This window comes from Pseudoflavonifractor hominis (assembly GCF_014288125.1).
In the GTDB taxonomy this organism is placed as follows: Bacteria; Bacillota; Clostridia; order Oscillospirales; family Oscillospiraceae; genus Pseudoflavonifractor_A; species Pseudoflavonifractor_A gallinarum.
Genome location: NZ_JACOPR010000004.1, coordinates 54,298 through 111,161, shown reverse-complemented (window position 1 = coordinate 111,161; position 56,864 = coordinate 54,298). Strand labels below are relative to the sequence as shown.

The following is a 56,864-nucleotide window of genomic DNA, read 5'->3' as shown; positions in this document are numbered from 1 at the left end:
TTCACATAGTCGCCCGGCACGTCGGTGAACAGGCCGTAGACCCAGACGCAGACCTGCTCGGGGTCCTGCTCCTTGAACTGGCCCTGGCGGTTGATGGTCCAGCTGAGCAGCCACTTGGAGTCCCGGCAGCTGACGATGCCGCCGGTGACCACCTTTCCGGTCCGGGGGTCCCGCTTGCAGATGTTGGTGATATAGGGCAGGATCTTGTCATCCAGGGTGGTGATGGTGGCCGACTCCCAGTTGGTCTTGGAGATGTCCGAGCAGAACTTCTCCGGACGGCCGAAGCTGGGGTCCTGCCTGGCGATGTTCTTCCACAGGTTCCAGCAGCCGCTGGTGCGCATCTCGGCGTCCCCGTTGGGGGCGTGGTCCTGGTCGCCGTAGATGGTGCCCTCGGTGCAGGAGCCGTTGGTCACAAAGACCAGGTCGTTCTCGGTGAGGACGATGCCCTGCTCCACGCCGTTGACCTTGCACTCGATGGCGGTGGCCGTCTTTTTGCCGCCCTGGATGGTGAAGAGCACGTTGGTCACTTCCGTGCCGAAGCGGAAGTCCACCCCGGCCTCCTCCAGATAGCGCTGCATGGGGAGGATGAGGGACTCGTACTGGTTGTAGCGGGTGAATTTCAGGGCGCTGAAGTCGGGTAAGCCCGCGATGTGGTGGATGAAGCGCTGGAAGTAGAGCTTCATCTCCAGGGCGGAGTGCCAGTTCTCAAAGGCGAACATGGTGCGCCAGTACAGCCAGAAGGTGGAGTCAAAGACCTCCTCGTCAAAGACGTCCTCGATGGTCTTGTCGTAGAGGTCCTCGTCCGGGGTCATGAAGAGCTTGACGATCTCCATGCAGGCCTTCTGGCTCAGGTCGAACTTGCCGTCGGTGTGGGCGTCCTGGCCCCGGTTCACGGTGGCCCGGCACAGGGAGTAGTTGGGGTCATGCTTGTTGAGCCAGTAGAACTCATCCAGCACGGAGGCCCCGGGCTTCTCCAGCGAGGGGATGGAGCGGAACAGATCCCACAGGCACTCGAAATGGTTCTCCATCTCCCGGCCGCCCCGCATGATGTAGCCCCGTCCGGGATCGTAGATGCCGTCGCAGGCGCCGCCGGCCACGTCCATGGACTCCAGAATGTGGATGTGGGAGCCGGGCATCTGTCCGTCCCGCACCAGGAAGCAGGCGGCGGCCAGGGAGGCCAGGCCGCTGCCCACCAGGTAGGCGTGCTTTTCCTCCACGCCGGCGGGCTTCTCGGGGCGGGCAAAGGCCTCGTAGTTTCCGTTGGAGTAGTAGATGCCCTTGCTGTTTTTCGCCTGCCGGCCCAGCTCGGTGTTCCGGTACTCTGCGTGGGCCTCGGCGGAGGCTCCCTCCGGGGTGGTGCGGCTCTGGGCCGCCTTTTTTGCCAGGACGACTGCCGCGCCCGCGCCCGCGAGACCGGCGGCTGCCGCAGTCCATTTTCCGATGTGTTTTGCCATAGATGATCCGCCTTTCATGGGGCTCCGCAGGGCGGAGCTCGTTTGGAATGTGTCTGTATCTTACCCGTTCCGGGCGGGAAATACCATGTACAAACGGGGCCGGATGATCGGTTTTTAATCATCCGGCCCCGTTTGTACAAAAATCACCGCTGTGCGGTAAAGTTTTCAATGGCGTTTGCGATGGTTCCGTGCATGGTGGCGCTGACCTTGCGCACGATGGTCTGGTAGTCCTCGCTCATGCCCTGGCGGATCCAGTCCAGCAGGATACCCACGAAGCTGTACTTGTAGAACTCGGCGATAAAGGCCTTGTCCTCCTCCGAGATGGGTTTGCCCTGGCTCTTCTCGTCCACCACGCCCCGGATCAGTCCGTAGGTCAGGTGGAAGAGGAAGCGCTCCATCTGGTCCCGGCTGATGCAGCGGAAGGCGTTGAGGACAAAGGGCTTGTTCTCCAGCACCGCCTCAAAGATCTGGGCAAGCCCCTCCTGCCAGGTGTCGTAGGTCTTTTTGCCCTGGAGGGCCCGGGATGCGTCCTCCACGCACACCCACTCCACCAGGTCGTAGATGTCTTTAAAGTGGTAGTAAAAGGTCATGCGGCTGATGCCGCACGCCTCGGTGATGTCGCGGATGGTGATCTTGTCCAGAGGCTTTTTCAGCATCATCTGCTTGAGGGACGCCTCCAGCGCCTGTTTGGTAATGGTTGACATAGTAGAAATGCGCCTCCCCGCTGGGTCCGGTCGAAAAGAGAGGAAACCTCAGCCCTGCCGCCCCTCCAGCATGGCCTCCACCTCGGGGGGGGAACAGCGCAGGTCGGCCTCCCCCTCCCGGCGGTAGGTGCCGTGGTAGGGGTCCCGGCCCACATAGACCGGGCGGAGGGCGTCCTCGGCCCAGGGCACCTCGATGACGATGATGTCCCCGTGGGGGGTGGACTCCACCCGGGCCCGCTCCTCCGACACCAGGTCGGCGCTGACGGTCTGGGGGTCCTGCACCCGGGTGAGGAATTCCTCCAGCATCTCCTGGGCGTCCAGCAGGCCCTGGATGCGCAGGGAGTGGTCGCTCCGCTCCTCCACCCCCAGCAGGATGACGCCCCCGTAGGAGTTGGCAAAGGCGGAGTAGGTCTCCCAGAGGCTCTCGGGCAGCCCACCGGTGGCCAGCTTGGCCTCCAGACGGGCGTTTTCCCGGTAGGTCTCGATCCGATCCAGAGAAAACATGGAAATCCCCTTCTTTCCAAACGGTGTGGTCTTACTCTGCACTCAGTATACAGGAGCGGAGGGGGGAGGACAAGGGTCAGGAAAATTTTTTAAAAACTTGAAAAAAGACCATTGACAAATGCTGCATGGGAAGCTATAATAAACAAGCGTTCTGAAGAGGACAGCACAACATGCGGATGTGCTGGAACTGGTAGACAGGCACGTTTGAGGTGCGTGTGTCCATGACGTACGGGTTCAAGTCCCGTCATCCGCACCACGTCGGAGCAAGCTTTCATCGCTTGCTCCGATTTTTTTATCATTCTGAAAACGTGACAAAGGAGGGCTTTGCCGTGCGGATCATCCTTTCCCCGGCCAAGCAGATGCGGGAAGAGGGGGACACCCTGGCCCCCGCCGGTCTGCCCCAGTATCTGGCCGAGGCCGGACAGCTGGCGGACTACCTGCGCGGCCTCTCCCTGGAGGAGCTGCGCGCGCTCATGGGCTGCAACGAGAAGATCGCGGCCCTCAACTGGGCGCGCTATCAGCAGATGGATCTGGAGCGGGCATCCACCCCGGCTCTGCTGGCCTATGACGGCATCCAATATCAGTATATGGCCCCCCGGGTCTTTGAAGGGGCCTACTATACCTATGTGCAGGAGCATCTGCGCATCCTGTCCGGGCTGTACGGCGTGCTGCGCCCTCTGGACGCGGTGACCCCCTACCGCCTGGAGATGGGGGCCCGGCTCAAGACCCCCTTCTGCCGGGATCTGTATGACTTCTGGGGGGACAAGCTGGCCCGGGCCGCCCTGGAGGGGGAGCGGGTGCTGCTGGATCTCTCCTCCTGGGAGTATGGCAAGGGAGTGGCCCGCCACCTGCCCGAGGGCGTGCGGGTGGTCAAATGCGTCTTTGGCGAGCGGGCAGGGGAGAAGATCGTGGAAAAGAGCGTCCACGTAAAGATGGCCCGGGGCGAGATGGTCCGCTTCCTGGCCGAGCGGGGGGCCGAGTCCCCGGAGGAGGCCAAGGCGTTTGACCGGCTCTCCTACCATTACTCCCCCCAGGATTCCACGGAAAACCGGCTGGTCTTCCTGCGGGAGGAGCCCGGGCAGGAAAAGAAGAAAAAATAAGAAAAAAGTAGTTGACAAGCGAAAAGCGGTGTGGTAATATATTACCTGCGCTGAGCGGTGCACAGCGCAGAGACGCACGAGTGGTGGAATTGGCAGACTCGCTAGATTCAGGTTCTAGTGTGCATTACGCACGTGCGGGTTCAAGTCCCGCCTCGTGCACCAAAACAAAAGGACATCCGAAGGGTTAAGCCCCATAGGTACACACGTGAACCTATGGGGCTTAACGCCGTGTATGGGGAAGATTAGGGCTTGTGGAACACCACAAGCTCTAATTTCTTATTGAGCAGATAACTACTGGCTCTCGCAAAAGTGGTAAGTTTTCTAACCACGGACAGCGGTGTATGGTCTGCAAAACCAATGATAAGGAATTTATTGAAATACAAATATTCCAGTGGCTTTTCACGCTAACTTGTGGTATGTTGTCTTGCTGCAAGGAGGTAGAGCATATGAACAACGCCCTGAAAAAATTCTACTACAGATTTTACACGCCACTGCCTATGGCAGAGTCTGAGCAGGAAATTGAAACTTGCCACCAACAACTCATTGAGAGATTGGAAAAGCCAGAGAGAAAGCTGGTGTTGCGGATCATGGACGCACAGAACCTCATTGCAGAGGAACGCTCTATGCACAGTTTCCTTTGCGGATTCCAATTGGCATGGGAATTGGCATACGAGTTGAATCACTTTGAGACAGACAGGCATCCCTTTCCGGCAGAAGCGGAGAGGGATGCCTGATTCGTATAAAACAACTGTGCAGAACTTTAAGATATAGACATACAGTGATTGGGCGTTTAGTCGGCCATGCCGATTTGCCCAATGGCATAGCGCAGGGCTTTCACGCTGATGGGCGACTGGGGCAGGATTTTCCCGTCCGGCACCAGCAGCTTGTTGGTAATGGAAAATGCAACGGCATCCCGAGCCCAGGGGGAGATCTGACTGGCATCCTTGTACGAATCCAGAACACCCGCATCTGTCACCTTGGGGCTTCCGAACAGTCGATAGATCATCACCATGGCCTGTTCTACGCTCATCATATCCTCCGGCCCAAAGAAACCATTACCGTAGTCGCCCAGATAACCGTTTTGCTCTGCCCAGGCAACTGCCTCAGCGTAAGGAGCATCCCAGGCCACATCCGTAAAGGTGGGGGGTCCCACGGCTTCGTCCCACCGATGGGCATGATCGAACAGCATCTTGACTGCGTCGCCCCGGGTGATGGAGACCGTGGCTGTATCGGCCCAACTGACGGAAATATCATCCAGATAGTAGGAGGTCACCCCTTCAAAGCCGGAGTCGGTGCCGATCACCAGATACGCCGTTCCCGCTTCATCTGTCCGGGCAATTACCTTGGTCTCGATCTCGTTGAACTCATATTCACCGGGGCGGTTGATTTCCTCTTTGGCAAGGTTGCCGACCACGATCATGTCCGATCCGCTGGTGCTCTGACTGCCCTTGTCGATGTTCAGGCAGAAGTGGTTCAGGGAGTCCAGGCTGTTTTCCGGCTCCTTAGAGGCAACACCGCACTTGACGAAGACCGATTCTCCGGGAGCGCCGCCGATGCCGATCATATCATTTTCCACATTGGTGGCCAGCTGAAAGCGGACGGTGAAATGATACTCCGTCTCGGGAACAAGGCCGCTCAGATCCTTGTAATACCCCATAAAGAGATCGTCGCTGTGATTATTGCCGGAGAGGAAAAGGCCCTTTCCGGCCTCTGCAATGGGAACCTCCTCATGGCCGGAGCGAAGCTCATAAAATTCCTCCACCCCCTGCTCGTTGGGGTAGTCGGAAAAAATGGGGGTAAACCCGCCGTCATTCTGGTTAAAGTCAAAGGTAAGTCCTGCTGTCGTCTCCTTTGCGGCAGCAGTCCCCGCCAGAATACTCATGCCAATGGCCGCAGCCACACCCAGTGAACAGAATCTTTTGAACCGCATTTGTAATCCTCCTTCGATGTTTTGGCGTTTGCCTGTTCATCTAGTTAGATGCGATGAGGATTTCGCTTTGTTGGGATTCTGTCGGAAAATTTGAAAAAAAGAATTCCGGCTACAATGGAGACGATCAGCAGGGTCAACCACACTGTAAACCAGGGAGACAGGGACGGCTCCGTGGAAGGAATGCTGCTGATCCCAAAATCGCCGCCGGGCTCCTGGGAAGGTGTACGGAAATACTGGATTGCCTGGTACGTAAGACCACCGGCAGAAACGATTGCCACGCTGGCCAGAGCGGTGAGGGTCCGCCGCAGGCTTTGCATAACCCTTACCTTGATGCTGCTTGTCAATCAGCAGGCGGTCAAACCAAAGTCTTGTATAGGCGGGCTCCAGGATCATTCCGTACATGGTAAAACCGATCATGGTGTCGTTGTCATAGATGCACATGGGATGCTACGCCGCCAGTTGATCCGCCTCTTTCATACATTCCGCAACGCTTTCGATAAAACCTGTCTGGTGTGGAAATACCTCCAACTCCTCAGCAGCTCTGCGATTTTTGCTGGTAACAGGTATTAAAGACAGATTACTCATGCTCACCTCTATGTTCCTGCTTTTCTGTATTCTGCGGCTCTGCCAGGCAAACCAACGCCATCACCACTTGATGGTTTCGGATCTCGGTGACCCGGATCACCAGGCCGGCGGTTTCCACTTCAATGGTGGCTCCATCCTCGGGAATGGTGGCCACGGCCCCAAAGACCAGTCCGTTAAAGGTATCGAAGTCGTCACAGGGCAGCGTGACACCAAGTGTTTGGGCAACCTCCTCCAGAGGCGCCTCTCCACGGATCTTCCAGGTGCCAGAGTCCACAGCCTCGATCAGGGGAAGGGCGTTTCGGCATACATCCTCCTCGCCCAGATCTCCCACCAGCTGCTCCACAAGATCGTTGATGGTAACAATGCCCGTCATGCCGCCGTATTCGTCCAGCACCACCGCCAAAGGATGGCAGCCGCCCTTCATGTTACGGAACAGCACATCCGCCTTGACGCTGTCCGGTACCAAATAGGGAGTCTCCACCGCCTGTTCCAGTACGGTCTCACGGCTCCGGTCCGTCAGGCGGAAGTAATCTTTTGCATTGAGGATACCCACCACATCGTCCGCGGATTCTCCGCACACAGGATACCGGGTGTGGCGGCTGTTGTGGATGGTGGCGGCCCACTCCTCCATGCTCTCCTCCAGCCACAGAATGGTCAGGTCGGTTCGGTGGGTGGCAATCTCCCCGGCGGTCAAGTCGTCAAACTCAAAGACGTTTTGGATGAATTGCTTTTCTTCGTGGTCAATGGTACCTTTCTGGCTGCCCACGTCTACCATCATGCGGATCTCCTCCTCACTGACGGTCTCCTCCTCGGCGTTGGGGTCAATACCAAGCAGACGAAGGACAGCATTGGTGGAAGCGGTCAGGAACCACACAATAGGTGCAAACAGCTTGGCGATGGCGGAGATCAGGCCGGAGATACCCAGAGCCAGGGACTCTGCCTTACGCATGGCCACCCGCTTGGGAACCAACTCACCAAAGATCAGGGTAAAGTAGGACAAAACCAGCGTGATGATAACCACGGCGATGGCGTCCAGGGTAGCAGCGGGAATTCCCACACCCAGGCCTACCAGCCAACTGACCAGGCCGTCCGAGAAGTTCTCCGCCGCAAAGGCGCTGCCCAGGAATCCAGACAGAGTGATGGCCACCTGGATTGTGGCGAGAAAGCGGGCCGGTTGGCTGGTCAGGCGGGCCAGTCGTACGGCTCGTTTATCTCCCTCCGCCGCCATTCGGGCCAGCTTGGCATCGTTGATAGAAATTACCGCAATCTCCGCACTGGCAAAGACTGCGTTGAGCAGGATCAGAAATACCTGCAGCAAAATCATGAATAAAATAGAATTTTCCAATGTAAATACCTCCACAGATTAAAACAATTATAGGCAAAAGGACGCAAAAAGACATAGCCCGTCGTACTATTCTCGCAAGCACAGGCCATGTCTCATCCGATTCTGTTCATAATTGTACGAGGGAGGCTTGGTAGAGGCGTTACTGTCACCGTCATCCATAAGTTGCAGACCTTCTCCTTTCATTGTAATGTTCCATATCTTATCAGACAATCTCCCGTTCGTCAACTTGTGAAGTGACTATTATACATACAGATTCTGTTCAGATCATGTCCCTGTCCCAAGTCATGTGGTAGTAAATATTTCTTTTTTGACCCGTCATGCATAACCGGACGAAAGGACGAAGATAGCTGGAATTATGGCTTCAGGTTATGGCAAGCCAAAAATACAACATCTTATACGGAAGACTCAGTCAGGAGGATGAGCGGCAGAGGGATGACCGGCAGAAAGAGTCCAATTCCATCCACAATCAGAAACTCTTCCTGGAGCAGTACGCGGCGGATCATGGATTTGAAAACACACTGTTCCTGGCGGACGATGGCTACTCCGGTACAAACTTTGACCGTCCGGCCTGGAAGAAAATCATAGAAATGGTAGAACGGGACGAGGTGGAGACCATCATCGTCAAGGATCTCAGCCGCCTGGGACGAGAATACCTTCAGGTGGGACAGTACACGGAGATCTACTTTCCGGAAAAGGGTGTCCGCTTTATCGCGGTCAATGATGGCGTGGATTCCCTGGTGGAGAGCAGCAACGACTTCAACCCCATCCGAAACTGGGCCAACGAACTCCACGCCAAGGACACCAGCAAGAAGGTGCGTGCTATCAAGAAAATGCAGGCGGAGCGCGGAGAACGACTGGGCGGCAAACCGCCTTATGGCTACAAGAAGAAGGACAAGGACTCCAAGGAGATCATTCCCGATGAGGAAACCGCTCCCATCGTGCGTTGGATCTTTGACCTGTGCGCTGCGGGGAAAGGACCGAACCAGATCGCCAGAATTTTGACCAGAGAGCAGGTACTGAATCCCACCAACCAGTACTACCAGGCCACCGGCACTGCCTGCACCAATCTGGATACCACCCGTCCCTACACCTGGTCCGGCAGAACCGTGGCTAAAATCCTGGAAAACAAGGTTTACATCGGGCACACGCTTAACATGAGGAAAACAACGCTCTCCTATAAAAACAAAAAGCAGATCCAGAAACCGGAGAGCGAGCAGATCCTTGTGGAGAACACCCATGAGCCACTCATCTCAATGGAAATCTGGGAGATCGTGCAGGATGTGCGGGAGCACAAGCGGCGACCGCCCAAGCACATGGAGGAACCCAATCTGTTCTCTGGATTGGTCTACTGTGCTGACTGTGGCAAATACATGGTGCTCTGCCGGACTGAGAAGATGCGGGAGGATCAGTACTATTTCCGGTGCTCTACTTACAGCAAGCGAGGGAAAAACGCCTGCTCACCTCATCAGATCCGTGAGGCGGACCTGAAAGCCATTGTGCTGGATGACCTGCGCAGGGTCACGCACTTCGCACGGATGAAGGAGCGGCAGTTTGCCCAGTACATCAACCAGAGGAACACCGCAGAACTGCGCCGGGAGATCAACCGTCTGCAGAAGGATCTGGATTCCATGCATCGGAGGTACGATGAGTTGTCCGCACTGTTCAAGCGTCTCTACGAAGACAATGTTCTGGGGCGAGTGAGCGATGAACAGTTCCGCATGCTGTCCGCAGACTACAACGCCGAGCAAAAAAATCTGTCTGTCGCCATTCCAGCCAAGGAGGAACAGTTGGAGAAACTGAAAGCCTCAGCCGCCAATGTGGACGCCTTCATTGAGAAAGCCAAACGGTACACTACCATCGACGAACTGACGCCGGAGCTGCTGCGGCTCTTCATCCAGCGGATCGAGGTGGGAGAGCGGAGCCAAAAGTATTCCCGCTCTGCGGGACAGAGCGTCAGGATCGTATACAGGGACATCGGCAGAGTGGACAGCCCTATGCAGGAGGGAGAGCACATACCGTATATCACAAAGCAGATCACAGATATTGAAGAAATCAAGCGATTGCTGGCATAAAACACAACAGGCGGACAGCTTCCGCTGTCCGCCTGTGTGCCTGACAATTCAGTGGGTTCAAAAAGTGTACCTGTGGGAACTATCCGAAAGGATGTCCTTTTGTTTTGGGTTTCGCCGCCTCCGGGGCGGCTCCACCCTCCGGAGATGGAAATGCGCGGGCCCGTCGCAGAATGGAACGATTCTGTGACGGGCCCTTTTTGCGTGTTGTTAGAGAAGAAACTCCACCTTGACCACCTTGCCCAGCACCTGGATGCGGGTGCGGTGCAGGTCGTAGATCTGGGGCTGGTGGATGGGATTGGTGGACTGGGGCATGAGGGTGACCGTGCTGTCGGTGGCGTAGAAGCGCTTGACCGTGGCGTTCTCGTCTCCCACCAGGACCACCGCCACCTCGCCGTTTTCCACGCTCTCCTGGCGGCGGACGATGATGAGGTAGCCGTCGTTGATCCCGATGGCGTTCATGCTGTCCCCGGACACCCGGAGGGCAAAGTACTCCGCGCCGCCGTTCAGGTCGGTGACGGTGTAGCCCTCGATGTTCTGCTCGGCATAGATGGGCATGCCGGCGGAGATCCGGCCCAGGATGGGGATGCGCTGGGTGGGATGATAGGGGAGGGCCCCCTCGGGGAGGGAGGGGGTGTCCAGACCCAGCAGGTAGGCGGGGGTGGTGTGCAGGGCGGCGGCGAGCTTCTCGATGGTGGCCTGCTTGAGGTTGACGACCAGACCGCTCTCATATTTGTGGATGGCGGCCTTTTTGACCCCTACCTGGAGGCCCAGCTCCTCCTGGGAGAGGCCTGCGGCTTTGCGGAGGTCACGGATGCGCTGGCCCATGGTCATGGTGGATCATCCTTTCTCTGAAAGTATCTTGATTATACATTTTCCAAACAGAGATGGCAAGAGAGAATCTTAAAAAGAATCAGGAGGGGGACTGCGTCAGGATGACCCGCACTTTGGCGTCGGTTCCCAGGGTGCCGCTGTAATAGACGGTAAAGGTATCGGTGTAGGCCTTGGCCTGGGCGAGGGTGATCCACTGCCCGTTGTCCGTGTTATACACCTGCACTTCGTCGCTGATGGGGACCGCCGCGCCGGACAGGGTCACCGTGTCGGTGCCGTCAAAGGCGGAGCGGGAGACGTCCTCCACCTCCTCCAGGACCAGAAGTCCGGCCACCCGGCCGTCGCTGGAGGGGACCAGTCCGCCCACCTGGCCGTCGGGGACCGCCGTGCCGGTCAGGCACTCCTGGGAGAGACCGGCGCTGTTCTCCACGGCCACCGTGCGGTTGGTCACCTGCATGGTTCCGTTGCCCTCGGTCTTGGTGCCGGAGGAGAAGATGCCGTAGGTATAGGCGTCTCCCGTCACGTCGTCCAGTACCAGCACGTCGATCTCCCCGGCGGAGTTGGCTGCCGTGTAGAGGATGTCGGAGGCGGGGACGGAGTCCACCGGCAGGTCTTCCAGAGTGATCTGGACGGCGTGGGTCTTGCCCACCCGGTCATAGAGCACCACGTCCTCGGCCAGCGGGGTGCTCCCCAGGGTCCGCTCCGCCACCTGAAGGGCGGCGGAGGAGGTGCCGGCCGAGACCTGGGAGAGGGAGAGGGTCCCCAGGCTGGAGGCGCTCACCCGCACCAGGTCACCCACCGCAAAGGTGGTGTCGGAGCAGCTCCCGGAGGCGGTGAGTCCGTTGGAGAGGGCCACGGAACAGGAGTTCCCGGTCTCGGTCACCAGACCGATCATGACGGCGCTGCGCTCAGAGGGAGAGCAGGCGTCCACGATCTCACCGGAGCCGTTGAAGGAGACGGTGATCCGGTCCCCCACCCGGAACTGGGCCAGGGCGCTCACCCCCTCCTCGGCCACCGGGTAGGTCTCCCCCAGCAGGGTGATCGAGGTGGGGTTGGAGGCATTGGGGAGGACGTTTTCGTAGTAGCCGGTGAGCACGGCCCCGTCATACCGCTTGGTCTCGGAGGCGGTGACCAGATTGACGCTGCCGGAGGCGCTGTAATAGAGGGTGACGGTCTCCCGGCCGTCCAGCTCATACCAGGCCTCGCCGTAGGTGGTGACGGTGTCGTCCAGGACCAGCGTCACCGCGCTGGACAGGGTGTAGTTGGCGCCGCTCTCATCCACGAGCCGGTCGGCCTTGGCCTCGGCCAGGGAGAGGGTGCGCACCGTGCTCTCATCCGGGAGGAAGCCGGAGACCGCGCCGCTCTCGTTCAGCAGAAGGGTCCCCCGGCGGTTGAGCAGGGTATCGGGGAGGGCGGTGTCCTGGGTGTACCAGGTCAGGCCGCTGTTTCCGGCATAGACCTGGGCGGTGTGGACCTCACCGGAGGGAGAGGTGTCGTCGTTCTGGAGGAGGACCGCGTCGGAGACGGTGGTATGGGCCAGCTTCTCCACATAGGACGCTCCGTCCTTGCAGTTGCTCTGGAGCATGACATAGAGCAGGAGGGCGGCCTCGCCCCGGGTCATGGCGGCATCCGCCTGGGTGCGCACGCCCTCCAGGAGCCCCAGATCGGTCCCCTTGCTCAGATAGTCCTGGGGCCAGAAGGGGCCCACGTCCTCCTCCCCGTAGCCCATCAGGCGCAGGACGATGGTGACGGCCTGCCCAATGGTGACCGGGTCATCCGGCCCGAAGCGGCCGTTGCCGTAGCCGCTGATGAGCCCCTCGCTCTGGGCCAGATTCACCTAGGGGGCGGCCCAGTGGGAGGCGGGCAGGTCGGAGAAGAGGGTGCGGTATGCGCTCTCGGCCACCTGATCGCCGTGCCCCTCGGCGAGGACGGCGAGGGTGGCGAACTGGGCGCGGGTCAGGGTCTCGGAGGGGCGGAAGGTCCCGTCGGAGTAGCCCGAGACAATGCCCAGGCTGGACAGGACGGATACCGCCTCGGAGACGTCGGCGTCCCCGATGTCGGAGAAGCCGGCGGCCTGTGCGGGGAGGGAGAGACCCACCACGCCGATGATACCCAGGCACAGGGCGGCCGCCAGAACGGCGGAGAGGATTCGCTGTTTCATTGGATACACCTCTTAGTTTGTTAGTCGGCCCGCAGCGCGTCCACGGGCTGGAGGTTGGAGGCCTTGACGGCCGGATAGATGCCGAAGAGGATGCCGATGGCCACCGAGAAGGAGAAGGCCCCCAGGGTGACCGGCAGGCTGGGGAGGAGGATGAGGTCATACATGGCCTTCCCCAGGATCAGGGACAGGCCGAAGCCCAGGGCGATGCCGATGAGCCCGCCCAGGCCGCTGAGGATGCCGGCCTCCACCAGGAACTGGGTGATGATCTCGCCCCGGGGGGCGCCGATGGACTTTTTGATGCCGATCTCCCGGGTGCGCTCGGTGACGGTGACCAGCATGATGTTCATGATGCCGATGCCGCCCACCAGGAGGGCGATGGAGGCGATGCCGCCCAGCACCACACTCATGGAGGTGGTCTCCTCCGAGCTCTCCGACATGGCGGAGTTTCCATTTTCCAGGGTGTACTCCCCCACGCTGGAGGAGATCTGCTGGGCCAGATAGACCTCCAGCCGGGCCAGCACGGTCTCCACATGCTGGGAGGTGTCCACCTTGACCGTGATGGAGGTGACGTCGGCGCTCTGGAGGAGCTCCCAGTTGAGGGTATAGGGCACGGCGAGCATGTCGTCCATGGAGTCCTCCGTGCCACCGTCCTTCTGGTAGTAGGTGCCCACCACGGTGAAGGGGATGCCGGAGAGATAGACGGTCTCCCCGATGGGGTCGGTGTAGGGGAAGAGGGCGGACGCCACATAGGAGCCCAGGACGCACACCTTGCTGCGCTGCTCCAGATCCCACTCATTCAGGTCCCGCCCGTCCTCCAGTGTGTAGTTGTTGCAGATGGAGAACTGGTCGCTGCCCAGGTAGATGGTGCTCTCCTCCAGCGTGGTGGAGCGGTATTTTACCGGCAGCTGGGTGGAGGAGGAGGGGGAGACCCCCTCCACCATGTCCCCCAGCGTGTCGTTGGCGTAGGTGTAGACCAGGCTGTACACATCGCTGGCCCGGGTGCGGTCATACCAGGTCAGGCTGAGATTGACCTTGTTGACGCCCAGCTTTTCATAGTAGGCGGTGATGTCGGCGTTATAGCCGGAGACCAGGGCCACCAGGACCAGCACGGCGGTGACGCCGATGATGATGCCCAGCATGGTGAGGAAGGAGCGGCCCTTCTTTTCCCGGATCGAGTCCAGAGCCATCAAAAGCGCGTTCATGCTCTCGCTCCTCCCGCGGGCTGGGCCAGGAGGACCCCGTCCCAGAGGCTGTCGTGGATGATGTGTCCGTCCTTGACCTGGACGGTGCGGCGGGCCTGGGCGGCGATGGCCCGCGCGATGGCTACCCGCTGCTGCTGGCCGCCCGAGAGCTGGGTGGGGCGGTTCTCGGCCTTGGCGGAGATCTCCACCTGCTCCAGGGCCTCCATGGCCCGCGCCTTCCGCTCGGCCAGGGGGACCTTCTGGTAGAGCATGGGCAGGGCCACATTCTGCCAGACGTTCAGAGAGGGGATCAGGTTGTACCCCTGAAAGATGAAGCTGATCTGACGGGAGCGGATGAGCTCCAGTTCCCGCCGCGACTTCTGGCGGATGGAGACGCCGTCCAGGTAGTATTCTCCGCTGGTGGGCACATCCAGGCAGCCGAGAATGTCCATCATGGTGGACTTGCCCGACCCGGAAGTGCCGATGATGGCCACGAATTCCCCCGTGTCGATCTCCAGAGAGACGTCATCCAGGGCGTTGACCTGATTTTCCTGGCCCTGGGCGTAGATCTTGGATACGTGCTGCAATTGGATCAGGGACATGCGTATCAGCCTCCCATCCGTCCGCCGCCGGGCATGCCGCCGCCTCCGCCGGAGAAGCCGCCGGAGAAGTCGCCGCCCGGTGCGGCGGGCATCATCTGCATCTCGCCGCCGGGGAAGGCCTGCTCCTGGGACTCCTCACCCTGGCTGGTGGTGTCGCCGTTGGCCGGGGCGCTCTGCTGGTAGCGGGTAAAGACCACGTCGCCCTCCTCCGCGCCCGAGAGGATGCGCACATACTGGCTGTTGGAGTCGCCCACCTCCACGGGTACGGCATAGAAGCCGTCGGGCACGCCCTCGGCCTCCACGGTCTGCTCGGGCGGGGTGTCGGACTGGATGTACAGGCAGGTCTCCCCGTCGGTGGAGCGCTTCAGAGCGGAGATGGGGGCCAGAAGGCCCTCCGAGGTGTCTCCCACCTGGATGGAGTAGGAGACGTTCACACCGGCCGAGAGCTCCCCGCCGCTGGGGATCTGAATGGTCACCGGGAAATAGGCCACGCCGTTGGAGTTGGTGGCCTCATAGCTCACGGCGGTGACGGTGCCGTAGGCCACCGGGGTCACCTGGGTCAGCTCGCCGGAGGCCTCAGCGGTGAGGGTCTCACTGTCCTTGTACTCCAAGGTGCCCGAGTTGGCGGCGTAGATGGGCTGCCCGGAGGAAGAGGAGATGGAGGACGCGCAGGACATGCCCTGGGTGAGGGCGCCGGGGTTATCCACGGTGATGGTGACGGCAAAGCACTTGGTGCCCTCGGTGGTGTAGCGGGAGACCTTCTGCACATCGGTGACGGTGCCGTCCAGGTTGAGCATGAGGCTGGCGATGGAGACCTGGGCCTTGGAGCCCGCCCAGATCTCGGACTCATAGGCGTAGCTGTAATACTCGGTGAGGGTCATCTGGCTGTCATCCACCAGCTGGGCCAGTTTGGTACCGGCCTGCACGGAGTCGCCGGCCTCCACCTCCACCTCGGTGATGGTGCCGGAGAAGGGGGCGGTGACGGTCAGATGGGAGAGGGTCTCCTGGAGGTCGGAGAGCTGGGTCTGGGCCGTGGTGGGCTCATCCTGGAGATCGGCGATCTGGTCCTGGTAGGTGCCGATCTGCTCATCCAGCTCCGAGTCGTCCTGTTCATAGAGAAGATCGCCCGCCTGGACGATGTCGCCCGCGGCCACATAGACCTTGGTGATCTCCGCGGTGGAGGCCACGGTGGCGGTCTGGCTGTCGGCCGGGAGGGTCACACCGGTGCCCGTAATGGTGGTGGCAAGGCTCCCGGTGGTGAGGGTCTCGGTGAGCGGCGTGGAGGACTCCGAGGGGGAGAAGAGCTGGTAGAGGGCGAATCCCCCGGCGGCCAGCACCGCCAGCGCCGGAAGAAGGAGCAGGCGCTTTGGGAGCGTTCGGCGCTTCCTGGGGGTTTCAGAAGCGGACGGGGCGTCCGCAGGGAGGGTTGTGAGCTGCATACATTCAGCCTCCTGTTCTTTAATTCTTTCCTAGTATAAAGTGGGAAACTGAAATTACTCTGAAGAAGAGGGGGTCGAGTGTGAACGACGTGTAAATTTCCTTGTCAGTGCCGGTAAAATCTGCTATGATGATGCGTACCAGAACGGGGAGAAATGGGGGATTTCGGTGTTATTGGAGGAAGACCAGCGCTATCTGGAGCGGCTGGTGGGACTGTATTACAACTATGGCGAGGACGTGGGCTCCGCCGAGATGCAGCGCATCGCGGGCGGCATGCTGGAGCGGCTGCGGGGCAATGCGCTGGGAGAAGAGGACTACGCCTGGCTCCTGGCCCGGGTGCGCAACCAGATGGAGACCGTGGCGGGCATGGGCGATCCGGAGGACCCGGACCGCAAGGCCTTTCTGGACAAGTGCGGCGCCATCGCCGCTCGTCTGACCGCCGCCCTGGAAGGGCGCTGACGCCAAGAGAAGAGGGACCCTGAAGGGCATGGCTCCACCGGACAGGGTCTTTTTTTCTGCCCGGAGCCTGGGAAACCGGGGGAAATCGCCCGAACAACCGGGTGAGAGGCGCGATTTTGCATTGAGTATCCGGTGCGGGTATGTTATAATATCCCATGTATGCATATACTGAAACAAACGCGTAAGTCTGGAACAATGTCTAGAGGTGTATCTATGAATATAGTAGTGTTGGCGGGCGGACTGAGTCCGGAACGCAACGTGTCCTTCGCGTCGGGCGCCATGGTGGCGCAGGCTCTGCAGCGGAAAGGGCACCAGGTAGCCATGGTGGACCTGTATCTGGGACTGGAGGACTATGGGCATCCGCTCGCGGATCTGTTCCGGCTTCCGCCCCCGCTGCCCGATCTGAGCATCAAGGAGGAGGAGCCCGATCTGGAGGCGGTGAAGGCCGCGCGCAAGCTCCAGAGCGGGAGCATTTTCGGCCAGGGCGTGCTGGCGGCCTGCCAGATGGCCGACGTGGTGTTCAACGCCCTCCACGGCGAGAGCGGCGAGGACGGGCGCATCCAGGCTGCGTTCGACATGCTGGGCATCGCCTATACCGGCTCGGGCTATCTGGGCAGCGCCATCGCCATGGATAAGAACTACACCAAGCAGCTGGCGGCGGCCGAGGGCATCCTCACCCCCCAGTGGCGCACTGTCAAGCTCACCGACCGGGAGATCGAAGAGGTGGAGCGCAGCGAGCCCCTGCCCTGCGTGGTGAAGATCCACAACGGCGGCTCGTCGGTGGGCGTGTTCATCTGCCGCACCGGGGAGGAGCTCCACAAGGCCCTGCGGGAGTGCCGCCGCCTGGGCCGCCAGGTGCTGGTGGAGCAGTTCGTGGAGGGCCGGGATTTCTTCTGCGGCGTGCTGGACGGCGAGAGCCTGCCCCCCATCGAGGTCATCCCCAAGACGGGCTTTTACGACTATAAGAACAAGTATGTGGCCGGGGCCTCTCTGGAGGTCTGTCCCGCCCAGGTGGACGGGAAGGCAGAGGCCCAGATGCGCTCGGCCGCCCGGCGGATCCATGAGCTGCTGGGTCTCACGGCCTATTCCCGCAGCGACTTTGTGCTGGACAAGGACAATCGGCCCTGGTTCCTGGAGGTCAACACCCTGCCCGGTATGACGGACACCAGCCTCCTGCCCCAGGAGGCCGCGGCGGTGGGTGTGGACTACGACACCCTGTGCCAGAAGATCGTGGACGCCTCGCTGGAGGCCCGGAAAGAACAGAAATAAAAACGCGGGACCCAAGGTCCCCAGGAGGAGATTCGATGGAAGCCATCACCATACGCGAGATCATGGAGGTCGTGGGCGGGCACATGCTGGGCGAGTTTCACGACCTGGACCGGGAGATCACCCGGGTCGAGACCGACAGCCGGACCATCCATGAGGGGTCCCTCTTCGTGCCCCTGTCCGGCGAGCGCTTTGACGGTCACGCCTACATCAACGCCGCGCTGGAGGGGGGAGCCGCAGGCTGCTTCACCCAGCGGGAGCGGGAGAGCTATCTGCCCGGAAAGTTCTACATCAAGGTGGCCAACACCGGCCGGGCCCTGCGGGACCTTGCCAAGCACTATAAGAGCAAGTTCCACATCCCCTTTGTGGCCCTGACCGGCTCGGTGGGCAAGACCACCACCAAGGACATGGTGGCCGCCGTGCTGGGGGAGAAGTTCAAGGTCCTCAAGACCGAGGGCAACCTGAACAACGACATCGGCGTGCCCATGACCCTGCTGCGCCTGAACCGGGAGCATGAGATCGCCGTGCTGGAGCTGGGCATGAACCACGCCGGGGAGATCGACTATCTCTCCGACATTGTGGAGCCCGACGTGGCCCTCATCACCAACGTGGGCGACTCCCACATCGAGTTCTTCGGCACCCGGGAGAAGATTCTGGAGGCCAAGAGCGAGATCTTCCACCACGCCAAGAAGGACTGCTTCGTGGTCCTCAACGGCGACGATCCCCTCCTGCGCTCCCTGGAGCCCAAGCTGCCCTTTGAGACGGTCTGGTGCGGCGGGGGCGAGGGCCTGGACTACCGGGCCAGCGACATCGTCAGCGACGGCAAGAGCCACATGACCTGCCGGGTCAAGACCCCCCGCATGGAGGGAACGGTGGAGATCCCCGCCCTGGGCGAGCACATGATCTATCCCACCCTGATGGCTATGGCGGTGGGCGAGCACTTCGGCCTCACCGAGAAGGAGATCGTGGACGGCGTGCTCCACTTCGCCCCCACCAAGATGCGCATGAACATCATCCACCGGGCCGACGACATCACCATCCTCAACGACACCTACAACGCCAATCCCCAGTCCATGCGCGCGGCGGTGGAGGTCCTCTCCAACACCAAGGCCGAGCACAAGGTGGCCGTGCTGGGCGACATGTTCGAGCTGGGCCCCCTGGCCCCGGTGCTCCACGCCGGCGTGGGCGAGTACCTGGGCAAGGTGGGGATCGACTGCCTGGTGGCGGTGGGTGAGCTGGCCAAGCACATCTACGACGCGGCCAAGCTGAGCCCCCTGGAGGAGGTCTACTACTGCCCCGATAAGGAGAGCGCCCACAGCGTGCTGGACCAGGTGATCCGGCCCCATACCACCGTCCTGGTCAAGGCCTCCCGCGGTATGGCCTTCGAGGACCTGGTGGAGTACCTCAAGAGCAAGACAAAAGAGGCTGAGTAAATTCGGAGCCGCGGACTCCCCAAGGGGGCCCGCGGCCTTTTCCGCAACATAGGAGTACAACAATGATCGATATATCCGTATCCGGCCTCGTCAAGGAGTTCGAGGTCGGCACACGCATTCTGGACGGCCTGACCTTCCAGATCGACCAGGGAGAACGGGTGGGCCTGCTGGGCAAAAACGGCGCGGGCAAGACCACCTTTCTGAAGATCCTCACCGGGGAGCTGGACTATGACGAGGGAGAAGTGGTGGTGGCCCCGGGCAAGACCATGGGCCTCATCTCCCAGATCCCCGTCTACCCGGCGGAGTATACGGTGGACGATGTGCTGCGCACCGCCTTTGAGCGGCTCCACCGCATGGAGCGGGAGATGGCCGAGCTCACCGAGCGCATGGCCCACGACTCCGACCCCGCCATCCTGAGCCGCTATGACAAGCTGACCGCCGCCTTTGAGGCGGGGGGCGGCTACGACACCGAGACCGAGCTCAACAAGGTCTGCAACGGCCTGCTCATCTCCCAGGAGATGCGCCGGCAGCTCTTCTCCTCCCTCTCCGGCGGGGAAAAGACCCGGGTGAACCTGGGCCGGCTCATTCTGGAGGATACCGACATCCTCCTGCTGGACGAGCCCACCAACCACCTGGACCTGCGGGCCACCGAGTGGCTGGAGGAATATCTGGACCGCTTCAAGGGGACCGTGCTGGCCATCTCCCATGACCGCTGGTTCCTGGACCGGGTGGTCAAGCGGGTCATCGAGATCCAGGAGGGCAAGGCCGAGTTCTACGCGGGCAATTACAGCTTTTACGCCGAGGAGAAGGAGCGCCGCTACGAGGAGAAGCTCAAGCAGTACGAGAAGGAGCAGGCCAAGATCGAGCAGCTCCAGACCGCGGCGGACAAGCTCCACCTGTGGGCCTTCATGGGCAACGACAAGCTGCACAAGCGGGCCTTCTCCATGGAAAAGCGGATTGAGCGCCTGCGTAAGACCGACAAGCCCAAGAAAGAGCGCAAGCTGGACATGCGCTTCGGCGAGCGGGACTTTCAGGGGGACGAGGTGCTCCTCATCAAGGGCCTGGAGAAGGGCTTTGAGGGGCGCACCCTCTTCCACGATGTGGACCTCCTCATCGAGGGCGGGGAGCGCATCGCCCTGCTGGGGGACAACGGCACCGGCAAGTCCACCTTCCTCAAGCTCATCATGGGGGAGGAGCTCCCCGACGGGGGCAAGATCCGCCGGGGTCCCACGGTGAAGATCGGGTATCTCCCCCAGATCATCCACTTCGACCACCCCGAGCGCAACCTGGTGGACACCATGCTCTACGCCCAGAACTGCACCACCCAGACCGCCCGCAACCGGCTGGCCTCCTTCAACTTCCGGGGGGAGGACGTATTCAAGCCGGTCTCCGCCCTCTCGGGCGGGGAGCAGAGCCGGCTGCGGCTGTGCATGCTCATGGACGAGAACATCAACCTGCTCATCCTGGACGAGCCCACCAACCATCTGGACATCGCCTCCCGGGAGTGGATCGAGGAGGCGGTCACCGACTACGAGGGGACGCTGCTCTTTGTCTCCCACGACCGCTATTTCATCAACCAGTTTGCAAGCCGCATCTGGATGATCGAGGACGGACAGGTCACCGATTTCCGGGGGACCTTTGAGGAGTTCCGGGCCTTTCAGGAGCGGCGCAGGCAGCTGGAGCTCTCCGCCAAGGCCGCCCCGGCCAAGGGGCCCAAGGAGGAGAGCAAGCCCAAGCCCCCCAAGCGCAGCGGCGGCACCAAGATGCTGGAGAAGCAGGTGAGCGCCGCCGAGCGGGCGGTGGCCAAGGCCGAGGAGGCTCTGGAGGCCCTCAACGGCCAGATGGAGGAGGCCGCCACCGACTATGTGCGCCTGCAGGAGCTGTGCGCGGAGAAGGAGCGCATGGAGGGGGAGCTTGCCGCCCTCTATGAGCAGTGGGAAGAGCTCTCAGCCGCCCTGGAGGAGGCTCAGGGGTGAGCCGGGAGCGGTTCCCCCGCCGGGGGATCGGCCCCGTGGTCCCGGCGCTCTGCCTCTTCCTGGCGGCGGGCCTCACGCACCACTTCGCCTCGGGGGCCTACCGGTTTGTGGGACGGGTCCTTCTGGCCTTCGCGGTCCTGGCGCTCCTGTGGGGGCTGGGGGCCTATGGCTCCCCGGCCTGGAAGCGGGCTCTGCGGGGGAGCGCCATTGTGCTGGCCATCGCGGGCGCCATGTGCTTTGCGGTGCTGGAGGGCCTGGTGCTGGCCGGGGACCGGACGGAGATCCAGGAGGATCCCCAGGTGATGGTCATTCTGGGCGCCCAGGTAAAGCCCTGGGGGCCCTCCGTCCTCCTGAAGGACCGGCTGGACACGGCCCTGGACTACTGGCGGGAGCACCCGGAGCTGCCCCTGGTGGTCTCGGGCGGACAGGGGAGCGACGAGCCCATGTCCGAGGCCCAGTGTATGTATGACTATCTCACCGAACAGGGGGTCCCGGGGGAGCAGATCTGGATGGAGGAGAACTCCCGCAATACCGTCCAGAACTTCCGGGAGACCGCCCGGCTCCTGGAGGAGCGGGGCATGGAGCCGGAGGAGACCCACATCCTGGTGGTGTCCAATGGCTTTCATCTGACCCGGGCCAGGATGCTGGCCGACCGGAACGGGTTTGCCCATGTCTCCACCCTGGCGGCCCCCAGCAGCGATCTGCCCGCCCGGGTGAACAGCTACGTGCGGGAGGCCCCCGCCCTGCTCAAATCCTGGCTGCTGGACCGCTGACCGGAAACCAACGAAAAAGGAGTGCCTATGAACGATAAATTGGAGGCGCTGGACCTGCGCTATCAGGTGCTGGAGGCCCAGCTCAACGCCCCGGAGACTTACAACGACCCTGCGCTGGTGACCAAGCTCAACCGGGAACAGCGGGAGCTGGAGCCGGTGGTCACGGCCTACCGGAACCTGAACCGCCGCAAGAGTGACCTGGCCGACGCCGAGGAGCTGATGGGCGACCCGGAGATGGCCGAGATGGCCAAAGAGGAATTTGCCCAGGCCAAGAAGGACATCGAGGCCCTGGAGCAGGAGCTCAAGATCCTCCTGCTCCCCAAGGACCCCAACGACGGCAAGAACGTCATCGTGGAGATCCGGGCCGGCGTGGGCGGGGAGGAGGCGGCCCTCTTTGCCCACTCCCTCCACCGGATGTACTCCATGTACGCCGAGGCCCGGGGCTGGAAGGTGGACCTGGTGAACCTGAGCGAGACCGAGCTGGGGGGCGTCAAGGAGCTCTCCATGGTCATCGAGGGGGAGGGGGTCTACTCCCGGCTGAAGTTTGAGAGCGGCGTCCACCGGGTGCAGCGGGTCCCCGAGACCGAGAGCGGCGGACGCATCCACACCTCCACCGCCACCGTGGCCGTCCTCCCTGAGATGGAGGAGGTGGACGTGCAGATCAATCCCGCCGACATCGAGATGCAGGTCTTCCGCTCCTCGGGCGCGGGCGGCCAGCACGTGAACAAGACCTCCTCCGCCGTGCGCCTCATCCACAAGCCCACCGGCACGGTGGTGGAGTGCCAGCAGGAGCGCAGCCAGTTCCAGAACCGGGACAAGGCCATGCGCATTTTGGCCTCCAAGCTCTACGAGGCCGAGCAGGAGCGCCTGAGCAGCGAGTTCGAGAGCCAGCGCCGCAGCCAGGTGGGCTCGGGCATGCGCAACGAGCGCATCCGCACCTACAACTTCCCCCAGGGGCGGGTGACCGACCACCGCATCGGCCTGACGCTCTATAAGATCGACGCCGTGATGGACGGCGATCTGGACGAGCTCATCGACGCGCTGGTGACCGCCGACCAGGCCGAGCGCCTGAAGAGCGGGGAAGAGGCGTAAAGTTTAATTGATTTACAGTGTGGGCGGAGGAGCCGCGGGCCGTCCGCCCCCATACGAGCACAGAAAAGAGGAACAGTATGGAACTTCGCATCCACTATACCGCCCTCCCCCAGGGCATGGAGGAGGACCGGCTCAAGCTGGAGCTGGCCCAGGTCCTGGACGAGGAAGGCTGGCTCACCGGCTCTGGCACAAGCGATTCCGGGTTTTGGCTGGAGCTGGAGCTGGAGGACGAGCGGGCCAACCCCAAGTACGGCATCCTGGCCGTCAAGCACTACCTCCAGCGCAGCGGCTTTGCCCGGGATACCGCCATTGAGCTCTCCGGCATGCCGGTTGGAATCTACGAGTAACGAGCAGAAATCAGGTGTACAAACTGTGAAGACAAAACGCTTTACATCTCAGCAGACCCAAGAGGCGGCCCGCATTCTGGCCGAGGGCGGGCTTCTGGGCATCCCCACGGAGACCGTGTACGGTCTGGGCGCCAACGGCCTGGACGCCGACGCGGTGTCCCGCATCTTTGCGGCCAAGGGACGGCCCCAGGACAACCCCCTGATCCTGCACATCCCCACGGCGGACTGGCTGGAGCGGTACTGCACCGACATCCCGGCTACCGCCTATGCGCTGGCCGGGCGCTTCTGGCCGGGCCCGCTGACCATGATCCTGCGGCGCAAGCCCATGGTGCCCGACGTGGTGACGGCGGGACTGGACACGGTGGGGATGCGCTGTCCCTCCCATCCGGTGTGCCGGGCCATCCTCACCGCCGCAGACCTGCCGGTGGCGGCCCCCTCGGGGAACACCTCCGGCCGGCCCAGCCCCACCAACATGGCGGACATGCTGGAGGACATGGACGGGAAGATCGATGGCATCGTGGACGGGGGCCCCTGCTCCGTGGGGGTGGAGTCCACCATCGTGGACCTGACAGTACAGCCCCCCCGTCTCCTGCGGCCCGGCGGCGTGACGCTGGAGGAGCTGCGGGAGGTGCTGGGCGAGGTGGCGGTGGACGAGGCCGTCACCCGGCTCCTGAGCGCGGGGGAGAAGCCCCGGGCCCCCGGCATGAAGTACCGGCACTATGCCCCCAAGGCCCCGGTGACCGTGGTCCAGGGGGAGGCGGCCGAGAGCGCCCGCTACATCCGCCGCCACATCGGCGACCAGGACGGGGTCATCTGCTTTGCGGAGTTCACCCATCTCTTCGAGGGACACCCGGTGGAGTCCATCGGCCCCAAGGCCGACCAGGCCGAGCAGGCCCGGCGGGTCTTCGACGCTCTGCGGGCCTTTGACGGCACGGAGGTGGAGCAGATCTGGGCCCAGGGACCGGAGCCCTCCGGCATCGGTCTGGCGGTGTCCAACCGGCTGAACAAGGCGGCCGGCTTCCACATCGTGGAGGTCTGAGCAGACGGGGAGGAAGCGGCATGGCGATTTTGCTGGTCTATGCGGCAGTGGTGCTGCTGTTTGTGCTGGACCGGATGAAAAAGATCGAGCTGGGGCATCCGGTGTGGGTGCTCCTCACCGGGGCAGGGTATTTCTGTTCCACGCTCTGGACGGCGGCTCTCACGTTGCTGGCCCTGGTGCAGACGGTGGAGGGGGCGGGAATTTCATCCCTGCTGGCGTGGGGGCAGGCGGCCCTGTCCGCCCTGCCGGGGACCCTTCTGGGGCTCTACGTGGTGGGGAAGGCCAATTTCTTCCCCCTGGCCCGGGTCCCGGAGGCCACGCGGGTTCAGCGTGCCGTGCGGATTCTGGATGACGGCCTGGCGCTGGGCATCCCGCTCCAGGTGCTGCTCATCGGCGGCTATGGGTACGCGGCGGTCTCCCTCCACGGGGCCTTTCAGGGGCCGGTGTGGATGCTGCCCTTTTACCCTCTGGTGCTGGCGGCCCTCTGGCCCATGCTGCACCTGGTCTTTCACGTGGCCCTGGTGGCCATCGTTCTGGACCCCCTGATCCTTCTGGCCGCCTTTCTCATCGGTGTGCTGTGGACCGTGCAGGAGATCTTCCTCCTCCACGGTCTGGTCCGGGGGTGTGTTTTGCAGAAAAAGCGCCCCGGCGCGCTGGCCCTCCATATCCTGCTGGGCCTGGTGCCGGCGGTCAATCTGATCCTGGCCATCCGCCTGCGCCTTGCGCTGCGGGCGGGGGCGCGGGAGGAGGTATCCATATGAAGCGCATCGGCATCACCGGCCCCACCGGGGCGGGCAAGACCACGGCGCTGCACGCCCTCACCTCCCTGGGGGCGGCGGTCATCGACGCGGACGCCATGTACCACGATTTGCTCTCCTCCGACCAGGGGCTGAAAGAGGCCCTGACCGGACGGTTCGGCACGGGAATCCTGGACGAGGGGGGACAGATCGCCCGCAAACGGCTGGGGGAGATCGTCTTTAGCGATCATCAGGCCCTGGAGGACCTGAACGCCATCACCCACCGCTTCATTCTGGAAGAGCTGGAACGGCGGACCGAGGCGGCCCGGCGAGAGGGCCGGGAAGCGGTGGCGGTGGACGCCATCCGGCTCATCGAGAGCGGGATCGGCGCCTCCTGCGACGCGGTGGTGGGCATTCTGGCTCCGTCCGAGCTGCGCATCCGCCGTATCATGGCCCGGGAGGGGATCGGCGAGGCGTACGCCCGGAAGCGGGTGGAGTCCCAGCCCGGCGACGATTTTTACCGGGCGCACTGTTCTCATATCTTGGAAAACGGCCCGGAGGATACGCCCGAGACCTTCCAGCGCCGGGCCCTGGCCCTGTTCCGGTCCCTGCTGGGAGGGGAAAAAGAAATTCCCAGTTCATGACTGGAAAAAAAGATTCACTTGTGGTAGGATAGACAAGGACGCATTGAGGCGCGCCTCTTTGCTCCGGCGCGTCTGCCATTGTGATATAAGGAGGATCTTTCCTATGGAAGACAAGAAAAAGAGTGTGGGTGAGCTGCGCCGCGAAGCGCTCTGCTACGCCCCCAAGAATGGTTACGATCGTATTTCCGCCGATGAAGAGGCGGCCATGCGTGCTTACTGCGAGGAGTATAAGAAGTTCCTGGACGCCGGCAAGACCGAGCGGGAGTGTGTGGACGAGGCCATCCGTCAGGCCGAGGCCCGGGGCTTCAAGCCCTTTGTCCGGGGCATGGAGCTCAAGGCGGGCGACAAGGTCTACCGCTCCAACCGGGGCAAGGCCCTGATGCTGGCGGTGATCGGCAATCGCTCCCTGGCCGATGGCGTGAACATCGGCGCGGCCCACATCGACTCTCCCCGCCTGGACCTGAAGCCCAATCCTCTCTATGAGGACGGCGAGATGGCCTTCTTCAAGACCCACTACTACGGCGGCATCCGCAAGTACCAGTGGGTGACCATCCCCCTGGAGCTCCACGGCGTGATCGCCCTGAAGAACGGCACCGTTCTCAAGGTGGCCATCGGCACCGGCGCCGGCGATCCCCTCTTCACCGTGGACGATCTGCTGCCCCACCTGGGCGCGGAGCAGTCCAAGAAGCCTCTGGGCGAGGCCATCCCCGCCGAGAGCCTGAACATCCTGGTGGGCAGCCGTCCCTTCAAGGACGACGAGGGCGCCGACCGGGTCAAGCTGGCCATCCTGGACATCCTGAACCAGAAGTACGGCATCGTGGAGGAGGACTTCATCTCCGCCGAGCTGGAGGCCGTCCCCGCTTTCCGTGCCAGCGACATCGGCTTTGACCGCTCCCTCATCGGCGCCTACGGCCACGATGACCGGGTGTGCGCCTATGCGGAGTTTGCCGCCATCCTGGAGCTGGGCGTGCCCGAGCGCACCGCCGTGTGCATCCTGGCCGACAAGGAGGAGATCGGCTCCGAGGGCGTGTCCGGCATGCAGTCCGCCACCTTCGACACCTTCATGTCCGACCTGTGCGACACCCAGAAGGTGCCCCTGAAGGCCTGCTACGAGAAGTCCTTCTGCCTCTCCGCCGACGTGACCGCGGCCTACGACCCCAATTTCCCCGAGGTCTATGAGAAGCGCAACAGCGCCCGTGTCAACTACGGTATGGGCCTGTCCAAGTACACCGGAGCCCGGGGCAAGTCCGGCTCCTCCGACGCGGCCGCCGAGGTGGTGGCCTATGTCCGCCGCACCCTGGACGAGGCCGGCGTGCTCTGGCAGATGGCCGAGCTGGGCAAGGTGGACGCGGGCGGCGGCGGCACCGTGGCCTGCTTCATGGCCAACCGCGATATCGACACCATCGATGCCGGTGTGCCCGTGCTCTCCATGCACTCTCCCTTTGAGACGGTCTCCAAGCTGGACTGCTACATGACCTACAAGGGCATGAAGGCGGTCTACGAGGCCAAGTAAAAGACCCCATAGAACACCGAGGAGCCCCGGACATTTGTCCGGGGCTCCTTTTTGGATAGCGGGCAAAAAATCGGGCAACCTATCCTCAAACCAAGAGGGGGGAACCGACATGGAGCAAAACAAATCCGAGCAGATGGAAGAGGGGCGGGCCCAGATCGAAGAGCTGGGCTCCTCCGTGATCCGCACCCGGCGGGGCGCCATCCATACCCTGACCATTGTGGGCCAGATCGAGGGACACCAGGTTCTGGACCCGTCCACCAAGACCACCAAATACGAGCATGTGCTGCCGCTGCTGGCCGCGGTGGAGGAGAGCGACGACATCGACGGCCTTCTGGTCCTCCTCAACACCGTGGGCGGGGACATCGAGGCGGGGCTGGCCATCGCGGAGCTCATCTCCGGGATGAAGAAGCCCACGGTATCCCTGGTGCTGGGAGGCGGGCACTCCATCGGCGTGCCGCTGGCGGTGTCCGCGCAGACCTCCTTCATCGCGCCCTCGGCCGCCATGACCATCCATCCGGTGCGCATGTCGGGAACGGTCATCGGCGTGTCCCAGACCTTCCACTATTTCAGCCGCATCCAGGAGCGGATTCTGGACTTTGTCACCCGCCACAGCAGGATCCAGCGGGATACCTTTACCGAGCTGATGCTCCAGACCGGGGAGCTGGCCGCCGACGTGGGCAGCGTGGTCCACGGGGAAGAGGCGGTGGCCATTGGACTCATCGACCATGTGGGCGGCCTCTCCGACGCGCTGGAGTGCCTGCACCAGATGATGGACCGCAGAGAGAGCGAGCGGACAAGAGGATAAAACAGAGAGGAATGGAGTTTGCTCCATTCCTTTTTTGTTGACATAACGGCAAGAAAAAACGTGGAAATCTGCGGGAAAGTATGGTATCATATTCCTGTATGTCATGCATACCGTCTGCACGCCGCCCCGCAGAGAGAATCGAGAAGGGGCGGTGAAGGAGAATGGAGGGATCCGGGTTGAATCTGATACAATCCATACTGATGGGCGTGATCCAGGGCATTGCGGAATTTCTTCCCATTTCCAGCTCTGGCCACCTGGTGCTGTTTGAGACCTTTTTCGGGATGAAAGAGACCGAATCCATGCTCTTTTCGGTGCTCCTTCATCTGGGAACACTGATCTCGGTTTGTATCTACTACCGCAAGGACGTGTGGGAGATGCTGCGGGCCTTCGGCGCGTGGGTGACTGCCCTGGTCAAGCGGGACCCTAAGGGGATGGGACGTCCCACACCGGCCGGGCGCATGATCATCCTGCTGGTGACGGCCACCCTGCCGCTCGTTGTCCTCCTGCCCATCCACAAGTGGCTGGAGCGGACCTTCTCCCACAATATCTCGGTCTCCATCGCCATGCTCCTGACCGGATTCCTGCTCTTCTTCTCGGACCGGCGGGCCAAGGGACATAAGAACGCCAAGAGCGCCACGCTGGTGGATGCCCTTCTGGTGGGCGCGGCCCAGGCCGTGGGCACCATACCCGGGATCTCCCGCTCCGGTATCACCATCTCCACCGGGCTCTTCCGGGGCTTTGACCGGAAGTTCGCGGTGCGCTTCTCCTTCCTGATGAGCCTGCCCGCCGTACTGGGGGCCAATCTGCTCAAGATCGGGGAGGCGGCCGCCGAGGGAGTGGACCCCGCCCTCATCCCCGGATACATCGCCGGCGTCATCGTGGCGGCGGTGGTGGGCTATTTCGCCATCCGGCTGGTGAACCTCCTCTCGGACAAGGGACGCTTCGGCATGTTCGCCTATTACTGCTGGGTCGTGGGCCTGGGCTCTCTCATCGCCGGGATCATTGTGCCCTTCTTCAGCAAGTAATGAAACTTTACAACCATTGAAACTCTAGGGAATGAGGCATGGTGACCATGCCTCATTCTGCGCAGAAAGGATGAACTCCATGGCCACAGCACAAAAGAAGTCATCCGGGGGAAAGCGAGCCGCTCCCCGCTCCGGGACCAAGCGGAGCGGCGGGACGAGCCGCGCCTCCTCCGGTGCAGGGAAGTCCCGCGCCTCCGGCGGGAGCCGGAAAAAGAGCGGCGCTTCCGCCCCCAAGCCCATCCGGCGGGGGGTAGGCGCGCTGATCTGCCTGCTTCTGGCCATCTTTGCCGCGCTGGGCTATTTCCAGGTCAAGGCCCTCTTCATCGACTTTTTCGTGGGCGGGGTCAAGGGCCTGATCGGCTACGGCTTCCTGCTGCTGCCCCCCATGCTGCTGGTGGCCAGCGGGATTCTGGCCTTCCACCGGGGACGTCCGGTCCAGCTGCGGGTCTGGTGTACCCTGCTGCTGCCGGTGGTCTTCGGCGCGCTGCTCCACCTGCTTCTGTCCAAGGGAACCTACGCCTGGGACCTCAAGCTCTTCCAGACCCTCTGGAAGGAGGGCGAAGCCCTTCAGAGCGGCGGCGTGGTCAGCGGCATTCTGGCCCTGTCCTTCGGGGCCATCTTCAGCAAGTTCGGCGCGGGCATCGTCTTCCTGCTCACCGGGGCCCTTCTGGTCATGGGGGCGGCGCGGGTGACCCTGGCCGATATCGTGGACTATATCCGGGACCGCCCGGCCTACGAGGAGGAAGAGCTCCCGCCCCGCAGAGAGAAGAAGCCGGCCCCCGCTCCTGCCCCCCGGGGTCGGGGAAGCGCGGAGATCGACATCCCGGTGGACGAGGGACCCCTGGTGGGGAAAGCGCCGGTGTCCAGCCCGCTCTTTACCAAGAAGGGCAAGTTCTTCAACCAGAAACCCTCGGTGCCCACGCCCGATGAGGTCCTGGCGGGGAGAGACCGGGTCCAGCCGCCCGAGCCCACGGTGCCTGTGCTGAGCAAGCCCGAGCCCGCCCCGGTCCAGCCGGAGGCGGAAGTGGAGGAGCCGGCGGCGGAGGTCCAGGCCCCGGTGCCCGAGCGGGTGGAGGAGCCGGTGGTCCAGCCCGCTCCCGAGCCCAAGCCCCCGCTGGGACTCTTCCGGCGGGAAAGTCCGCCGGAGCCCGCCCCTCTGCCCGTGGAGGAGTCCGAGCCGGTCCGTCCTCCCATGCCGCCCATGCCCGAGATCCAGCGGGAGCCCGCGGTGACCGCGCCCAAGGCGAAGGCGGAGGAGACCGCCCGGGCCGCCGCCGAGGTGAGCCGGGACATCACCCAGAGCCTGGAGCGGGAAGAGGTGGGGCCGGAGTATCAGTATCCCCCCATCGATCTGCTCCAGCAGAGCCGGGGGGTCTCGGCCAGCGACATGGCCGGGGAGCTCCAGGCCAACCAGCTCCGGCTGGCCGACACCATCCACTCCTTCGGCATCGACGCGGCCATTGTGGACGCGGTGCGGGGCCCCTCGGTCACCCGGTATGAGCTGGAGCTGGCCCAGGGCGTGCGGATGAACAAGCTCACCAACCTCACCGACGACATCGCGCTGGCCCTGGGCGCCACCGGAGTGCGCATCGCCCCCATTCCGGGCAAGATCTCCATGGTGGGCATCGAGGTGCCCAACAAGCTGGTGGCCCCGGTGGGCATCCGGGACGTGATCGACTCCCGGGAGTTCCGGGAGAGCCCGTCCAAGGTCTCCTTCGCGGTGGGCAAGGACATCAGCAACCGCTGCGTGGTGTGCAACATCGGAAAGCTGCCCCATCTGCTCATCGCAGGTACCACCGGCTCCGGTAAGTCGGTGTGTACCAACTCCCTCATCATCTCCCTGCTCTATAAGGCCACACCCGAGGAGGTCCGCCTCATCATGGTGGACCCCAAGATGGTGGAATTGGGCATCTATAACGGCATCCCCCATCTGCTCATCCCCGTGGTGACCGACCCCAAAAAGGCGGCCGGCGCCCTCCAGTGGGCGGTGACCGAGATGATGAAGCGGTACCGCTCCTTCGCCGAGGTGGGAGTGCGGGACCTGAAATCCTACAATGCCCTGGCCGAGCGCACCGAGGGAATGAAGAAAATGCCCTCGGTGGTGGTGGTCATCGACGAGCTGGCCGACCTGATGCTGGTGGCCGCAAAAGAGGTGGAAGAGTCCATCTGCCGTGTGGCCCAGATGGGCCGCGCCTCGGGTATGCACCTGATCATCGCCACCCAGCGTCCCTCGGCCGATGTCATCACCGGCCTCATGAAGGCCAACATCCCCAGCCGCATCGCCTTTGCGGTCCAGTCCTCTCTGGACTCCCGCATCATCTTGGACACCACCGGCGCGGAGAAGCTGGTGGGCCGGGGCGATATGCTCTACTTCCCCCTGGGCTCGGGCAAGCCCCAGCGGGTGCAGGGCTGCTTCATCTCGGACGAGGAAGTGGCCAGCGTGGTGGAGTTCGTCAAGCGCAGCGGCACCGCGGAGTACGACGAGGAGGTCCTCCACGAGATCGAGCAGAACGCCGCGGCCAAGGACAAGGGGAACAAGGGCGGCGGAGAGAGCGCCGTCGACAGCTCCGAGGACGATTACGACGAGCTCCTGCCCAATGCCATCGAGGTGGTGGTGGAAACCGGCATGGCATCGGTGTCCATGCTCCAGCGGCGTCTGAAGCTGGGCTATTCCCGGGCGGCCCGCCTGGTGGACCAGATGGAGGAGAAGGGCGTGGTGGGTCCCTTTGAGGGCTCCAAGCCCCGTCAGGTCCTCATCTCCAAGGCCCAGTGGCAGGAGATGCAGTATAAGCAGAACATGCCGGCCGGGGCCTCTCCCATGTCGGAGCCGGTGCCCGAAGAGCTGGAATTTGAGCGGGATGCCATCGAACAGGCGCCCCCCTTTGATCTGGACGACTGAGGAGGCAGCGAGTATGGAGTGGAGAGAGTGCACACAGCAGGATGAACAGGCGGTGCTGGAGGGCCTGCGTGCTTACAATCAGCCCTATATCGGCACGAGTACGGACCTCTCCCAGTGTGTGGAGGAGGACGGCCGGGTGGTAGCCGGGATTTTGGCCCGTCTGCTGGGGGACTGCATCTATGTGGAGATCCTCTGGGTGGACGAGTCCCTGCGGCACCGGGGCGTGGGGCGGGAGCTCCTCGCCCGGGTGGAGGAGGCGGGAAGGGCCCGGGGCGCCAAGCGCATCGAGCTGGACACCTTCTCCTTCCAGGCCCCGGAGTACTACCCCAAGCTGGGCTTCCGGGAGTTCGGCCGGGTGGAGCCCTACGCCGGCACCCATGGCCGGTACTACTTTATCAAGGAACTGGACTGAAAAAAGCCGCCTGCGGGCGGCTTTTTTGCGTGCCGCATCGGTTCGACACGCGAAGCGCCCGGGACCCAATCGGTCCCGGGCGCTGTGGTTATCGCAGTTATTAACGCTTGCGCACCGGCGCGGAGTGGAGGCTCTGGCCGAAGGCGGCCTCCACCGCCTCGCTGATTCCCTCGGCGAAGGTGGGATGGGGCCGGACGGGGGAGAGCATCTGCTCTGCGGTCAGCCCCAGGGTGACGGCGGTGTTGAGCTCACTGACGAGATCGGTGGCCCGGTGGCAGAGAAGCTGGGCCCCCAGCAGGACGTGGCTCTCCCCGTGGAAGACCACCTTGATGAAGGTGCGTCCGCCCCCCTCGATCACGGTGCGGCCGTTGCCGCCCATCACGTACTTGCCCACCAGGGTGGGGATGCCCTGGGCCTTGCACTCGTCGGCGGTCAGGCCGGTCTGGGCGATCTCCGGGGAGGTGTAGACGCAGGAGGGGATGGGGGAGGACACACGCTCGGGCACATGGCCGTAGAGGAGCTCCACGGCGCGGACGCCCTCGGCTTCGGCCTTGTGGGCCAGCTGGATGCCGCCGATGGCGTCGCCAATGGCCAGAATGCTGGGCACGGAGGTCTCATAGCGGTCGTTGACCACCAGCATCCCCCGGTTGAGCTCCACCTCCACGCCGTCGAAGAGTCCGGCGGTGTTGGCCCGGCGGCCCATGGCAGCCAGCACCGTGACGCCGGAGGCCGCCTTCTCCTCTTCCTTGTGGGTGAAGTGGACGGTGAGACGGCCGTCCTCCTGGGTCAGCCGGGAGACCATAGCGGAGGTATAGATCTCCACGCCCTGCTTTTTCAGCTGCATGGAGACCGACTGGGAGATCTCCCGGTCCAGGTTGGCCAGAATGCGCTCCAACGCCTCCACGATGACCACCTTGGTGCCCATGGCGGCCCAGACGGTGGCCAGCTCCACGCCGATGACGCCGCCGCCGATGATGACCATGGAGTCCCGGGGAGAGATGTCGTCCAGCAGCTCGTCGCTGGTCACCACGCCAGGCAGGTCCAGTCCGGGGATGGGGGGACGGGAGGGGATGGAGCCGGCGGCGACCAGGATATGCGCGCCCTCATAGGTGCTCTCTCCGGCCCGGACGGTCTGGGGGCCGGTGATGACGGCGTGCTCGGCGATCAGATCGATCTTGTTGCCCTTGATGAGGGAGGCCATTCCGTCCCGCAGGGTGGAGACCACCTCGTTTTTCCGGGCGGCCAGCCCGGCCCAGTCGGGCTGTACGTCGCCCAGGGCGATGCCGGGGATGCCCTCCTTCAGCTCCTGATAGCGCTGGGAGGTGTGCATCAGGGCCTTGGTGGGGATGCAGCCCCGGTTGAGACAGGTGCCGCCGGGCTCCCGCGCCTCAAAGAGGGCGACTTTCTTTCCCAGCTGGGCGGCCTTGACGGCAGCGGCAAAGCCGCCGGGCCCGCCGCCGATGATGAGCAGATCATATTGCATGGGTGATACCTCCAGTCATTCAATAAAAGCGGCGCCCGCCGGGAAGCGGACGCCGCCATGCGGTCAGATCAGGAATTGAAGTCGTAGCGCACCACAGGATGGCGGGCCGCCTTGGTCTCGTCGGGACGGCCGATGACCGTGTGGTGGGGCGCGGTGTGGCAGGCCTCGGGGTCCTCCTTGGCCGTCTTGAGGATCTCCGCCATGACGGCGCAGGCCTCGTCGATGGTCTCCCGGGACTCGGTCTCGGTGGGCTCGAACATGAGCGCCTCGTGGACGATGAGAGGGAAGTACATCGTGGGGGGATGGATCCCGTGGTCCAGCATGCTCTTGGCCACATCCAGCGCGGAGACGCCGGTCTCCTTCTTGAGCTGGGACAGGTCCAGCACGAACTCATGCATGCAGATGCCGGGATAGGCGCAGACATAGCCGGCCTCTTCCATCTTGGCCTTCATGTAGTTGGCGTTGAGGACCGCGGTCTGGGCGGCCTCCCGCACGCCGGAGTTGCCCAGGGTCATCAGATAGGCCAGGGCGCGCAGGACCACCAGGAAGTTGCCGAAGAACATCTTGACCTGGCCCACGGACTGCTCTCCGCCGCCTCCGCCGATGGCCGAGCCGGGCAGGAAGGGCTTGAGGATGTTCTTGCAGCCCACCGCGCCGGAGCCGGGGCCGCCGCCGCCGTGGGGGGTGGAGAAGGTCTTGTGCAGGTTCAGGTGGCACACGTCAAAGCCCATGTCGCCGGGACGGGCCACGCCCATCACCGCGTTCAGGTTGGCGCCGTCGTAGTAGCACAGGCCGCCTGCGTCGTGGACGATCTTGGTGATCTCCAGAATGTTCTTGTCGATCTTGCCGATGGTGTTGGGGTTGGTCAGCATCAGGGCCGCCGTGTCGGGACCGACCGCGGCGCGCAGGGCGTCCAGGTCCACCATGCCGTCGGGCGTGGAGGGGATGGAGCACACCTCGTAGCCGCACATGGCAGCCGTGGCGGGGTTGGTGCCGTGGGCCGAGTCGGGGACGATGACCTTTTTCCGGGCGTAGTCGCCGCGGGAGTCATGGTAGGCCTTGATGAGCAGGATACCAGTAAACTCACCGTGGGCGCCGGCGGCGGGCTGGAAGGTCATGGCATCCATGCCGGTGATGCCGCACAGGTACTTCTCAGCCAAGGCGTAGACCGTCTGGCAGCCGGAGACCGTGTGCTTGGGCTGGAGGGGATGGATGTCGGTGAACTTGAAGAGGTTGGCAATGACCTCGTTGATCTTGGGGTTGTACTTCATGGTACAGGAGCCCAGGGGATAGAAGCCGTCGCACACGCCGAAGGAGCGGCGGGCCAGGGCGTTATAGTGGCGGGAGAGATCGTTCTCGCTCACCTCGGGGAGACGGGGGGCCGAGCTCCGGCGGAAGGCGGCGGGGATCTCCACGGCGGGGACCTCCGCGGTGGGGTTGAGGTTCAGGGTGGTCTGATAGGGGGTGAGGACCTTGTTGCCGCGGCCGGGCTTGCTCAATTCAAAAATCAGTTTCATTTTCCGTACGCCTCCTTGATGACGGCCACAGCCTCGTCCAGGTCAGCCTTGGTGCAGTACTCGGTGACGCACCACAGCACGCCCTCCCGCAGGCGCAGGCCGCCCAGGATGCCCTTCTTCTCCAGCGCACAGAGGACCCGGTAGGTATCGGGCAGGGTGGTGACAAATTCATGGAAGAACTCGCCGGGGAACACCAGCTCGACGCCCTCGATCTTGCACAGCTCGGAGGCCAGATAGTGGGCCTTGGCGTAGCACTGGTTGCCCACCTCAGCCAGACCGGCGGGGCCCATCTCGGCCAGGTAGACCGAGGCGGTCAGGGCGCACAGGGCCTGGTTGGAGCAGATGTTGGAGCTGGCCTTCTCGCGGCGGATGTGCTGCTCGCGGGCCTGCATGGTGAGGACGAAGGCGCGCTCACCCTTGTCGTCGGTGGTCTCGCCCACGATCCGGCCGGGGAGCTTACGCATCATAGCGGTGGTGCAGGTCATGAAGCCCAGGTAGGGGCCGCCCCAGGAGAGGGGCATGCCCAGAGGCTGAGCCTCGCCCACGGCGATGTCGGCGCCGTACTCCCGGGGGCTCTTGAGCACGCCCAGGGTGGCGGGATTGACACCCATGATGTACTTGGCTCCGGCGGCGTGGACCGCCTCGCCCAGGGCGTCGCAGTCCTCCAGCATGCCGAAGAAGTTGGGCTGCTGCACGTAGAAGCAGGCGGAATCCTCACCCAGCAGGGACTTGAGGGCCTCCAGATCGGTGACGCCGTCCTTGGCGGGCACGGTGATCACCTCGGTGTTGGAGCCGTAGCAGTAGGTCTTGATGACGGCCAGCGCGTCGGGGTGGGTGGTCTCGGAGACCAGGACCTTGGTGCGCTTGCGTTCCTTGCACATGGCCACAGCCTCGGCGGCGGCGTTGCCGCCGTCGTAGACGGAGGCGTTGGACACGTCCATGCCGGTGAGCTCGCACATCATGGTCTGGAACTCAAAGATGGACTGGAGCACGCCCTGGCTGACCTCGGCCTGATAGGGGGTGTAGGCGGTGACAAAGATCTCATTGCTGGTGATGCGGGAGACGGCGGCGGGGATGTAGTGGCGCTCGGCGCCGGCGCCCCGCAGGATGGTATGGAAGCGGGTGTTGTGTTCCGCCAGAGACTCCATGGTCCGGCGGATGTCCAGCTCGGACTTGGGGGCGGGCAGGTTGAGGGGGCCCTTGATCATGACCTCCTCCGGCACATCCACGTAGAGGTCGTCCATGGACTTCATGCCCAGGACCTCCAGCATGGCCTGCCGCTCTTCCGGGGTAGAGCACAGATAACTCGACATAGATTACTCCTTTTCCGCGGCGCAGTGGGCCTCGTAGGCGGCGGCGTCCAGCAGCTCCTCCACATCACTGACATTCTCGACCTTGATGAACCAGGCGCCATAGGGATCGCTGTTGACCTTGGCGGGATCGTCCATCAGCTCCTCGTTGACGGCCACGACGGTGCCGGAGACGGGGGAGAGGACGTCGGAGACCGCCTTGACGGACTCCACGTCGGAGAAGGCCTCGCCGGCGGAGACGGCGTCGCCCTCCTGGGGCAGGTTGACAAAGACGATGTCGCCCAGCTCGTCCTGGGCAAAGTCGGTCAGGCCGATGACATAGGTGTCGCCCTCCTGGCGAACCCACTCGTGAGACTTGGCGTACTTCAGATCAGCAGGAAAGTTCATAATAATTTCTCCTTTATCGATATAATTTTTGATTTTTTATGTACATAGTTTTGGTTCAAAAGGGAAGAGGATCACTGGGCCCGCTTGTAGAAGGGAGTCTTGATGACCTCGCACTCCACCTTGCGGCCGCGCACGTCCACCAGCAGCTTGGTGCCGGGCTCCTTGTACTCCACGGGGACCATGGCCATGCCCACCGCGTAGCCCAGGTAGGGGCAGTGGGTGCCGGAGGAGACGAAGCCCACCTTTTCCTCGCCGGCGTATACGTCGCAGTGCTCCCGGATGATACCCCGTCCGGTGACCTTCAGGCCAACCTTGCGGCGGGAGACGGGACGGGCCTGCTCCAGAGCGGCCTTGCCGATGAAGTCGGGCTTATCCATCTTGACGAAGATGCCCAGCACCGCCTCGTAGGGGTTGATCTCGGCGGAGAGCTCGTGGCCGTAGAGAGGCATGCCGGCCTCCAGGCGCAGGGTGTCGCGGGCGCCCAGGCCGCAGGGGATGAGTCCCTCGTCCTTGCCGGCGGCCAGGAGCTTTTCCCACAGGGCGGGGGCATCGGCGGCGGCGCAGTAGATCTCAAAGCCGTCCTCGCCGGTGTAGCCGGTGCGGGAGACCAGGGCCTGGATGCCGTCCACCTCGCCCTGGGCGATGAAGGTATAGTTGCCGGCCGGGATGGTCTTGGAGAGCTTGGAGAGGACCGCCTCGGCCTTGGGACCCTGGAGGGCCACCTGGGCCACGGAGTCGGAGATGTTCTCCATGGTGCACTCGCCGGAGAGATGCTCGGAGATCCACTGGGCGTCCTTTTCGCAGTTGGCCGCGTTGACGACGATGAGATAGGCCTCGTCCGAACACTTGTAGACGATGAGGTCATCCACCACGCCGCCGCTCTCATAGCACATGAGGCTGTACCGGGCGTGGCCGGTCTGGAGGTCGGTGTAGTCGTTGGTCAGCAGGCGGTTGAGATTGGCCAGGGCGTCCTTGCCCCGGAGGACCAGCTCGCCCATGTGGGAGACGTCAAAGAGTCCGCAGGCCGTGCGCACCGCCATATGCTCGGCGACCACGCCGCTGTACTGGACCGGCAGCAGCCAGCCTGCAAAGGGGACAATTTTACCGCCTGCCGCCACGTGGCAGTCGTAAAGTGGGGTTTTTCGCTCCATGATCATGACCTCCTGTGATAATGTAAACTAGAAAAATTAGAAATTATACTGACGGTTACTGCATGGTATGAAAAAAGCGCATAGCAAATGCTATACGCTCTGTCATAACCTGAAAGTTTCCCTCACATAGATGAGGTTGCATCTTCGGTGCGAGGAAAAAACTTCCACGCTTTCCAGAGTCTCGTCAATGGCCGATCCGTTTGCCTGAGAGATTTTCTGATTCCCCTTCGGCGGCGATTGTATCGCACTCTCTCGGTCATGTCATCCGAACGATATAGAATTTTTCAATATAATGAGTTTAAACTATTGAGTTTTATTTTGTACTTATAAGTATAATACAAATCCAAGAAAAGTCAACCGTTTTTTTGAAATTCCCCCGGAGAAATCGGAAGGGGGGGCTCCGGCCGCCTGGAGCGGGGGGCAAAACGGCCCGATTTGCGCGGGGAAAAAGTTGTGGTATAATAGGAGGCAATCCCTTTGGATTCCGTTAAAAAGGAGGATGTCGCATTGCTTTTATCACAGCCGCAGGATCTGATCCATGCGTTTTTGACGCTGCCGGCCCGTTATCCCATGCTGGCAGCCTGGTTTACCTCGGTGGTCCGCTTTGTGTTCCCGGTGCTGGCGCTGGGGATTCTGGCCGGGGCCATCCGCTCCCTGTTAAAGGTTCCCCATCTGCCGGAGGTGTGGGCCTACCTGACCCTGCCCAACGGGGCGGAGGAGCCCCTGACCCACTGGGAGAACATTCTTGGGCGGGGAAAGTCCTCGGACGTAGTGCTCAACTACCCGGTGGTCTCCCGCCAGCACGCGGCGCTGATCCGTGCCGAGGATGACACCTGGACCGTCCACGACCTGGACTCCAAGGGCGGGGTACGGGTCAATGGAAAGCCGGTCCAGGGCAGCGCGCCGGTGACCTTTGGTGACGTGCTCAGCCTGGGCGGAGTGGAGACCGTGCTGCTGCCGGTCTCCCAGGAGGAGCAGGAGGAGCGGCGGCAGCGCCGCCGGAGGGTGGAGAAGCCCTCCTCGCCCTGGGGGCCGCTGGTGCTCCTGACGGTCTTTCAGGTTCTGGCCGCCCTCCAGCTGGTGGTAGCGGCGGGGGAGGAGGCCGAGGTCTCCCTGCCCTTGGCCTTCTTTACGCTGACCGCCCTGATGTGGATCTACTTCCTCACCCTGCGGGCGCTGCGGCGGGTGGGCTTTGAGATGGAGCTCATTGCCTTTTTCCTGTGTACCCTGTCCCTGTCGGTGACCGCGTCCTCCGCGCCCCACGCCCTCTTCAAGCAGCTGGCCGCCATGCTGCTGGGGCTGGTGCTCTTCCTGGTGCTGGGGATCTTTCTCCGGGACCTGGAGCGGGTGAAGAAGATCCGCTGGGTCATGGCAGTGGGGGCCATCTGCCTGCTGGGCCTGTCCCTGGTGGTGGGGCAGGTGAAATACGGCGCGGCCAACTGGATCAGCATCGGCGGCATCTCCTTCCAGCCCTCGGAGGTGGCCAAGATCTGCTACATCTTTGCCGGGGCCGCCACGCTGGAGCGCCTCTTCCGGAAGCGGAACCTGGGGCTGTTCATCGTCCTGACCGGAGCCTGTATGGGCTGCCTGGCGCTGATGAGCGACTTCGGCACCGCGGCCATCTTTTTCATCACCTTCCTGGTGATCGCCTATCTCCGCTCCGGAGACTGGGCCACCCTGGCCCTCATCTGCGGCGCGGCCGTCTTCGGCGGGTTCATGCTGCTCTCCCTCAAGCCCTACATCCTGCGGCGCTTTGCCACCTGGGGGCATGCCTGGCAGTACGCCTCGGACGGAGGCTTTCAGCAGACCCGCACCATGTCGGCGGCGGCCTCCGGCGGTCTGGTGGGCGTGGGACCAGGCCGGGGCTGGCTCTACCGGGTCCCGGCCGCCGACACCGATCTGGTGTTCGGCATGCTCTGCGAGGAGTGGGGCCTCGTCATCGCCGTCCTGGCGGTGTGCTGTATCCTGACCCTGGCGGTCTTTGCGGTGCGGGCCTGCCGGGCGGGGCGGTCCAGCTTTTATATCATTGCCGCCTGTGCGGCCACCTCCATGATGGTGTTCCAGACGGCGCTGAACGTGCTGGGCGCGGTGGACATCCTGCCGCTGACCGGCGTGACCTTCCCGTTCGTGTCCAACGGCGGCTCCTCCATGCTCTCGTCCTGGGGCCTGCTGGCCTTCCTGAAGGCTACCGACACCCGGCAGAACGCCAGCTTTGCCATCCGCCTGCCCGGGCGGAGAAAGGGCCCTGAGCGGCAGGAGCACCTGGCCCGCCGCTCCACCCGGGGCCGGAGCGGAGTGATCCCCACCGGAGAGGACGAGGATCTGGTGGACTTTGATTTTGACTTTGGGCCCGGATACGGCGGATACGGAGCGGAGGCGGACGATGAAGAAGATTGAAAAACGGGCGGTAGTCTGCCTTCTGCTGGCCCTGGCCATGCTGCTGGGCCTGGGACTGTTCTGCGTGCGCTTTGTGCTCAGCGGCGGACGCTGGGCGGGCTTCGCCGCCAACCGCCATCTCTACAACAGCCAGGGACAGCTGGCCGTGGGGCGGGTCCTGGACCGGGACGGCGACGTGCTCTCCTGGGTGGACGAGGCGGGGAACCGCCGCTATTACGACAATGCCACCGTGCGGGAGGCCACCCTCCATGCGGTGGGCGACCCGTCGGGCAACATCGGCACCGGCGCGCTGGTGGCCTTTGCGGATAAGCTCTCGGGCTACAATCTGCTCACCGGCGCGTACAGCCCCCTGGGCGAGGGGAACGACCTCTACCTCACCCTGGACGCCCGCTACAACTACATCGCCTACCAGGCCCTGGGCGGCAAAAAGGGGACGGTGGGCGTCTACAACTACAAGACCGGAGAGATCGTGTGCATGGTCTCCTCGCCCAGCTTTGACCCGGCCAATCCGCCGGTGATTGAGGAGGGGGACGAGCGCTATGACGGGGTCTACCTGAACCGTTTTCTCTCGGGGACCTTTACGCCGGGCTCCATTTTCAAGACGGTGACCCTGACAGCCGCCATTGAGGAGATCCCCGATCTGTTCAGCCGGACCTTTACCTGTACAGGCTCCACCCAGGTGGGGGGCGAGGTCATCACCTGTCCCCACGCACATGGGGAGATGGACATCTACGGGGCCTTTGCCAATTCCTGCAACGGGGTGTTCGGCCAGCTGGCCGCCGAATTGGGCGCGGAGACCATGGAGCGCTATGTGACCCAGGCCGGACTGACCAGCCAGTACAAGGTAAACGGGATCCCCACGGCGGCAGGCCGCTTTGACGTGGGGACCACCCCCAACCAGCTGGGCTGGGCCGGTGTGGGACAGTATAACGACCTGGTCAACCCCTGCGCCATGATGGTGTGGATGGGAGCAGTGGCAAACGGCGGGAAGGCTGCCGTCCCCCAGCTCATCCAGAAGACGGAGACCCCGCTGGGTACCCCCGCGTCCTTCTACCTGAAAAAACAGACCGCCTCTCTGGTGGACCGGGACACCGCCAGCCGTCTGGCGGATATGATGGCCAACAATGTGGCCCAGACCTATGGCAGCAGCCGTTTCCCCAACATGGACATCTGCGCCAAGTCGGGCACAGGGGAGGTGGGTGGCGGCAAGGCCCCCAACACCTGGTTTGCGGGTTTTCTCCGCAACGAGGACGCCCCCTATGCCTTCGTGGTCCTGGTGGAGGAGGGAAGCAGCGGCTCCGACACCGCCGGAGCTGTGGCCTCCAAAGTGCTGGATGCCATCGTCAACGGATATTGAAAAGAGCCGGTCCGGAGTTTTCTCCGGACCGGCTCAGGCTGTCGATCAAGTGCATTTTTGAGAAGCGTGTCGAAGTTTTTCGACACGCTGGGCTGGTCCGGAAATATTCCGGACCGGCTTTTTGTATTTGGGCGCTCAGCCCGCGAAAAAGGCGCGGTTGCGCAGGACCGCCGGGTCGTCCGGCCGGAACGCCCCGGCCCGCTCGTTCCAGGCCACAGCCTGCTCCCGCTCCCCCAGGCGGTGGTAACAGACGCAAAGCTGCATGGCGGGGAGATAACCGTAACAGTCCGGCCGGACAAAGGCGCCCGAGCGGTCGTCCCGGGTACAGGAGAGGGCCTGCTCATACCAGCGGATGGCGGAGCGGTAATCCTCCCGCTCCAGAAAGAAATTGCCCAGGTCGCAGCAGATCTCGGCCCGGGGCGCGTCAAAGGCCAGGGACTCCAGCAGGGCGCGCAGGGCACAGCGGGGGCGGTGCAGGGCGCTGTAACAGGCCGATAGGACCCGGCAGGCCTCCAGATTGTTCTCCCGCCAGCCCCAGCCTACGGTCAGAAAGAGCTCCAGCTCCTGTACGGCGTCCTCATAGCGGCCGTGCTCGTAGAGCTCCCGGCCATAGTAGAACTGTTCCCGGGGGGAGAGGTTGCGCCCGGAGGCGCGCAGCCCCTCCAGAATGCGCAGGTTCCGGTCCGGATCGCCGGGGCGCTCCTTCCGGTGGGTGACGGCCGCCTCGATGTATACCACGCGGCCCAGCGGTGGGATGGCCTCGTGGACCGCGCCGCTCCAGCGCAGCCAGGGCACGTTGCGCACGATGCGCTCCCGGTAATAGGAGAGGACGGGGGCCCCGTCTGCGTCCAGAGTCTGATAGCGGGCCATGACCACATCGGCCTCGGGCAGGTCCTGTTCCTTCACGGCGAGAAAGGCGTCCCGGTCCTCCGGGAGCAGCACGTCGTCTGCGTCCAGCCACATACAGTAGGAGCCGGAGGCCCGTTCAAAGGAAGCATTGCGTGCGGCAGAGAAATCGTCCTGCCAGGGGAAGGAGAGGACCTGGTCGGTAAAGCGGGCGGCGATCTCCCGCGTCCGGTCCTGGGAACCGGTGTCTACCACGATCAGCTCGTCCCAGATCCCCCGGGCGCTGTTCAGACAGCGTTCCAGTACGGCCTCCTCATTTTTTACGATCATACACAGCGAGATGGTCTCCATCGGCGCGGCCTCCCATCCTGATTTACTCTATCCTATGCCGGGATGGGCGGATAAAACACAGCCCCGTCCGGTTCTTCAGAATCGGACGGGGCTAATATGCTTGGAACTAGAAGAGGATCACGCTGCGGGAGGGATGGATTCCTCCACGGCAGGCGTTTCGCTGGGCTGGGGAAGGGCGGGAACGGCGGAGGGCACCACGGGGACGGCAGCGCCGTCGCCCCTGCGGTCCAGCGTGACCGAGGAGCCGCTCAGAATGTCGGAGGCGCCCTCCCGGGTCTCGTGCTGGATGGTGACCGTATCGCCCACGTTGAGGATCACAGCGGTGGGATTCTGGGCAGCCGACACGGTGTAGAAGGTCTCATCGCCCTCCAGACGGAGGAAATAGTAGGTATTTCCGTCCAGGACCGCCGAGCGGATCTCCGCGATCACGCCGCTGACCTGGGTCTGGGGCAGCTCCTCCTCTGAGGTGACCCCCTTCTGGGCCAGGAGCTGGATATACTGCTGCTCACAGGCCGTGACCGAGCTGCCGGTGGCCACAATGTCATACCGGGCCACGTTGACCATGGCATAGCTCTTGACCAGGTTGGCGGCGTCCTTGAGGGGGATGAAATAGGTGGGCTCATCGGCGATGTTGAGGAGCAGGGGGAAGGTGGCCGTGTAGCCCAGGTCCTGCACCACGCCCTGGGCGGAGGCCTTGGCCGCCTCCTCGGTGGCGCCGGGGGCCTTGTAGAACTTGGTCTCCTTGGTGCGCTGGTTGGAGAGCAGGAAGCCCAGGTTGGACTGGTCGGAGTTGATGGAGGTGACGCCGGTGTACATGTACACGTCGTCGTTGAGGGCGATGTAGTTGTAGCCCTGGGTGACCACCGTCACATCCCGCTGACCGAAGATGGAGTTGATGAAGCCGTTGACCAGCGTTCCGTGGTAGTTATACTGCTCCATGATGAGGTTGGGGTTGCAGACATTGTCCACCCAGGAGGGGACCTCCTCATAGTACTGACACTCGCCGGTGATGGCGTTCATCAGCACTGCACCCTTGGTGTCGGTGCCGCCGAAGAGACCGATGGTCTTGATGATCCGGGGGGCGATCCAGTAGGGCGTGCCCTCCTCGTCGATCTCAAAGCGGGGGGTATCGAACATGTAGGTGGGATAGGAGAAGCGCAGGTGGCGCATGACGTTGCGGTTGAGGGGCTCGGAGAAGGAGTACTTCATCCCCTCGGAGAGGCGCACCACCTTGGCCTCCTGGGTCACCATGTCCACCACCACATAGGCGGGCAGGCCCTGGGTGCGGTTGGTGAACCACTTGATGAGGTCGGCGTAGGCGATGGGGGCCACGCGGACCGGGCGGCCCTGGTAGTTGATCTGGGTGGACTCGTTGGAGTAGTCAAACTGGCTGACCATGTCGCTGAGGGTACCCATCTGCCGGTCACCCAGGTAATTGGCCGAGTCCTTGTCCAGGGTGGGGATCTCGTCGAAGGAGATCTGGGTGATCTCCTTGGCGAAGTCGCCGGTCTCCACGGTCAGCAGATCCCGGTAGGCCCCCGCCCGGAAGATGGGCATGGAGATGACCTGGCCCACCAGGGCCACGGCGATCAGGGCCAGGAACAGCACGCCGATGGGGAGACACTGCTGCTTGATGAAGCGGAAATACTCCTTGAAGTGCTCCTTGGGCATGGCGGCCTGGTCCAGACCCGACGAGAAGCCGGAGGTGATCAGGGCCGAGATGACATAGGTGATGCACAGCAGGCCGATGAAGCTGTAAAAATCACCGGACTGGGGGTTGAGGGCGGGCAGGGACACGTAGAAATAGACCAGACCCACCACCAGGGTGACCACCAGATTCAAGAGGATCTTTCCCGCTTTACTGCGGGGGGAACGACGTTTTTTGCCGTTTGCTGACTGATTCAAAATACATTCTCCTTCTGTTGTACCAAAAAGTTCCGGTGCGAATACTCCTTAGTATAGCCGTTCCATGGGGAAAAAGCAACAGAGGGAGGGCGGAAGAAAGATTAAAATTTGGTGAAAGTTCAGAGCTCCACCGGCGGACGGCCGGGCAGCAGGGCGTCGATCTCGGCCCGGCCGTAGGTGTAGGCCGCCAGGTCCTCCCGGCCGCAGGCCTGGAAGGAGCGGGAGGCGGCGGTGCCGGCCAAAATCTGCTCGCTCAGGGTGAGCATGTCCCGGAGATAGGGGAGGCCCAGCCGAGGATTGCGGGGGGAGCGGGGATCGATCCCGGGGACGGGAAGGAGCTGCTGCTGGTAGCGGTGCCCGGGCAGGAGGAGCAGATCCTCCTGCTCCCCCAGAAGCGCCAGGGTCCGGCGCAGCGTGTCCCGGTAGACCTCCACAGCGTCGGGGAGGAAGAGGAGCCAGACATAGCTGGAGCCGAAGGCGTCCCCAGTGAAGAGCCAGCCCTGCTCCGGCTCGTAGAAGGCGAGGCTCCCCCGGGTGTGTCCCGGAACCGCCAGGACCTGAAAGTGATAGGGGGGCAGGGCGATAGACTCGCCCCCGGTGAGAAGGCGGGATGGGGCGGCCGTCTGGATGGGATCGCGTTGGGGCAGATGGTGGAGGCAGTCCTCAAACTGGCGCAGAGCGCCGATGTGGTCGAAGTGGTTGTGGGTGATGGCCACCTGGATGGCGCGCCCCCCGGCGATCCGGTCCACCAGGGCGCGCAGGGCCTGCCCCGGGTAGGGCGGCCCCAGATCAACGACCATGACCTGGCTGGGGGTCTCCACCACATAGACGCTGGAGGGGCTGTGAAAGCTCCCGTCCGGCTGCGTCCCGGGCGGATGGTCGGCCGTGGCGTCCTGGATGTGCCACAGCCCCGGGCACAGCCGCTGGGCCGTATAGGGCGGATACTCCAGCGGCGCGGGGATCACAGCGCGGCACACTGGGCTTCGATGGCGGCCTCTCCGGCCTTCATGGCCTGGAGGGTGCGGTCCAGCAGGGTATCCAGCTCCCAGCCCAGCAGCTCCGCGCCCTGCCGGATCACGTCCCGGGAGCAGCCGGCGGCGAACTTCTTGTCCTTGAACTTCTTCTTCAGGCTGGAGAGCTCCATATCCTGCACCGACTTGGAGGGGCGCATGAGGGCGGCCGCACCGATGAGCCCGGTGAGCTCGTCGCAGGCGAAGAGCACCCGCTCCATCTCGTGCTCCGGCTTGACCTGCGCGCCGGTCATCCCCCAGCCGTGGCACACCACCGCGTGGATGAGAGCGGGAGAGGCCCCTGCCTCCTCCAGCAGCGCGGGGGCCTTCACACAGTGCTCCTCGGGCCAGCGCTCAAAGTCGATGTCGTGCAGCAGGCCGGCCATCGCCCAGAAGGGGGCCTCCTCTGCATAGCCCAGGGTGCGGGCGTACCAGTCCATCACGGCCTCCACCGTAAAGGCGTGGCGCAGGTGGAAGGGCTCCTGATTGTAGGTGCGCAGCAGAGCCAGGCCCTGCTCTCGTGTCAGTTCCATCGTTGTCTCTCCTTTGTATCGTTTGATCCATGCTGCCGGGGGCAGTTCCCCTCCATCATAGTACGACCGCGCACAAACCGCAAGCCCCGATTGCCGGGGCTTGCGGTCAGGAGGGGATCAGGTATCTTCTTCTGTGTCGGGAGCGGTCAGCAGCTGCTCCTGGGTCAGCCCCATCAGCACATCGATGGAGGAGGCAGAGAGGCGCTGTATGGCGCGGGAGTCATTGAGGAGGGCAAAGCGGTAAGTGCCGTCCCCGTCCATCTGGCCCACGGAGAGGGTGAAGCTCTGGCCGTCGTCATAGGACACCGTCAGCACCAGCGCGGGTTCCGTCAGCCCGCAGGAGGCGAGGACGCTCTCCTCCGCGTCATAGTCGTAGCAGGAGGAGAAGCCCAGGAAGGAGAGCTCATCCAGCAGGAGGGAGAGGGTCTCGCCGTCTGTCCCAAGGAAGGAGAAGGAGGACGGATCGGAGAACGCGGTAACCGAAATGGTGTCGGTGGCCGGAGGATGGCTGCTGTTCCACATCCGCAGGGCCAGATAGGCCCCGGCGCAGAGGGCCAGCAGGCCCAACAGGACGGCCAGGGTGGTTTTCTGACGGTTCATCACTGTCTCCTCCGTTTCCACCAGACGATCAATCCCGTCACCAGAATGACCAGGGGCAGGACCACCAGGTACAGGGCGCTCCAGAGTCCGGGATTTGGAATGGTATTGTAGGTGACGGCCAAACTTTTGGCCGGGATGGAGAGATTGGAGCCGTCCTCGAACCCGGCGGTCAGCAGGTTGAGGAACAGCGTCTCGTTGACCAGATTGGGATAGGAGGAGAGAATGTCCCCGTCGATCAGGGAGTTGGAGCCCAGCACGGTGAGCCGTCCGGTGGCGCCGCCCGTGCCGGCGCGCTCCGATACGGCGGCCAGCAGATAGGTGCCGGGGACCTCCTGGCCGTCCAGCGTGACGGCAGAGGCATGGGAAGAGGTGGTGAGGACCGGGGTGATCACGGCATCGGTGTCCTCCTGCTGGGTAAAGCCGCGGCTGTTGGTGAGCAGGGTCAGGTCCTGCTCGCTCATGCCCTGGGTCACCTCGGTCCCGGTGGAGATGGCCCCGGCGATGGCAAACAGGGAGCCGAACTGGGGATAATACCGCTCCTCATCGGCGATATACCCGTCCACCAGGGTCAGGCCGTAGCTCTCCAGCAGGGCGCTCCAGTTGGGGAAGTTCTCCTCGCTGTCCGAGCAGAGGAAGACCATCTGTCCGCCCCCGGAGAGATAGTCCTCCAGCAGCGTATACTCCTCCTGGGAGAGATCTGCGGTGGGCCCGTTGACCAGCAGCAGGTCGCAGTCCTCCGGTATGGTCCCCGTCAGGAGGGGGGTGACCGTCGCCATCGTGAATCCGGCCTTTTCCATGGCCTGGGAGATGGGGGCGGAGAGCTCGCTCTCCCCGTGGCCGGAGAGGGTGTAGAGATACTTCTCACTGCCGCCGGTCACAGAGCGGATGGCGGAGGTGAGCTGTCCCTCCGCGTCAAAGGAGTCTTCCGTGGAGGAGAACATGCTGTACGATTTGTAAATCTTCTGTGAAAGCCGGAAAGAGCGGAGAAAAGATCGTGGGCCGCAGCCAGTTCCGGCTGCGGCCCGCGGTGTAAGGTATGGAAATCAGCACCACTTCCAGCGCTTTGGGTCCAGGGAGCCCAGGACACTGCCCCAGTGGGTCAGATCGTCGGGGGAGGAGAGGGTGATGGAGCGTGCAGAGTTGTTGATGGGGATGAGTCTGCAAATCCCGCTTCGGATAGACAGATAGCGGATGTAGCAGTCGCCGTGGACGGAAAAGAGCCCCAGCTGCCCGTTGGACACCCTGCCGTACTGCAAGAGAAGGATGTGGCCCGGGTGGAAGGCGGGCTCCAGGGAGGTGTCGGACAGCAGCAGAGCAAAATCGGCCGCGGCGGCCAGGGAGTGGGCGTCGGCCTGGACCAGCTTGGTCTGGAACTGGTGCCCCATGGACCCGCTCCCGGGGTTGGAGACGGGGAGATAGCAGGGGAGGAGGCGCTGGGACAGAACGGGGCCGGAGGGGACGACCGGCTGGCTGAACTGCTCCAGCGCGGAGATCAGCGCCTTGCGGTCGCAGGGCGCCAGGCTCCGGTAGCGCTGAAACAGGATGGACTCCTCCCGGTTCAGAAAGAGAAAGCCGTCCTCCTCGCTGTAAACCCCGGTATCGCACTCCAGAGGGATGGTGTCGTCCATCAGATAGCGGGTGGAGACCTGGAAGCACGCGGCCAGGGCGCGCAGGGCGGGCAGAGAGGGGCTCTTGGTCTGGCCGTTGAGGATCTTATTCAAGGTGCCGATCGGAATGCCGGAGCGGGCGGCCACGGTCTCCGAGGTGATCCCGTCCCGCTTTTTCAAATAGGCTAATTTTTTCACCATAGACATGATGGCATCCTCCGCATTTCAATTGTGTGCGGGTATGTTTTGCTGGAATTAACCGGAAGTGGTAAAAAAAGCGTGTATTAAAACCAAATTTTGGACGGCTCATTGACATCGGATCGGAAATACAGCATATTGAATAAAGCAAAAGAACAAAGCAGAATTTAAATGGTAAAATATAACAATTTAAAAGCAGGGAGGGATGTGCAGGCTGTTTGCACCGGGCAACGCACACCGGGACTTCCATAAATCGGTTCTCTCCATACATCGGTATGGCGGCAGCGCAGGTCCAGGAGACCGGCCGGGTCACAAGCATATTATACCGTGTGAAACAGAAAACGGATAGAGGGAAATCACAAGAAGCAGTTCGTGGACATGGAGAGAGCGGCCTGCGCTCAGGCCGCGAAAAAGAAAATAGGAAAGAGGATTTATGATGGAAACATGTTGTGTCAATTACCGTGTGGTTGCAGATCAGAGCAGGATCCCCGCGATGTACGGGATCGAGGGAGAAGGGGTGCCGGTGATCCAGTGGCTGTCCACCAAGTGTCAGGCGGTGGAGCACCTGGTGCGGGTGTGCAACCGGCTGGGGCTGTCCTACCTCCATATGGGAGATGTGGCCGAGGATTTTCGAAACGGCGGGCTGATTGAGGGTTGACCATCCCAGGCAGATGCGCTAAACTAAACGTACATGATGCATGATTCCACGGAAAGCCATCCTTCGGGGTGGCTTTCCGTATGTGCGTATCTGGAACAAGAAGAGGAGAGAGAAACATGTTGCAAAGATTGCGTCTGTGGGTCAAGCGGGAGCCGGTGCTGGCCATCTCGGCGGCCTGTGCGGTGCTGTCCATGGCCCTTACGCCCCCGTCTGCGGCCTATCTGGGCTATATCGACACCCGGGTTTTGATCCTGCTGTTCGGACTGATGGCGGTGGTGGCGGGGTTTCAGGACTGCGGGGTCTTTGAGGTGCTGGCCCAGCGCCTGCTCTCCGGCCGCCACCGGATGCGCACTCTCACGCTGCTGCTGGTCCTGATGCCCTTTTTTGTCTCCATGCTGGTGACCAACGATGTGGCCCTCATCGCCTTTGTGCCCTTCGCCATTCTGGTGCTGGAGCGGGTGGGGCGGCTGGAGCGCCTGATCCCCGTGGTGGTGCTCCAGACCCTGGCCGCCAACCTGGGCAGCATGGCGACGCCCGTGGGCAATCCCCAGAATCTCTACCTCTATAATCAGTTCCAGCTGGGCGCGGGTGAGTTCTTCGGCGTGGTGGGCCCCCTGACCGCGGTCAGCGGCCTGGTGCTGGCGGCGGCGTGCCTCTTCTGGGGCAAGCAGGAGACCATCCAGGTCACCTTCCCCGAGCGGGTGACCCTGCGCAAGCGGGGGCGGCTGGTGCTGCTGTGCGTGCTCTTTGCGCTGTGCCTGCTGTGTGTGTTCCATGTGATCCCGGCTCCCGTGCTGCTGGCGGTGGTCCTGGTGAGCCTGCTGCTGGCCGGACGGGACCTGCTGCCCCGGGTGGACTACGGCCTGCTGCTGACCTTTGTGTGCTTTTTCATCTTTGCCGGGAACATCGGGGCCAATCCCCAGCTGCGCGCGGTCCTCACCGCCGCGCTGGAGGGGAACACCGCCCTGGTCTCCGGTCTGGCCAGCCAGATCATCAGCAATGTGCCGGCGGCCGTGCTCTTCTCCGGGTTTACCCAGGACTGGCGGGGGCTGCTGATCGGCACCGACATCGGCGGACTGGGCACACCGGTGGCCTCCCTGGCCAGCCTGATCTCCATGCGGCTGTATCTGCGCACGCCGGGGGCCGAGCTGGGCCGGTATATGCGCTTCTTTTTGGCAGCGAATGCCATTGGACTGGTGCTGTTAGCGGGTGCTGCCGCGATTTTTGCCGCTTTTTGAGGGAATAGGGTTGCAATAGTACAAAAAAGAAGGTAAAATAAGAAGCTACTCTGTATAGGAAACAACTTTGGGAAAAGAAAGCGACGGTAGTTCGGCTATGAATCGTACTTTGGAGCATATCCTGCCCCGCGTGCAGAAGCCTGCGCGCTATACGGGCGGAGAATATAATGCGGTGGTCAAGGATCGGGATCAGGTGGATACCCGTGTGGCCCTCTGCTTCCCGGATACCTATGAGATCGGCATGTCCAACCTGGGCGTGCGCATTCTCTACGGCGTGATGAACGAGATGAAGGGTGTCTGGTGCGAGCGGGTCTTTGCCCCCTGGGGGGATATGGAGGAGGAGATGCGCCGGGAGGGCATCCCCCTCTACGGACTGGAGAGCGGAGACTCCATTGCCGACTTTGACATCATCGGCTTCTCCCTGGGCTATGAGATGGCCTACACCAATGTGCTCAACATGCTGGACCTAGCCGGGCTGCCCCTGCGCAGCGCCGACCGGGATGAGTTTGCCCCCCTCATCATCGCCGGGGGCACCTGCGCCTTCAACGCCGAGCCGCTGGCTCCCTTTATCGACATCTTCTCCCTGGGCGAGGGCGAGGATGTGACGGTGGAGCTCATCGAGCTCTACCGGAAGGCCCGGGAGGAGTGCTGGACCAAGGAGGAGCTGCTGGTGGCTGCCGCCCAGATCCCCGGTCTCTATGTCCCCTCCCTCTATGAGGTGGAATACAACGAGGACGGCACGGTCAAGTCCATCACCCCCACCAAGGGGGCCCCTGCCACCGTGACCAAGCGGATCGTGCAGGACCTGAACCGCTCCTATTTCCCCACCAAGACCATCGTGCCCTCCACCGAGATCGTGCACGACCGGGTCATGCTGGAGGTCTTCCGGGGCTGCATCCGCGGCTGCCGCTTCTGCCAGGCGGGATACGCCTACCGCCCGGTGCGCGCCAAGGACCCCGCCCTTCTGGTGCAGCAGGGGATCGAGTCCTGCAAGAACTCGGGCTATCAGGAGATGACCCTCTCGTCCCTCTCCACCAGCGATTACCGCCGCCTGCTGGACCTGTGCGACGGCCTTCAGGAGTGGTGCGATCCCAACGGGGTGAGCCTGTCCCTGCCCTCCCTGCGGGCGGACAACTTCTCCTGGAATCTGATGGAGCGGCTCCAGCACGGCCGCAAGACCGGTTTGACCTTCGCGCCCGAGGCGGGTACCCAGCGCCTGCGGGACGTCATCAACAAGAACGTCACGGAGGAGGACATCCTCAACTTCTGCCGCACGGCCTTTGCGGGGGGCTGGTCCACCGTAAAGCTCTACTTCATGCTGGGCCTGCCCACCGAGACCGACGAGGACGTGCTGGGCATCGCCGACCTGGCGGAAAAGGTCTACCACACCTGGCGGGAGGTCACCCCCAACCGGAGCCGGGGCGTGAAGATCACGGTCTCCACCGCGTTCTTTGTGCCCAAGCCCCATACGGCCTTCCAGTGGGAGGCCCAGATCAGCCGGGAGGAGTATGAGCGCCGGGTCAAGCTCCTGCGGGATCACATGCGGGGACGCTCCATCGCCTACCACTGGCACGACCCGGAGACCAGCGTGCTGGAGGCGGTGCTGGCCCGGGGCGACCGCCGTCTGGCCGACCTGCTGGAGACGGTGTGGCGCAAGGGCGCTAAGTTCGACACCTGGGACGAGTATTTCAACTACGACCGCTGGATGGAGGCCTTTGCCGAGTGCGGCATCGACCCGGCCTTCTATGCCAACCGGGTCCGGGACAAGGACGAGCTCCTGCCCTGGAGCACCACCTCGGTGGGGGTGAGCAGCCGCTTCCTCTGGCGGGAGCGGGAGCAGGCCTACCGCGGGGTCATCACCCCCGACTGCCGGAAGCAGTGCACCGGCTGCGGCGCGGACAAGCTCTACCCCGGAGGCGTGTGCGACGCCGAGTGTTAATTTCGGAATAAAGGAGTGGATCGGCCTATGACGACCCATAGACTGGCCTTTTCCAAATTGGATACAGCCAAATTTATCTCCCATCTGGACCTGATGCGCACCTTCCAGCGGGCCTTCCTCCGGGCGGATATTCCCATCAAGCATACGGAGGGATTCCATCCCCACGCGTTCGTGTCCATCCCGCTGCCCCTGTCGGTGGGCTACTCCAGCGTGTGCGAGGTGCTGGAGTGCCAGATTCTGGGAGAAAATCCCGACCTGGAGCGGGTCCCTGAGCGGATGAACGCCGTCCTGCCCGCGGGAATCGAGGTCAAGCGCTGCTACGAGGCCCAGCGGGCTGTAAAGGAACTGGCCTATGTCAACTATATCGTGACGCTGGAGTATGAGGCGGGGGCCCCCTTCGGCGCGGACACCGCCATTCAGGAGCTCCTCTCCCGGGAGAGCCTGGTGGTGCGCAAGCGCTCCAAGAAGGCCAAGAGCGGCTTTACCGAGGTGGACCTCATCCCCCTGATTCACAAGGCCACTGTGGAGGAGCGCCGGGACAGCGTGACACTGGACCTGATCCTCCGGGCCCAGAACCCGGGCCTCAACCCGGAGCTCATCGTGTCCGCCATCCGCAGCGAGTGCCCCGAGGCGGCGCCGGATTTTGCCCTCTTCCACCGGCGCAGCGTGCTGGATGAAGGGATGCAGGTCTGGGAATAACACCCTAGTCAATTGTCAACAGGCGGTCGAAGAAGGTTCTTGCCAAGAGGTCCTCTTCTTTTTGAGCGGGGAAAAGCCCTCGGCAAGAGTTTCGCCGCCCGCAGGCGGCGAAAGAAGGTTGAAATCGTGTTTTCCGGCGGCGCGCACGTCGGAAAACACACTTCTCAGACCGCAAGTGTGCGAGCGCCAGCGAGTGCGCGCAGCGGGCTGCCTCCCCTCGAAAAAATGCCTGCATTTTTGAGAAGCGTGTCGAAATTTTTCGACACGCTTCAAAAGACTTCCTCTCCGTGGAGAGGAAGTCTTTTTTCATCGAAAGAGGTCAAATGGGCAGTTTCTTCTTGTCTAACGAGGAAAAGTAAGATACAATAAAACAAATGGATATTCTTACCTTTCCATAGATCCGGTTTGCCGGATGGAAGAAAAGGGCGTGAGTGAGTTGCGGGAGAGAACAACGGTTCTGCTGGTGGATGACTGTGCGGAGCATCGTGTGGCACTGCGTAAGGTACTTGCTTCAGCATATGAGGTCATTGAGGCCGCCGATGGAAACGAAGCCCTCCAGATGACAGAGACCTATTTTACACAGCTGGCAGCCATTCTCCTGGATGAGGGAATGCCCGGGATCGATGGGCTGGATGTACTGCAGATCATGCAGAGTAAGGGCTGGCTGAACAATATTCCGGTCTTCCTGGTGACCGAGGAGGAGTCGGACGAGACCATGGCCCGGGGCTATGAGCTGGGTGTGGCGGATATTCTGGTCCGTCCCCTCAAGCCCGAGGTGGTCAAGCGCCGGGTGGCCAATATGGTGGAGCTCTACCGCCACCGGTTTGAGCTGGAGCGCGTGGTGCTGGAGCAGACCGCCCGCATCCGGGAGCAGGAGGAGCGGCTGCGCCAGACCAACAAATCCATCATGGAGGCCCTGAGCGCGGCCATTGAGTTTCGCAACTGCGACTCGGGCTTCCATGTCCGCCGCATCCGGCAGGTCACCCGGCTGCTGCTTCTGGATGTGATGGAGCACTATCCCGAATATGGACTGACCCAGGAGCAGACGGATGCCATATCCGAGCTCTCGATTATGCACGACATCGGCAAGATCGCCGTGCCCGAAAACATTCTGACCAAGGACGGGCGGCTGACGGCGGACGAGTTTGAGCGCATGAAGGCCCACACGATCTACGGCGGGGAGCTGGTGCGGCACATCACCTTCCCCCAGGGTGAGCGGGTGCAGCGGTATTTTTATGAGATCTGCCGGCACCACCATGAGCGGTGGGACGGCGAGGGCTATCCGGACGGGCTCAAGGGGGAGGAGATCCCCATCTGGGTCCAGGCGGTGTCCATTGCGGACGTCTACGAGGCGCTGGTGAGCCGGCGGGTCTATAAGCCGGCCTACGCCGCGGAGGAGGCCGTCCGGATGATCCTGGAAGGGGAGTGCGGCGCTTTCAACCCCAAGATCCTGGCCTCCCTGCGCCGGGTGGCTGTCCGGCTGATCGCGGAGGTGAGCGGGGAGGCGGCCGAGGAGCCGCCGGAGGAGCGCCCCAAGGCCCATGTGGCCGCCCCGGCGGAGCCCGCTGCGGCAAGCCCTGTGCAGGAGGAGAAGGAGAGCGCCCAGCGCAGCGAGGCCCAGACCCTCTTCCTGCTGGAGCAGGAGAAGTACCGCATCATTGCCGAGCTCTCCGAGGACATGGTCTTTACCTACAATCAGCTCTTCGACTCCATGGAGTTCAGCGAAAAATTCTGCCGTGTCTTCCAGGTGCCCGCTTACATCAGCGAGTACAGCAAATACCGCCCCTCGGCCCGCACCTTCTACCCGGAGGAGTATGAGGCCCTCATTCAGTGCCGGAACCGGCTGACCTGGGCGGTGCCGGAGATGGAGATGGACCTGCGCCTGCCCCTGCCGGACGGGACGCGGCCCTGGTTCCACCTGGTCCTCCATGTGATTCTGGACCACCGGGACCGGACCCGGGAGCTGGGCTATGTGGGGAAGCTGACCAACATCAACCGCATCAAGCGGGAGGCCACCGAGTGGCAGAAGCGGGCCAATACGGACGCCCTGACCCAGCTCTACAACCGGGCGGGCGCCCATATCCTCTTTGAGGAGCTGCTGCTGGAGGGGAAGAACACCCACACGCCGCTGACCGTGGCCTTTATGGACATTGATCACTTCAAGAGCCTCAACGACACCATGGGGCATGAGGCGGGAGACCAGATCCTCACTGCCTTCGGGCAGAGCATCCGCCGCCTGTTCCGGCCGGACGACATCGTGTCCCGGTTTGGCGGGGATGAGTTCCTGGTGGTAATGAAGAATATGGGAGATCCCACCTTTGTCCGGGAAAAGCTCAAGCAGCTCTGCCGCCAGCACCTTCAAATCGCCTGCGCGCAGGAGCCGCTGGAGATCAGCTGCAGCATCGGCGTGGTCTTCTACCCGAAAGACGGCCAGGAGTTTGACGATCTGCTGCGCAAGGCGGACCAGGCCCTCTATCAGTCCAAGCGCTCCGGGCGCGGACAGGTGAGCTTCTACGCCCCGCCGGAGAAACTGTCATAGCAGAACAAATCACCCCGAACCCGGGCAGACGCGCCGGATTCGGGGTGATTTTTTTGTGGGGGATAGGGGATAGCTTACTCCAGATCAATGGGGTCCACTTCGATGGGGAGGGTCTCCCGCAAGGCCTTCGTCAGCCGGGAGAGCTTCCAGATGGACCACAGATCGGCAAGGCCCAGGAAGAGGAACACGGCGCCGATGAGCATGGCCACCGCCTCCGCCGCCACAAAGGGCCGCCACAGGAGGACCGCACCCAGGACGACGCCCAGGATCGTCAGCAGGAGAGAGACCCACCAGTAGGGATATTCCATCCGATAGAGGGCGCGGACCCGGTTCAGGGCCACCAGACTGTCAATGATCACATACACGCCCATGACCATGGAGAGGATGGAAAAGACGGCCAGCGGCTGGAGAAGAAAGAAGAGTCCGGTGGCGGCGGCGATGATGCCGAAGAGGAGCTCCAGACGGAAGCCGCCCATCTCCCGGTCCCGGAGGAGGAACCCGACGATGGTCACCAGCCCGTAGAGGAGCAAGGCGGCGCCCAGAAGGCGGCACAGGGCCACGCCGCCCACACCCGGCCAGATCAAAAGGACCAGACCGAGGATCACATAGAGGACGGAGGCCAGGAGAAAACTGACTCTGGCCCGTTTCAGCGTATCAACCATGGTACGACATCCTTTCATGCATCCGTAAAACCAGCGAAGGGGTTGCGGTTAGTATGTGTCAAAAGGCGGGATACTCCGCGCTCACTCGGTGGGAGCGCCCTCCCAATTTTTGCACAGATCCACCCAGCCCGCGCTGTGGGCGTACTCGGCCAGC

Annotated in this window: 51 protein-coding genes, 2 tRNA genes and 1 riboswitch (2 of these 54 only partly in view); of the genes, 28 read left to right on the top strand and 25 right to left on the bottom strand. The window is 62.9% G+C overall.

The window, feature by feature from the left end:
• The 3 genes from H8S34_RS08300 to H8S34_RS08290 form a co-directional block, all read right to left on the bottom strand.
• A protein-coding gene (locus H8S34_RS08300; protein ID WP_186963696.1) for an oleate hydratase crosses the window boundary here: on the bottom strand, window positions 1–1,454 show its 5' portion. It extends 517 nt beyond the left edge of the window; 1,454 of the gene's 1,971 nt are visible here — the first part of the coding sequence; its start codon is at window positions 1,452–1,454; the stop codon falls past the left edge of the window.
• A 143-nt stretch (window positions 1,455–1,597) separates the two neighbouring features.
• The gene (locus H8S34_RS08295) at window positions 1,598–2,158 is read right to left on the bottom strand and encodes a TetR/AcrR family transcriptional regulator (protein ID WP_101692886.1); all 561 of its coding nucleotides are present in this window, start codon (window positions 2,156–2,158) and stop codon (window positions 1,598–1,600) included.
• 48 nt (window positions 2,159–2,206) lie between these two features.
• Window positions 2,207–2,662, bottom strand: coding sequence for an AlbA family DNA-binding domain-containing protein (locus tag H8S34_RS08290; RefSeq protein WP_101692887.1), 456 nt, complete (start codon window positions 2,660–2,662; stop codon window positions 2,207–2,209).
• Between the two features lie 172 nt (window positions 2,663–2,834).
• On the opposite strand from H8S34_RS08290, the gene H8S34_RS08285 reads away from it, so the two are divergent.
• The 4 genes from H8S34_RS08285 (at window position 2,835) to H8S34_RS08270 (ending at window position 4,496) form a co-directional block, all read left to right on the top strand.
• Window positions 2,835–2,918 (top strand) — tRNA-Leu (locus H8S34_RS08285).
• Between the two features lie 73 nt (window positions 2,919–2,991).
• A complete protein-coding gene (yaaA, locus tag H8S34_RS08280; protein ID WP_101692888.1) occupies window positions 2,992–3,762 on the top strand; it encodes a peroxide stress protein YaaA in 771 nt (256 codons plus the stop codon).
• Between the two features lie 74 nt (window positions 3,763–3,836).
• Window positions 3,837–3,924 (top strand) — tRNA-Leu (locus H8S34_RS08275).
• Window positions 3,925–4,208: 284 nt separating this feature from the next.
• Window positions 4,209–4,496: a DUF6809 family protein gene (locus tag H8S34_RS08270; RefSeq protein WP_087263061.1), complete on the top strand. Its 288-nt coding sequence runs from the start codon at window positions 4,209–4,211 to the stop codon at window positions 4,494–4,496.
• A gap of 56 nt (window positions 4,497–4,552) precedes the next feature.
• Here the strand turns inward: H8S34_RS08270 and H8S34_RS08265 are convergent, their stop codons facing one another.
• The gene (locus tag H8S34_RS08265) at window positions 4,553–5,692 is read right to left on the bottom strand and encodes an S-layer homology domain-containing protein (RefSeq protein WP_186963695.1); all 1,140 of its coding nucleotides are present in this window, start codon (window positions 5,690–5,692) and stop codon (window positions 4,553–4,555) included.
• Between the two features lie 180 nt (window positions 5,693–5,872).
• Between H8S34_RS08265 and H8S34_RS08260 the strand changes: the two genes are divergently transcribed.
• The gene (locus H8S34_RS08260; protein WP_186963694.1) at window positions 5,873–6,262 is read left to right on the top strand and encodes a hypothetical protein; all 390 of its coding nucleotides are present in this window, start codon (window positions 5,873–5,875) and stop codon (window positions 6,260–6,262) included.
• A gap of 7 nt (window positions 6,263–6,269) precedes the next feature.
• Here the strand turns inward: H8S34_RS08260 and H8S34_RS08255 are convergent, their stop codons facing one another.
• Window positions 6,270–7,601 carry a hemolysin family protein gene (locus H8S34_RS08255; RefSeq protein ID WP_186963693.1) on the bottom strand — a complete coding sequence of 444 codons (1,332 nt, stop codon included), beginning with the start codon at window positions 7,599–7,601 and terminating at the stop codon, window positions 6,270–6,272.
• A 389-nt stretch (window positions 7,602–7,990) separates the two neighbouring features.
• Here H8S34_RS08255 and H8S34_RS08250 point away from each other — a divergent pair, with 389 nt between their 5' ends.
• Entirely contained in the window at window positions 7,991–9,694 is a 1,704-nt protein-coding gene (locus tag H8S34_RS08250; RefSeq protein WP_186963691.1) for a recombinase family protein, read from the top strand.
• Window positions 9,695–9,901: 207 nt separating this feature from the next.
• On the opposite strand, the gene H8S34_RS08245 is transcribed toward H8S34_RS08250, so the two are convergent.
• The 6 genes from H8S34_RS08245 to H8S34_RS08225 form a co-directional block, all read right to left on the bottom strand.
• Complete coding sequence (locus tag H8S34_RS08245) at window positions 9,902–10,525, bottom strand: LexA family protein (RefSeq protein ID WP_186963690.1); 624 nt, start codon at window positions 10,523–10,525, stop codon at window positions 9,902–9,904.
• A 79-nt stretch (window positions 10,526–10,604) separates the two neighbouring features.
• The gene (locus H8S34_RS08240) at window positions 10,605–12,359 is read right to left on the bottom strand and encodes an S-layer homology domain-containing protein (protein WP_366485790.1); all 1,755 of its coding nucleotides are present in this window, start codon (window positions 12,357–12,359) and stop codon (window positions 10,605–10,607) included.
• On the bottom strand, window positions 12,360–12,683 hold the full coding sequence (locus H8S34_RS15140) for an S-layer homology domain-containing protein (RefSeq protein ID WP_243207961.1): 324 nt from the start codon (window positions 12,681–12,683) through the stop codon (window positions 12,360–12,362).
• A 20-nt stretch (window positions 12,684–12,703) separates the two neighbouring features.
• Window positions 12,704–13,885, bottom strand: coding sequence for an ABC transporter permease (locus tag H8S34_RS08235; protein ID WP_186963688.1), 1,182 nt, complete (start codon window positions 13,883–13,885; stop codon window positions 12,704–12,706).
• Window positions 13,882–14,466, bottom strand: coding sequence for an ABC transporter ATP-binding protein (locus H8S34_RS08230; protein WP_101692898.1), 585 nt, complete (start codon window positions 14,464–14,466; stop codon window positions 13,882–13,884). Before H8S34_RS08230 ends, H8S34_RS08235 begins: the two co-directional genes overlap by 4 nt.
• A 5-nt stretch (window positions 14,467–14,471) precedes the next feature.
• Window positions 14,472–15,905 carry an efflux RND transporter periplasmic adaptor subunit gene (locus tag H8S34_RS08225; RefSeq protein WP_186963686.1) on the bottom strand — a complete coding sequence of 478 codons (1,434 nt, stop codon included), beginning with the start codon at window positions 15,903–15,905 and terminating at the stop codon, window positions 14,472–14,474.
• Window positions 15,906–16,071: 166 nt separating this feature from the next.
• On the opposite strand from H8S34_RS08225, the gene H8S34_RS08220 reads away from it, so the two are divergent.
• The 15 genes from H8S34_RS08220 (at window position 16,072) to H8S34_RS08150 (ending at window position 32,323) form a co-directional block, all read left to right on the top strand.
• Window positions 16,072–16,362 (top strand): hypothetical protein, encoded by a 291-nt coding sequence (locus H8S34_RS08220; protein WP_145996876.1) that lies wholly within the window; start codon window positions 16,072–16,074, stop codon window positions 16,360–16,362.
• A gap of 213 nt (window positions 16,363–16,575) precedes the next feature.
• Window positions 16,576–17,631 carry a D-alanine--D-alanine ligase family protein gene (locus H8S34_RS08215; protein WP_101692901.1) on the top strand — a complete coding sequence of 352 codons (1,056 nt, stop codon included), beginning with the start codon at window positions 16,576–16,578 and terminating at the stop codon, window positions 17,629–17,631.
• Between the two features lie 35 nt (window positions 17,632–17,666).
• Window positions 17,667–19,061 carry a UDP-N-acetylmuramoyl-tripeptide--D-alanyl-D-alanine ligase gene (locus H8S34_RS08210; RefSeq protein WP_101692902.1) on the top strand — a complete coding sequence of 465 codons (1,395 nt, stop codon included), beginning with the start codon at window positions 17,667–17,669 and terminating at the stop codon, window positions 19,059–19,061.
• A 62-nt stretch (window positions 19,062–19,123) separates the two neighbouring features.
• Entirely contained in the window at window positions 19,124–21,037 is a 1,914-nt protein-coding gene (locus tag H8S34_RS08205; protein ID WP_186963684.1) for an ABC-F family ATP-binding cassette domain-containing protein, read from the top strand.
• A complete protein-coding gene (locus H8S34_RS08200) occupies window positions 21,034–21,810 on the top strand; it encodes a YdcF family protein (protein ID WP_366485786.1) in 777 nt (258 codons plus the stop codon). Before H8S34_RS08205 ends, H8S34_RS08200 begins: the two co-directional genes overlap by 4 nt.
• 27 nt (window positions 21,811–21,837) lie before the next feature.
• Window positions 21,838–22,902: a peptide chain release factor 1 gene (gene prfA, locus H8S34_RS08195; protein ID WP_101692904.1), complete on the top strand. Its 1,065-nt coding sequence runs from the start codon at window positions 21,838–21,840 to the stop codon at window positions 22,900–22,902.
• Between the two features lie 77 nt (window positions 22,903–22,979).
• The gene (locus H8S34_RS08190; RefSeq protein WP_186963682.1) at window positions 22,980–23,249 is read left to right on the top strand and encodes a hypothetical protein; all 270 of its coding nucleotides are present in this window, start codon (window positions 22,980–22,982) and stop codon (window positions 23,247–23,249) included.
• A 25-nt stretch (window positions 23,250–23,274) separates the two neighbouring features.
• Window positions 23,275–24,288, top strand: a complete 1,014-nt coding sequence (locus H8S34_RS08185) for an L-threonylcarbamoyladenylate synthase (RefSeq protein WP_186963680.1) — start codon at window positions 23,275–23,277, stop codon at window positions 24,286–24,288.
• A gap of 20 nt (window positions 24,289–24,308) precedes the next feature.
• Window positions 24,309–25,049: a hypothetical protein gene (locus H8S34_RS08180; RefSeq protein ID WP_186963678.1), complete on the top strand. Its 741-nt coding sequence runs from the start codon at window positions 24,309–24,311 to the stop codon at window positions 25,047–25,049.
• Window positions 25,046–25,669 (top strand): dephospho-CoA kinase, encoded by a 624-nt coding sequence (coaE, locus tag H8S34_RS08175; protein WP_186963676.1) that lies wholly within the window; start codon window positions 25,046–25,048, stop codon window positions 25,667–25,669. The genes H8S34_RS08180 and coaE overlap by 4 nt, the downstream gene beginning before the upstream one ends.
• A 103-nt stretch (window positions 25,670–25,772) precedes the next feature.
• A complete protein-coding gene (locus tag H8S34_RS08170; protein ID WP_186963674.1) occupies window positions 25,773–27,182 on the top strand; it encodes an aminopeptidase in 1,410 nt (469 codons plus the stop codon).
• 109 nt (window positions 27,183–27,291) lie between these two features.
• The gene (locus H8S34_RS08165; RefSeq protein ID WP_186963673.1) at window positions 27,292–27,987 is read left to right on the top strand and encodes a ClpP family protease; all 696 of its coding nucleotides are present in this window, start codon (window positions 27,292–27,294) and stop codon (window positions 27,985–27,987) included.
• Window positions 27,988–28,163: 176 nt separating this feature from the next.
• Complete coding sequence (locus tag H8S34_RS08160; protein ID WP_243207960.1) at window positions 28,164–29,012, top strand: undecaprenyl-diphosphate phosphatase; 849 nt, start codon at window positions 28,164–28,166, stop codon at window positions 29,010–29,012.
• A gap of 79 nt (window positions 29,013–29,091) precedes the next feature.
• Entirely contained in the window at window positions 29,092–31,911 is a 2,820-nt protein-coding gene (locus H8S34_RS08155) for a DNA translocase FtsK (RefSeq protein ID WP_186963669.1), read from the top strand.
• A gap of 13 nt (window positions 31,912–31,924) precedes the next feature.
• Window positions 31,925–32,323, top strand: a complete 399-nt coding sequence (locus tag H8S34_RS08150) for a GNAT family N-acetyltransferase (protein WP_101692912.1) — start codon at window positions 31,925–31,927, stop codon at window positions 32,321–32,323.
• Between the two features lie 100 nt (window positions 32,324–32,423).
• Here H8S34_RS08150 and lpdA read toward each other — a convergent pair whose 3' ends face one another.
• From lpdA to gcvT, 5 genes are all read right to left on the bottom strand, one after another.
• On the bottom strand, window positions 32,424–33,806 hold the full coding sequence (lpdA, locus tag H8S34_RS08145) for a dihydrolipoyl dehydrogenase (RefSeq protein WP_186963667.1): 1,383 nt from the start codon (window positions 33,804–33,806) through the stop codon (window positions 32,424–32,426).
• 68 nt (window positions 33,807–33,874) lie between these two features.
• Window positions 33,875–35,323: an aminomethyl-transferring glycine dehydrogenase subunit GcvPB gene (gene gcvPB, locus H8S34_RS08140; RefSeq protein WP_186963665.1), complete on the bottom strand. Its 1,449-nt coding sequence runs from the start codon at window positions 35,321–35,323 to the stop codon at window positions 33,875–33,877.
• Entirely contained in the window at window positions 35,320–36,636 is a 1,317-nt protein-coding gene (gene gcvPA, locus H8S34_RS08135) for an aminomethyl-transferring glycine dehydrogenase subunit GcvPA (RefSeq protein ID WP_186963663.1), read from the bottom strand. The genes gcvPB and gcvPA overlap by 4 nt, the downstream gene beginning before the upstream one ends.
• A gap of 3 nt (window positions 36,637–36,639) precedes the next feature.
• Window positions 36,640–37,020, bottom strand: a complete 381-nt coding sequence (gene gcvH, locus H8S34_RS08130; protein WP_101692916.1) for a glycine cleavage system protein GcvH — start codon at window positions 37,018–37,020, stop codon at window positions 36,640–36,642.
• A 71-nt stretch (window positions 37,021–37,091) separates the two neighbouring features.
• Window positions 37,092–38,171, bottom strand: coding sequence for a glycine cleavage system aminomethyltransferase GcvT (gene gcvT, locus H8S34_RS08125; protein ID WP_186963661.1), 1,080 nt, complete (start codon window positions 38,169–38,171; stop codon window positions 37,092–37,094).
• Between the two features lie 182 nt (window positions 38,172–38,353).
• A riboswitch (glycine riboswitch) is annotated at window positions 38,354–38,436 on the bottom strand.
• 242 nt (window positions 38,437–38,678) lie between these two features.
• Here gcvT and H8S34_RS08120 point away from each other — a divergent pair.
• On the top strand, window positions 38,679–40,568 hold the full coding sequence (locus tag H8S34_RS08120) for an FtsW/RodA/SpoVE family cell cycle protein (protein ID WP_353654833.1): 1,890 nt from the start codon (window positions 38,679–38,681) through the stop codon (window positions 40,566–40,568).
• Window positions 40,555–41,925 (top strand): penicillin-binding transpeptidase domain-containing protein, encoded by a 1,371-nt coding sequence (locus tag H8S34_RS08115; protein ID WP_186963659.1) that lies wholly within the window; start codon window positions 40,555–40,557, stop codon window positions 41,923–41,925. Before H8S34_RS08120 ends, H8S34_RS08115 begins: the two co-directional genes overlap by 14 nt.
• Before the next feature lie 135 nt (window positions 41,926–42,060).
• Here the strand turns inward: H8S34_RS08115 and H8S34_RS08110 are convergent, their stop codons facing one another.
• From H8S34_RS08110 to H8S34_RS08080, 7 genes are all read right to left on the bottom strand, one after another.
• Complete coding sequence (locus tag H8S34_RS08110; protein WP_186963658.1) at window positions 42,061–43,122, bottom strand: tetratricopeptide repeat-containing glycosyltransferase family 2 protein; 1,062 nt, start codon at window positions 43,120–43,122, stop codon at window positions 42,061–42,063.
• 117 nt (window positions 43,123–43,239) lie between these two features.
• The gene (locus H8S34_RS08105; RefSeq protein WP_186963656.1) at window positions 43,240–45,027 is read right to left on the bottom strand and encodes a CvpA family protein; all 1,788 of its coding nucleotides are present in this window, start codon (window positions 45,025–45,027) and stop codon (window positions 43,240–43,242) included.
• A 119-nt stretch (window positions 45,028–45,146) separates the two neighbouring features.
• Window positions 45,147–46,004, bottom strand: coding sequence for an MBL fold metallo-hydrolase (locus H8S34_RS08100; protein ID WP_186963655.1), 858 nt, complete (start codon window positions 46,002–46,004; stop codon window positions 45,147–45,149).
• Window positions 45,989–46,570 carry a hydrolase gene (locus H8S34_RS08095; RefSeq protein ID WP_101692922.1) on the bottom strand — a complete coding sequence of 194 codons (582 nt, stop codon included), beginning with the start codon at window positions 46,568–46,570 and terminating at the stop codon, window positions 45,989–45,991. The genes H8S34_RS08100 and H8S34_RS08095 overlap by 16 nt, the downstream gene beginning before the upstream one ends.
• 117 nt (window positions 46,571–46,687) lie before the next feature.
• On the bottom strand, window positions 46,688–47,170 hold the full coding sequence (locus tag H8S34_RS08090) for a hypothetical protein (protein ID WP_186963653.1): 483 nt from the start codon (window positions 47,168–47,170) through the stop codon (window positions 46,688–46,690).
• On the bottom strand, window positions 47,170–48,111 hold the full coding sequence (locus H8S34_RS08085) for a Gldg family protein (protein ID WP_186963650.1): 942 nt from the start codon (window positions 48,109–48,111) through the stop codon (window positions 47,170–47,172). The genes H8S34_RS08090 and H8S34_RS08085 overlap by 1 nt, the downstream gene beginning before the upstream one ends.
• A 102-nt stretch (window positions 48,112–48,213) precedes the next feature.
• The gene (locus tag H8S34_RS08080; RefSeq protein ID WP_186963648.1) at window positions 48,214–48,984 is read right to left on the bottom strand and encodes a LexA family transcriptional regulator; all 771 of its coding nucleotides are present in this window, start codon (window positions 48,982–48,984) and stop codon (window positions 48,214–48,216) included.
• 424 nt (window positions 48,985–49,408) lie between these two features.
• On the opposite strand from H8S34_RS08080, the gene H8S34_RS08075 reads away from it, so the two are divergent.
• The 5 genes from H8S34_RS08075 (at window position 49,409) to H8S34_RS15345 (ending at window position 56,048) form a co-directional block, all read left to right on the top strand.
• Window positions 49,409–49,633, top strand: a complete 225-nt coding sequence (locus H8S34_RS08075; protein ID WP_145996879.1) for a hypothetical protein — start codon at window positions 49,409–49,411, stop codon at window positions 49,631–49,633.
• A 116-nt stretch (window positions 49,634–49,749) separates the two neighbouring features.
• On the top strand, window positions 49,750–50,871 hold the full coding sequence (locus H8S34_RS08070; protein ID WP_101692926.1) for an SLC13 family permease: 1,122 nt from the start codon (window positions 49,750–49,752) through the stop codon (window positions 50,869–50,871).
• Window positions 50,872–50,968: 97 nt separating this feature from the next.
• Window positions 50,969–52,810, top strand: a complete 1,842-nt coding sequence (locus H8S34_RS08065; RefSeq protein WP_101692927.1) for a TIGR03960 family B12-binding radical SAM protein — start codon at window positions 50,969–50,971, stop codon at window positions 52,808–52,810.
• A gap of 27 nt (window positions 52,811–52,837) precedes the next feature.
• The gene (locus tag H8S34_RS08060; RefSeq protein WP_101692928.1) at window positions 52,838–53,509 is read left to right on the top strand and encodes a TIGR03936 family radical SAM-associated protein; all 672 of its coding nucleotides are present in this window, start codon (window positions 52,838–52,840) and stop codon (window positions 53,507–53,509) included.
• A gap of 427 nt (window positions 53,510–53,936) precedes the next feature.
• Entirely contained in the window at window positions 53,937–56,048 is a 2,112-nt protein-coding gene (locus H8S34_RS15345) for a bifunctional diguanylate cyclase/phosphohydrolase (protein WP_186963647.1), read from the top strand.
• 74 nt (window positions 56,049–56,122) lie between these two features.
• Here H8S34_RS15345 and H8S34_RS08050 read toward each other — a convergent pair whose 3' ends face one another.
• Together H8S34_RS08050 and H8S34_RS08045 are read right to left on the bottom strand one after the other, a co-directional pair.
• Window positions 56,123–56,710: an HdeD family acid-resistance protein gene (locus H8S34_RS08050; protein ID WP_101692930.1), complete on the bottom strand. Its 588-nt coding sequence runs from the start codon at window positions 56,708–56,710 to the stop codon at window positions 56,123–56,125.
• An 81-nt stretch (window positions 56,711–56,791) separates the two neighbouring features.
• On the bottom strand, window positions 56,792–56,864 hold the 3' end of the coding sequence (locus H8S34_RS08045; protein WP_101692931.1) for a YbaK/EbsC family protein. It continues 416 nt past the right edge of the window; only the last 73 of its 489 coding nucleotides appear in the window; its start codon lies off the right edge, out of view — the gene reads right to left on this strand; its stop codon occupies window positions 56,792–56,794.

Excerpts from the sequence above, each read along its gene's own strand:
- H8S34_RS08295 (WP_101692886.1), bottom strand. The coding sequence starts at position 2,158 with ATGTCAACCATTACCAAACAGGCGCTGGAGGCGTCCCTCAAGCAGATG.
- H8S34_RS08290 (WP_101692887.1), bottom strand. The coding sequence starts at position 2,662 with ATGTTTTCTCTGGATCGGATCGAGACCTACCGGGAAAACGCCCGTCTG.
- H8S34_RS08270 (WP_087263061.1), top strand. The coding sequence starts at position 4,209 with ATGAACAACGCCCTGAAAAAATTCTACTACAGATTTTACACGCCACTG.
- H8S34_RS08265 (WP_186963695.1), bottom strand. The coding sequence starts at position 5,692 with ATGCGGTTCAAAAGATTCTGTTCACTGGGTGTGGCTGCGGCCATTGGC.
- H8S34_RS08260 (WP_186963694.1), top strand. The coding sequence starts at position 5,873 with ATGCTGCTGATCCCAAAATCGCCGCCGGGCTCCTGGGAAGGTGTACGG.
- H8S34_RS08255 (WP_186963693.1), bottom strand. The coding sequence starts at position 7,601 with ATGATTTTGCTGCAGGTATTTCTGATCCTGCTCAACGCAGTCTTTGCC.
- H8S34_RS08250 (WP_186963691.1), top strand. The coding sequence starts at position 7,991 with ATGGCAAGCCAAAAATACAACATCTTATACGGAAGACTCAGTCAGGAG.
- H8S34_RS08245 (WP_186963690.1), bottom strand. The coding sequence starts at position 10,525 with ATGACCATGGGCCAGCGCATCCGTGACCTCCGCAAAGCCGCAGGCCTC.
- H8S34_RS15140 (WP_243207961.1), bottom strand. The coding sequence starts at position 12,683 with ATGAAACAGCGAATCCTCTCCGCCGTTCTGGCGGCCGCCCTGTGCCTG.
- H8S34_RS08235 (WP_186963688.1), bottom strand. The coding sequence starts at position 13,885 with ATGAACGCGCTTTTGATGGCTCTGGACTCGATCCGGGAAAAGAAGGGC.
- H8S34_RS08230 (WP_101692898.1), bottom strand. The coding sequence starts at position 14,466 with ATGTCCCTGATCCAATTGCAGCACGTATCCAAGATCTACGCCCAGGGC.
- H8S34_RS08225 (WP_186963686.1), bottom strand. The coding sequence starts at position 15,905 with ATGCAGCTCACAACCCTCCCTGCGGACGCCCCGTCCGCTTCTGAAACC.
- H8S34_RS08215 (WP_101692901.1), top strand. The coding sequence starts at position 16,576 with ATGAATATAGTAGTGTTGGCGGGCGGACTGAGTCCGGAACGCAACGTG.
- H8S34_RS08210 (WP_101692902.1), top strand. The coding sequence starts at position 17,667 with ATGGAAGCCATCACCATACGCGAGATCATGGAGGTCGTGGGCGGGCAC.
- H8S34_RS08205 (WP_186963684.1), top strand. The coding sequence starts at position 19,124 with ATGATCGATATATCCGTATCCGGCCTCGTCAAGGAGTTCGAGGTCGGC.
- prfA (WP_101692904.1), top strand. The coding sequence starts at position 21,838 with ATGAACGATAAATTGGAGGCGCTGGACCTGCGCTATCAGGTGCTGGAG.
- H8S34_RS08190 (WP_186963682.1), top strand. The coding sequence starts at position 22,980 with ATGGAACTTCGCATCCACTATACCGCCCTCCCCCAGGGCATGGAGGAG.
- H8S34_RS08180 (WP_186963678.1), top strand. The coding sequence starts at position 24,309 with ATGGCGATTTTGCTGGTCTATGCGGCAGTGGTGCTGCTGTTTGTGCTG.
- coaE (WP_186963676.1), top strand. The coding sequence starts at position 25,046 with ATGAAGCGCATCGGCATCACCGGCCCCACCGGGGCGGGCAAGACCACG.
- H8S34_RS08170 (WP_186963674.1), top strand. The coding sequence starts at position 25,773 with ATGGAAGACAAGAAAAAGAGTGTGGGTGAGCTGCGCCGCGAAGCGCTC.
- H8S34_RS08165 (WP_186963673.1), top strand. The coding sequence starts at position 27,292 with ATGGAGCAAAACAAATCCGAGCAGATGGAAGAGGGGCGGGCCCAGATC.
- H8S34_RS08155 (WP_186963669.1), top strand. The coding sequence starts at position 29,092 with ATGGCCACAGCACAAAAGAAGTCATCCGGGGGAAAGCGAGCCGCTCCC.
- H8S34_RS08150 (WP_101692912.1), top strand. The coding sequence starts at position 31,925 with ATGGAGTGGAGAGAGTGCACACAGCAGGATGAACAGGCGGTGCTGGAG.
- lpdA (WP_186963667.1), bottom strand. The coding sequence starts at position 33,806 with ATGCAATATGATCTGCTCATCATCGGCGGCGGGCCCGGCGGCTTTGCC.
- gcvPB (WP_186963665.1), bottom strand. The coding sequence starts at position 35,323 with ATGAAACTGATTTTTGAATTGAGCAAGCCCGGCCGCGGCAACAAGGTC.
- gcvPA (WP_186963663.1), bottom strand. The coding sequence starts at position 36,636 with ATGTCGAGTTATCTGTGCTCTACCCCGGAAGAGCGGCAGGCCATGCTG.
- gcvH (WP_101692916.1), bottom strand. The coding sequence starts at position 37,020 with ATGAACTTTCCTGCTGATCTGAAGTACGCCAAGTCTCACGAGTGGGTT.
- gcvT (WP_186963661.1), bottom strand. The coding sequence starts at position 38,171 with ATGGAGCGAAAAACCCCACTTTACGACTGCCACGTGGCGGCAGGCGGT.
- H8S34_RS08115 (WP_186963659.1), top strand. The coding sequence starts at position 40,555 with ATGAAGAAGATTGAAAAACGGGCGGTAGTCTGCCTTCTGCTGGCCCTG.
- H8S34_RS08110 (WP_186963658.1), bottom strand. The coding sequence starts at position 43,122 with ATGGAGACCATCTCGCTGTGTATGATCGTAAAAAATGAGGAGGCCGTA.
- H8S34_RS08095 (WP_101692922.1), bottom strand. The coding sequence starts at position 46,570 with ATGGAACTGACACGAGAGCAGGGCCTGGCTCTGCTGCGCACCTACAAT.
- H8S34_RS08090 (WP_186963653.1), bottom strand. The coding sequence starts at position 47,170 with ATGAACCGTCAGAAAACCACCCTGGCCGTCCTGTTGGGCCTGCTGGCC.
- H8S34_RS08085 (WP_186963650.1), bottom strand. The coding sequence starts at position 48,111 with ATGTTCTCCTCCACGGAAGACTCCTTTGACGCGGAGGGACAGCTCACC.
- H8S34_RS08080 (WP_186963648.1), bottom strand. The coding sequence starts at position 48,984 with ATGTCTATGGTGAAAAAATTAGCCTATTTGAAAAAGCGGGACGGGATC.
- H8S34_RS08075 (WP_145996879.1), top strand. The coding sequence starts at position 49,409 with ATGATGGAAACATGTTGTGTCAATTACCGTGTGGTTGCAGATCAGAGC.
- H8S34_RS08070 (WP_101692926.1), top strand. The coding sequence starts at position 49,750 with ATGTTGCAAAGATTGCGTCTGTGGGTCAAGCGGGAGCCGGTGCTGGCC.
- H8S34_RS08065 (WP_101692927.1), top strand. The coding sequence starts at position 50,969 with ATGAATCGTACTTTGGAGCATATCCTGCCCCGCGTGCAGAAGCCTGCG.
- H8S34_RS08060 (WP_101692928.1), top strand. The coding sequence starts at position 52,838 with ATGACGACCCATAGACTGGCCTTTTCCAAATTGGATACAGCCAAATTT.
- H8S34_RS08050 (WP_101692930.1), bottom strand. The coding sequence starts at position 56,710 with ATGGTTGATACGCTGAAACGGGCCAGAGTCAGTTTTCTCCTGGCCTCC.